This is a genomic window from Shinella sp. 20P9.1.1 (genome assembly GCF_057798995.1).
Window position 1 is genome coordinate 220,947 of the sequence record NZ_JBYOLC010000002.1, and the last position, 55,034, is coordinate 275,980.

The following is a 55,034-nucleotide window of genomic DNA, read 5'->3' on the forward strand; positions in this document are numbered from 1 at the left end:
CAGCGCCGCCATCATCGCGCTCAAGAACAAGGACGTCGACGGCGTCGTGATCAACGGCGCCAATGCCGCCGCCTATGAGCGCGAATTCGCCGGCGAGCTCGTCGCCTCGATCAAGGATCTCGAATCCGATCCGCTCGGCCTCGTTTTCCGCAAGGGCGACGAGAACATCGCCGCCTTCAACGAAGGCCTGAAGGCGATCAAGGACGACGGCACGCTCGACAAGCTCGTCGCCAAATACTGGGGCCTCAAGTAAGGTCTCTTCGCCGGAGGCGCTGTGCGGGCGCTTCCGGCAGTTTTTTCCATGTCCAGACGGTTCCGGCGGGTTCCGCTTCGGAGCTGAAAAGCAGTTGAGAGGGCATCGGCGCCGCGGGCGTGACGCCCTGGCGCCGGAGGCCGCAATGTCGTTCGTCAGAAGCGTGAGACCCAGCAACCTGGTCATCCTGGCCGCGCTGCCCTTCATCGTCTATCTGTTCGCCTCCTCGCCGGATTATCAGCGCTCGCTGCGCGCGATCCTCGGCATCGAGCCGGGCTCGGGCGTCTTCGTGCCGGGTTTCCTGCTTCTGGCCGTTGCCTTCTCCGCCGGCTTTGCCGTGCTCGTCCTCTCGCGCCTCAAGGTGACCCGGCCGCGGCTGACGCTCGCTGCGGGGCTTATCGGGCTGCTGGCGACGGCGGCGATCCTGGCCGGCGATCTCGTGCATCCCTTCATCGCGTCGGTGGTGGCGAACGGCGTCGATTCCTTCAAGTCCGATCTCGTCGTCAAGGGCGCGACGCCGCGCCAGCTGACGGAGGCCGCAGACCTCATGCTGCGCGGCGTGGAGGCCTGGCTCTGGCCGGCCTATGCCGTTCTGCTGCTCGCCGGCCTCGGCCTCACCTTTGCCGGCAGCCGCGCGCCGGCGCGATCGGAAAGTGCGGCGGGCCGGGCAGGGGCGTGGATCCTCGGTGCCGTCAATGGTGCCGGCCTCGTCTTCGTCTTCCTCTTTGCCCATCTCGCCTTCGCATCGGGCCTCGCCACGACCATCCGTGCGGCGATCGCTGCCTATATTCTCGCGGCCATTCTCGGCCTCGTTTGGGTCGGGCTCTTGAAGCTGCGCTATTCGCGCCAGAGCCTTGTGCTGTTCATCGGCATGACCGTTCTCTTCGCTGCCCTGTCGGCGTGGTTCCTGCTGCAGCCGCGCGACAGCTATGTGCTGGCGGGCACGCTGGACGGCAAGATCGGCATCGTCACCAACACGCCCGCCGGCCTGATCAGTGCCGTGCGCTTCGGCCAGTACGAGGGCGGGCCGACGACGGAAACGCCGGTGCGCACCTTCGTCACGCCCGAGCAAGCGATCGAGACCGTCGCGAAGAAGGAAGACGTCAGCGGCGCGCTGCTGCCGGCCGCCGCCGTTCCTGCCGATTGGCCGCGCCTCTGGCAGGTCGAGGCCTTGAATGACCGTGACCGGGCGGGCGGCATCACCTTCGCCGTCATCGCCATCGCACTTGGCCTCTTGACGCTCGGCGGCTTCCTGCATCGCCGCCATCCGCTGTCGATCGGCTCGGAGTTCATCGTCGATACGATCCGCGGCATCCCCATGCTCGTCATCGTGCTCTATGTCGGCCTGCCGCTGTCGGGCGCCCTGAAGGATGCGACGGCCGGCGTCTTCGATCCGCCGAACCTCGTGCGCGGCATCGTCGCCATGGCGATCGCCTATTCCGCCTATCTCGCGGAAATCTTCCGCTCGGGCATCAATGCCATTCCGGCCGGGCAGATCGAGGCGGCAGGCAGCCTCGGGCTCAACCGCTGGCAGACGGCGCGGCTCGTCATCCTGCCGCAGGCCTTCCGCATCGTCATTCCGCCGCTCGGCAACGAGCTGATCGCCATCCTGAAGGACACGTCGCTGCTGTCGATCCTGTCGATCCGCGATATCACGCAGCGCATGCGCGAGTTCCAGTCGGCGAGCTTCCTGCCGTTCGCGCCCTATAACTCAGCGGCGATCCTCTACATTCTGCTGACGCTGGCGGCCGCAAGCCTCGTCAGCCTGATCGAGAAGAAATATGACGTCAAACACCGCTGAGAACCCTGCCGGCACAGTGCTGATCACCGGCGCCGGGCGCGGCCTTGGCCGAACGCTTGCCGATCTCTACGCGGCAGCCGGTTGGCGCGTCATCCGCTGCATGCGGCAGGCGGCGGAGGGTGAGGTGTCGCTCGATGTGGCGGATGGCGGTTCCATCGCGGCCCTCGGTGAAGCGCTCGCCGGCCAGCCGATCGATATCGTCATCAACAATGCCGCGATCCGTGGCGATACCGGCGGCCTTTCGTCTCTGGAGGCGGGCGATTTCCTCGAGGTCATGCGCATCAATGCGCTGGCGCCGCTGCTGATTGCCCGCGCGCTTCGGCCGAACCTCGCGGCCGGCGCGCGCAAGGTGCTCGTCAATATCAGCAGCCGCGCCGGTTCGCTGGCCGAAGGTACGCTCGACGATGATGATGGCGACTATGCCTATCGTTGCTCCAAGGCGGCCCTCAACATGGCGACGGTCAAGCTCGCCCAGGATTTTGCCCGCGAGGGTATTGCCGTCATTTCGCTGCATCCCGGCTGGGTGCGCACAGATATGGGGGGCGAGGAGGCGGCAATCGACGTCGGCGTCAGTGCGGCGGGTCTGAAGGCGCTGATCGACGGCACGACGATGGCTGAGAGCGGCGGTTTTCGCGCCTATGACGGCCTGATGGTGGCGTGGTGAAGACACGTTGCGACAGAAACAGTTGAAGCGATAGACGATCGCGATCGTAACGATGGCGGCGTCCCAAGCGCCGTGGATGACAAGGATACTGCACGTGCATAAGCCGCTGACCAAACAGAACCGCTTCGATGCCGCCCGCAAGGATGCCGGCATGCTGGAGCTCGGCGTCTGCTACTATCCGGAACAGTGGCCGCGCGAAAAATGGGACGAGGATGCCCGCCGCATGGTGGAACTCGGCCTCACCTGGGTCCGCATCGGCGAGTTCGCCTGGTCGCATATCGAGCCGCAATCCGGCACCTTCCAATGGGAGTGGATGGACGAGGCGATCGAGGTGCTCGGCTGCGCCGGGCTCAAGGTCATTCTGGGAACGCCGACTGCCGCGCCGCCGAAATGGCTGGTCGATCGCTATCCGGATATTCTGCCCGTCGATGCGCGCGGCGTGGTGCGCAAGTTCGGCGCGCGCCGGCACTATTGTTTCTCCAGCCGCCGTTACCGGGTGGAAGCCGCCCGCATCACCGAGGCCATGGTGCGCCGCTACGGCAATAACCCCTTCGTGCACGCCTGGCAGACGGACAACGAATACGGCGATCACGACACGATCCACAGCTATTCCGACGAAGCCAAGCGCGCTTTCCGCGAATGGCTTGCCGGCCGTTACGGCACGGTCGAGGAGATGAACCGCGCCTGGGGCACGCAGTTCTGGAGCATGCATTACAACAGCTTCAATGAGGTGGATCTGCCCAACAACCTCGTCGAAGAGCCGACGCCGACCCATCTCGTCGACTACTATCGCTTCTCGTCGGACCAGGTGAAGAGCTTCAACAAGGCGCAGGTGGATATCATCCGTCTGTATTCGCCGGGCCGCCCCGTCACGCACAATTTCATGAACCAGAACACCGACTTCGATCATTACAAGGTCGGTGAAGACATCGATATCGCATCCTGGGATGTCTATCCGATGGGCGGTCTCATCAATGGCCGGCTCAGTGCCGAAGAGAAGGCGCGCTACCTGCGCGTCGGCGATCCCGACCAGACGGCCTTCAACCACGACATCTACCGCGCCGTCGGCCGCGGCCGGGTCTGGGTGATGGAGCAGCAGCCGGGCCCGGTGAACTGGGCCGCGCACAACCAGTCGCCGGCCGATGGCATGGTGCGGCTGTGGACCTGGCTTGCCTATGCGCATGGCGTCGACATGGTCTCCTATTTCCGCTGGCGCCAGGCGCCCTTCGCGCAGGAACAGTTCCATGCCGGCCTGCTCCTGCCGAACAGCGAGGTGGATCAAGGCTATCTGGAGGTCGCGCAGGTGGCCGAGGAGATAACGCGCCTGCCCGCGGGCGAGGGGCGCGAAAAGGCCGAGGTCGCCATCGTGCTCGATTACGAGTCGCGCTTTGCCACCCGCGCTTTGCCGCAGGGCCAGGGCTATGCCGCCGCGGCGATCGCGCTCGACTGGTATTCAGCCATCGCCCGCCTCGGCGTGGATGTCGATGTCATCGGCCAGCATTCTGATCTCTCCGGCTATAAGCTGGTCGTTGCGCCCGATCTCGTCATTCCCGATGCGGCGTTCATCACACGGCTGAAGGCCTCCGGCGCAAAGGCGCTGTTCGGTCCGCGCAGTGGCAGCAAGACGCGCGACATGCACATTCCGGCCGACCTGCCGCCCGGTCCGCTTGCGGATCTCCTGGATTTCCGCGTGACGCGCGTTGAATCCTTGCCGGACTATCACAGCGAGCCCGTGCTCTACGGCAACACGAGCCATCCGGTGACGGGCTGGCGGGAACTCATCCGCACGACCGAGACGGTGCTGGCGACCTTCGAGGGCGAGCATCGCCAGGGTTCGCCCGCGATCATCGGCAACGAACGCACGCGCTATGTCGGCACGCTGCCGCGTGGCGAATTCCTGTCGAAGCTGATGGGGGACACGCTCGGCTGGGCGGGTGTCAGGAGCCTGCCCGATCTCGGAGACCTGCGCCTTGCCCGGCGCGGCAAGCTGCATTTCGCCTTCAACTACGGCAGCACGACAACATCGGTACCGGCGTCGGCCACGGCGGATTTCCTGGTCGGCGGACGGGCGCTTGCGCCCGTTGATGTGGCGATCTGGACGGAGACGCCCTGATCCGGTCTCTCTATCCGGTTTCTGCGACCGTCTCGCTGCGCAATGTCGTCTGCGCCGGGCGGTGTGCGGTCTTGTTCCAGAAGAACGGATTGTTGCGCAATTCCCGCACGGCGCGCCAGGCGGCGAGCGACATCAACAGCCAATAAAAGGGTGTCAGCGCCCATCGCCAACCGGTGGCGCGCCGCTCGTCCGGCTGCATTCCTGCACGGCCGAGCGCAATGAAAATGGCGTAGCTGCCGAAGATGTTGACGACATCGATGGTAACGAGGGTGAGTTCGAAGGGGCCGGCGATATGGGCGGATTGCCCGAAAAGCTGCCAGGCGATCATGCCGACATAGGCAATGAGCAGCGGATGGGCGAGCGAGGAGAGGATCAGCCCGCCGATCAGCACCTGGAAGACGAAACAGGGCCAGAGGCCCATGTCGCGCACCAGCTGCGAGGGGCGGCGCATCAGCACCAGCCAAGTTTGCAGCCAGCCCTTGAACCAGCGTGTGCGCTGCCCGAGCCAAGCCGATGCCGTCGTCGGCGCTTCCTCATAGGTCGGCCGCTCGATCGTACCGCAGCGATAGCCGAGCCGATAGAGCCGCATGCCGAGATCGGCATCCTCGGTGACATTGTAGGGATCCCAGCCGCCGACATCCTGAAGCACGCGGGTGCGAAAATGGTTCGAGGTGCCGCCAAGCGGCATCGGCAGGCGGGCGGCGGCGAGGCGTGGCAGCAGCACGCGGAACAACCCGGCATATTCATAGGCGAAAAGCGCACTCAGCCAGCTTTCGTGCGCATTGGTGATGACGAGCGGCGCCTGCAGGCAGGCGATATCGGGCGGTGCCGCCTCGAAGGTGTGCCAGGCTTCCTCCAGTTGCAGCGGATCGACCCGGTCCTCCGCATCATAGATGACGAGATACGTGCCACGCGCCGCACCCAGCGCGTAGGAAAGCGCCTTCGGCTTGGTGCGTGGATGGCCGGGCGGTACGGCCACGATCTCGTATTGCCGGCCAAGGCGCATGGCGGCGAGCGCCGATAGCGTCGCCTCGTCGTCCGCCTCGCAGATCAGCTTGATATCGAGGCAGGCGGCGGGCCAGGCGAGCCGGTCCAGCGTCTCGATCAGCTGCGGCACTACGGCCGCCTCTCGGTAAAGCGCCACGAAGACCGAATAGACCGGTCGCGGCCCGGCCGGTGCTATGCTGAGCGCCCGGCTTCGTTGCTCTTTCCGTTTGGCGAGAAGGGCCAGGAAGCGGATGAGGAACGCGGCGAGAAAGAGCAGCGTGAGCACGATGTGCAGCAGGATCGACGCGATGACCGGTTCGGTGATGGCGAGCGCTATGAGGGCGGTGAGGATCGTGCCGGTATAAAAGCCCTGCCGGCCCCAGAATGTGATGCGGGCGCTCGCTTCCGGCAGGCTGGTGAACAGCCGGTCGACCGTCTCACGCAGGCGCCGCATGCGGCCGGCCTGCCAGAGGGCGGTCCGCAGTGCCGAGGGCGTGGTCGCCGCCAGCATCGTGCGCAGCATGGGCGACAGATCGAGCCGCTCGCCGAAGGCTTCGATCCGGTCGGCGCTGGGCACGATCGCGGTGATCGGCGGGCGCGCCGGGTGGCGGACCCGGATGATGCTGGGTTCCACCAATTGGCTGTCGGCGCCGGGCAGGTCTTCCACATGCGCGGGGTCCAACTGCCGGAGAAAGGGAAGGTGCAGAATCTCGGCGAGCGCCTCGTAATAGGTGTCCTCTGTCAGGACGCCGCTCGCCAGCAATTCGGCCGCCAGCGTGGTGCCGTGCCTGTTGGCGCGCACCAGCATGGTGGAAATCAGCGTTTTCGACAGGCCGAGCCGACGGAAAAGCCGGGCTTCCGCCATCAGGCGGGGTGGGATATGCGGTTCCTCGCGCGGGCGGACGGGGCCGGCCGGCAGGATGCCGATTGCTGTGGCGAAAGCGATGTCGTCGGGATATTCTGCCAGTCGCATGCAGCCAGCGCTGCCGCGTGAGCGGCTGCGTCCCCGTTAAACCCCAAGTTGATTGTAATGTGGTACAGAGCAATTTCATCCCTTAAAATCTATGGGTTTTTCGTGTTCTGTCTGTTGATGGGTATGGCGAGCCCGCAGCCAGCTTCTGCTCAGGAGAAACCGTCGGTCGATCTGCCGATCCTGTTCGACACGCGCGAGCGCATCGCAAAGCCCGATCTCTCCGGCATCGTGCGCCTGCGCTTCCTCACGACCGTGGACTTTCCGCCCTTCAACTTCATCGACCAGACCGGCAACCTTGCCGGCTTCCACGTCGATCTGGTGCGGGAAATCTGCCGGGAGCTGGCGTTGATGGACAAATGCCAGATCCAGGCGGTGACCTTTCCGGAGCTGGAAAAGGCGCTGGTCGACGGCAATGGCGAGGCCGTCGCGGCGGGTATCGCCGTCACGGCGGACCTGCGTGAACGTTTTGCTTTCTCACGCCCCTTCATGCGCCTGCCAGCGCGTTTTGCCGTGGCGAAGAAAGCCCCGCCATCCGGTAAGACCGCCGCAGCGCTTGACGGAAAACGGGTCGGTGTCGTGGCGGGCAGCGCGCATGAGGCGATGCTGAAAGCCTTTTTCCCCCGCGTGCGGGCAGAGGCCCTTGCCGATCGTGCAGCACTCCTGGCAGCCCTCAAGGACAGCAAGGTGGATGCGGTCTTTTCCGACGGCATGCAGCTTGCCTTCTGGACGAACGGCACGGAATCGGCCGGCTGCTGCACGCTTTTCGATGGCCCCTATCTGTCAGAGCAGTTTCTCGGCGAAGGGCTGACGATCATGCTGCGCAAGGAAGATGCGGCGCTCGCCACCGCCGTCGATCACGCGCTGCTGGCGCTGTCGCGCAACGGCCGCCTGCAGGAAATCTATCTGCGCTACTTCCCGGTCAATCTCTACGGCGGTTGATGGGGGCCGCTTACTGACTTGCCCAAATAATGCGGGCGATCCAGTCGATTTCGTCGATATCGAAGCTGCGGTTGGGGTGTTCCGGATTGAGCGAGACGAGATCGATCGTGCGCGGCGTCTGGCGGTGCAGGACCTTGGCCATGACCTCGCCCTCGCGCGTCTTGACCACGACACGGTCGCCGCGGCGCACCTGCGCGCCGGGCTCGACGATCAGCACGTCGCCATCCCGGTAGAGCGGCATCATGCTGTCGCCCTGCACTTCCAGCGCATAGACGCCGGCCTTGCGGTCCGGCGAGGCGGGAAATTCCACCACGTCCCAGCCCTGGCCGGCCGGAAAGCCGCCATCGTCGAAGAAGCCGCCGGCGCCGGCCTGCGCGAAGCCGAGCAGCGGAATGCTGCCGGCCTGCGGTGGAAAGGTGCCCTGCGGCAGCGCGAAATCGCGCGCCGTGCTGGCGAGGAATTCGTCGATGGAGGCGCCCGTCGCGTCGAGCACCTTGGCGATCGATTCCGTCGAGGGCCAGCGCTGGCGGCCATCCGCCCCCTGGCGCTTGGATTTGTTGAAGGATGTCGGGTCCAGCCCCGCGCGGCGCGCAAGGCCGGACGGCGAGAGCCGGTTGCGCTCGGCAAGGGCGTCGATCGCTGCCCAGATCCGGTCGTGGGAGAACATGCTTGAGAACCCTGCCAAGGCGGCGGACCGGCTTTTGCCGGTCCGATTGGCCGGAAGCATATCGAAGGCGCGATACGGAGTAAAGGAAAAAGGATTATTTTCCTTTCTCGTTTGCTCCGGCCTTTTCCGCGGCGCGGCGGCGGGCAACGACGCTTTCGCGCCAGATGGTGAAGATGCCGGCGCCCATGACGATGGCGGAGCCGACGACCATGTCGAGGCTCAGCGTTTCGCCGAAGACGGTGAAGCCGATGACGGCGGCCATCACCACCTGGAGATAGGTCAGCGGCTGGATGGCTGCGGCATCCAGGAGGTCGTAGGCGCGAATAAGGAAATAATGGCTCGATATGCCGGTCATGCAAAGAAGTGCCATCCAGAGCCAGTCGATGGGAGCGAGATTGGTCCAGAAGAAGGGGCCGACCAGCGAGATCGCGACGGCGCCGGCGACACCGGTATAAAAGAAGCTCGTCGAGGCGGCGTCATCCCGGCTGACGAGACGGGTCGTGATGACATAGACCGCGAAGGACAGCGCCCCGACGAGTGGTAAAAGCACGCTCATGTCGAAGCCTTCGCCGCCCGGCCTCACGATGATCAGCACGCCGCAGAGCCCGACGCCGATCGCCAGCCAGCGCCGCCAGCCGACCCGTTCGCCCAAGAGCGGCATCGAGAGCAGCGCGACGAAGATCGGCCCGGAGGCGAGGATCGCCTGCGAATGCGCCAGCCCCACGGTGCTGAAGGCGGTGATGACGACGACGATCTGCGCGGCCAGCAGCACGCCGCGCAGGATCTGCAGCGGCAGCCGTTTCGTCGCCGCGGCAGCCCTCAATCCGCCGGGGCTGCGCATGCCGAGCGCGATCGCGAAAGCCCCGAAGGCCCAGAAGCGCAGCATGGCGATGAAGACAGGCGGATAGGCGCTGCCGAGATATTTCGAGATCGCATCCTGCAGGCTGAAGATTACGATCGCCAGCAAGGTGAAGACATAGCCTAGTCGTTTGGAATCCATGGCCCGCGCATATACCCGTGAGGCGCCCCTTGCACGTCGAAATTTGGGGCGCCCCGGACATTTCCAGGAGGAATGCCGAAAAGTGGGAAAAATTTCCTGCACCCTGATTTTCAGCCACTTTCGCCCGGACGCGCGGCGCGCTATCAAGGAGAGGCGCGGCCTTGCTCCGCGTTCGAGGTTCCTTCCGTGCACAAGACCGTCTCTTCCGGCATTATGCTGACGTCCTTCGCCTATTTCCTGTTTTCCCTTCAGGATGCGTCGGTCAAATGGCTCGTCGTGGCCCTGCCGGTCTGGCAGATCCTGTTCGTGCGCAGCGTCACGATCTTCGGCCTCAGCCTTGCTATCGGCGGGCGGAAAATCATCCGGGAGGCTCGCACTTCGCCGGTCCTGAAGCCACTGTTCCTGCGCAACGTGCTGCTGCTTGCCGCCTGGCTCAGCTACTATACCGCAGCGCGCGATCTCGGGCTCGCGGAACTGACGACGCTCTACTATGCCTCGCCCGTCGTCATGACCATCCTCTCGGTGCCGGTTCTCGGCGAGAAAGTGCCGGGCTATCGCTGGTTTGCCGTCGTCATCGGTTTCGTCGGTGTGGTCGTCGCCTGCGGCATCGCGGCGCAGGGGCTGACGCTGTCGCTCCCGGTCTATCTGGCGCTGCAGGCGGCCATCTTCTGGGCCGTCGCCACGGTGCTTTTGCGCAAGACGGCGCTGCACGAGCGCACCCAGGTGCAGATGACGATCTCCAGCGGCTTCTTCCTCCTTTTTACCGCCTTCGCGGTACCTTTCGTCTGGCAGCCGGTTTCCACGCTCGATCTTCTGCTGATGGCCGGCACGGGCGTGCTGGCCGGTATCGGCCAGTTCGCCCTCTTCGAAGGCATGCGCCGCGCGCCGGTCTCGGTACTGGCGCCGTTCGAATATACCTCGCTCGTCTGGGCCTTCGGGCTCGGCTATCTCATCTGGAGCGACGTGCCGGGCTCGAACGTCTTCGCAGGCGCCGCCCTCATCTTCTCCGCCGGTATGATCATCATTGCCCGTGAGCGGTTCGGTGGGCGGTTCCGCGTCCGTGTCTGAGGGGTTAAGTGACGATACAACCAAAAGAATTCCGGTTTTTCGGCGCCAATTGGTTGCATAGGCTTACTATCTCGATATTGTCGCGATCCTGCAAAAGGCTTTAACCGGGGGGTGAAATGCCGATATCGAACGCCGCCTTCGTGCGCTCGACAGTGATCCTGCTTGTCGCAGGCATGATTGCGTTGCTCGGCATCGTCGGCACGTCGCTTTGGCTCGTCAACAAGGTGCAGACCTATTTTACCGAGCTGGTCGAGGTGCGCGAGGTGCGCAGTGCCGCAGCCGACCTGCTGTCGACGCTCAAGGACGCCGAGACGGGTCAGCGCGGCTTCGTCATCACCGGCGAGGCGACCTTCCGCGAGCCTTATGACGAAGCGCTGGCGGCGGTTGCCGAGCGGCAGAAGGTGCTTGAGGAAAAATCGGCGAAGTTCGAGGACTATGCGCAGCGCAATCCGGACATAAAGCGACTCGTTTCTGAAAAGCTCGTCGAACTGGCCGAGACGGTCGAAGCCGTGGAGCAGGACCGCAGGGCCGATGCGATTGCGCAGGTCAAGACCGATCGCGGCCGTATCATCATGGACCAGCTCCGCGAGCAGCTTGGCGCCATCATGGCGGATGCCGATCAGCGTCTTCAGGTGGGTATCATCGACACGCTCGGGTCGGCCGGCGCGCTGCAATGGACGACGGTCATCGGCGCCATCGCCATCATCGGCGTGCTCGGCGGCGCGGTTCTCGTCGTCGCGCAATATACCCGCGACATCATGCTGGCACGCCGCGAGGTCGAGACGCTGAACGCCACGCTGGAAAGGCGGGTGGATGAACGCACCGAGGAACTGATCCGCGCCAACCAGGAAGTGCAGCGTTTCGCCTATATCGTCACCCACGACCTGCGCGCGCCGCTCGTCAACATCATGGGCTTCACCAGCGAATTGCAGGCTTCGCTTTCCTCCATCCAGACCTATATTCTGGCCGACGGCAAGCCGCCGAGTTCCGACGATATTCTCGAAGCGCGCCGCGCCGCCTCGGAAGACCTGCCGGAGGCGATTGGCTTCATCCGCTCCTCCACCAAGAAGATGGACGGCCTTATCAACGCCATCCTGAAGATCTCGCGCGACGGGCGCCGTGAGCTGAAGATCGAGCGTGTCGACCTCAAGGCGCTGGTCGAGACGGGGGCCGCTGCCGTCAATCATCAGGTCAGCGAATCCGACGGGGTCGTCACCATCGGCGACACCCTGCCGACGGTCATTTCCGACCGGCTGTCGCTGGAACAGGTCTTCGGCAATCTCTTCGACAATGCCATCAAATACCAGACACCCGGTCGCCCGCTGCGCATCTCCGTCACCGCGCGCAATGCCGGACGGGCCGGCTCCGTCATCGAATTCACCGACAACGGCCGCGGTATCGCGCCCGAGGACCACGAGCGGGTCTTCGAGCTGTTCCGCCGTTCCGGCACGCAGGACAAACCCGGCGAGGGCATCGGCCTTGCCCATGTTCGTTCACTGATGCGCAATCTCGGTGGTGATATCGTCGTCAAATCCGAACTCGGGAAAGGCACGACGTTTGTTCTGCGTCTGCCGCCCGACCTCAGCAAAGTTGTCAGGAGTATGCAGGCATGAACGGATTGGGTAAGGAAGTCACCATCGTGATGATCGAGGACGATGAGGGCCATGCGCGTCTCATCGAGAAGAACATCCGCCGCGCCGGCGTGCACAACGAGGTCGTGCCTTTCACCAACGGCACGGACGCGCTCGATTTCGTGCTCGGCAAGGATCGCACCGGCCTTGCCAGCGCCGGCCGTTTCCTGCTGATCCTGCTCGATCTCAACCTGCCCGACATGTCCGGCATCGACATCCTGCAGAAGATCAAGACCAACACGCATACCAAGCGCCTACCGGTTGTGATCCTCACCACAACGGATGACGAGCGGGAAATTCAGCGCTGCTACGATCTCGGCGCCAATGTCTATATCACCAAGCCGGTCGAGTATGAGAGCTTCGCGCATGCGATCCGCCAGCTCGGTCTGTTCTTCTCCGTGATCCAGATCCCCGAGACCCAGTAAATGCCCGAGACCAGGTAAATGAAGGAAGGCCCCGTCCGCATCCTCTACATCGACGACGACCCGATCCTCGCCCGGCTTGCCGAGCGTGCGCTCGGCCGCCTTGGTTACGAGGTGCGGCATGCCGAGGATGTGGAGAGCGGCCGCGTGCTTCTGGCCGAGGAGGGCGCCGACGCCGTCGTGCTCGATCATTTCCTGAGATCGGGCACGGGCCTTGCCTATCTCAAGGAGCTTTCCGGCGCGCCGGATGCCGTGCCGGTCGTCTATGTCACCGGCTCGAACGACGCGCAGGTCGCCGTCGAGGCGCTGAAGGCGGGTGCGGCGGACTATGTCATCAAGTCGGTCGGCGACGATTTCATGCCGCTGCTCGCCAATGCGCTCGGCCAGGCACTGGAAAATGCCGAGCTGAAGCGTGCCAAACTGCGCGCCGAACAGGAAATCCGCGCCGCCAAGGAGCGTGCCGAGGTGCTGCTGGCCGAGGTGAACCACCGCGTCGGCAATTCGCTGGCGCTGGCGGCTGCGTTGATCCGCCTGCAGATGTCCAGCGCCTCGGACGAGGCTGTCAGGGAGGCGCTGTCCGAGACGCAGGCGCGCATCACCGCGATCGCCGGCATTCACCGGCGGCTCTACACGTCGGAAGATGTGCGCCATGTCGATATGGGCGCCTATCTCGGCACGCTGCTCTCCGAACTCGATACCTCCTTGCAGAGCCAAGGGCGCAATGTGCGTCTCAACCGTTCGCTGGAGCCGCTGCATGTCCCGACCGACCGTGCCGTCTCGCTCGGCGTCATCGTGACGGAACTCGTCACCAATGCCTTCAAATACGCCTATGGCGAGGCCGGCGGCGAAGTGCGTGTCGGCTTCACGCGGCTCGATCCCGACAACGCGCTGCTCTTCGTCGAGGACGACGGCATCGGCTGGCGCGGCGAAGGCCTAGTGCGTGGCACCGGCCTCGGCACCAAGATCATCGGCGCCATGGCCTCCAGCCTCGGCGCCAAGCTCGATTACGCGAGCCGTGCCGCGGGCACGCGGGCGGAATTGCGGGTGCGGATGACCGACGCGGCCCGGCCGGCGTAAGAAAAGCGCAACCCGAACGGCAAAAGACCCGGATGCAGGGGAACATCCGGGTCTCGGGGAGGTCAGAGACGGGGTCGCTTAGCGGCAGACCTTGATGCGCTTGATGACGACATTGCCGTAGTAGTCGTAGGACTTGATCTTCTTGATGAAGCAGTAGGGCTGATAATCGTAGCTGTAATAGCCGGCCTGAGAAGGCGCTGCGAAAGAGACGGCAGCAATAAGGGCAACGGTGGCGGAAACGATGATCTTGCGCATGGGGTCTCTCCTGATTGGTTAAGGATGAGCCTCTCTCATCCGGTGATCTGAAGGTCTCATATCCCTACCCATGCCGCTGTTCCCGTTGGAACAGGGCTTCTCCGGCTCAGCCGGGCCCCGGCATGTCGTGGCATTCAGCTAGATGTCAGCAACACGTCCTAGGCACGGGCAGGCTTCGAAGAAAGGTTCACGCCATGACATATCGCATCGCCACGCTTGCAGCCCTTGCCGCAATCGGCCTCAGCGCTCCCGCCTTCGCCGCGACGACCATCAAGGTTGTCGAGGGCGGGGAGGGTGGCGGTCCGATGACGCTTTCACTCGACCAGTCGACGGTGAAGGCCGGCGACATCATCTTCGCCGTGCACAATGATGCTGTCAGCGAAGCGCATGAAATGGTTCTGGTCCGGCTGAAGACGCCGGACGAGGAGGTCGCCGTCGTCGCCGCGAAACACCGAGTGGATGAGAAGGCGCTCAAAAGCCTCGGCGAGGTGTCGGACCTGAAGCCGGGGGCCGATGGAATGCTGAAAGCCAAGCTCAAGGCCGGCACCTATCTGCTGCTCTGCAACATAAAGGGCCATTACGAAGCCGGCATGCATGCCAAACTGACTGTGACGAAGTAGGGCCGGAGGAACGGACGCCTATTTGGCGGCCTTGGCGCGCTTGGTTTTGGCTGCGGGCCGGGCAGGCTCTTCGACGGGCTGCTGCTGCAGGCGCATTTCGCGCAGACGCGCGGTCTTCTTATCGCGTGCAGTAGCTTCCGACGCGATGATGGTGCGCGCCGTTTGATCCGTCGCGGCGGCCTTGTCGCGGGCCGAAAGTTTGACGGGGTTGAAGAATGCTTCCTTGGTCGCGGTCATGATCTCTCCTTCCTGGAGGACGGCCGGGGTGGCCTGGAGGATGGCCGGGGCGGGCCGGGCGAACGATCGTTCTGCCCGGCTGCCGATAGCTTAGCGCGGACGCACGGCCTTCTTGGGCGCGGGCAGCAGGCCTTCGCGCTGCATCTGCTTGCGCGCCAGCTTGCGCTGGCGGCGGATGGCTTCGGCCTTCTCGCGTGCCCGCTTTTCCGACGGCTTTTCAAAAGCGCTACGCGCCTTCATTTCGCGGAAAACGCCTTCGCGCTGCAATTTCTTCTTCAGGACGCGCAGCGCCTGATCGACATTGTTATCTCTGACGAGAACCTGCAAGTGATGTCCTTTCTCTCGCGGCCCTGGGCCGCATTGGTGGCGGAAAATAAAATCCGTGAAGCCTACTATCACTTCCCGCTGCGAATGTTCAGTGGTTTTAACCACGGACCTGCTTTTCCTGCGGTCGAAACCGTCGCAGACTTTTTCGGGGAGGGCGCGGCGGTCTCTTCCGCGTCGATATCGCTCTGTACGATGCGCCGTTCAAAAGTCTCGCCATCGAGTCGCACCCGGTACTGCACCTCGCCGTGATCGTTGGGCAGAACGCCGACAATCCGGCAGCTTCGCTCCTCGGTCGTCTTGCGAGACAGGCCGGCCTTCAGCACGATATGATCGCCGGTAGCATAGGTTTTTCGGCTCATGGCATTCTCCTTTGCGCGGGCTTGCGTCCGGAAATGCGCAAAAACAAAAACTCTGGGAAACAAAAAGGCCGGGCGTTACCCCGACCTCTCCCGTCATTCGAACTCGACGCTGCCAGTACATCCGTGGTCAGCGAGGAGGAACGACAATCTTATGCGGCGCGAAGGTTGTCGGCCGAGTTCTTGCCGGACTTGCGGTCGCGGACGATCTCGTACGTGATCTTCTGGCCTTCGTTCAGCGAGCCCATGCCCGAACGTTCGACAGCCGAGATGTGCACGAAAACGTCGGTCGAGCCGTCCTCAGGCTGAATGAAGCCGAAGCCCTTGGTGCTGTTGAACCACTTTACGGTACCTGTATTCATAACGATATCCTTTCCATCGCTAGTGTAAGCGGACGATATTTTGTCCGTTATTGATCGATCTTGAAAGGAAATCTGACGGAGCCTGATGGCTCGAAGACAAAGGTCGCAAGCAATTTTCGATAGGTTCTATATAGAGTTTATTTTGAAAAACGCAATGGTTTTCGAAATTTTTTCTGGACACGGCCGGCGGCAGCCGCTGGAAATAGGCGCTTCCGCCAATTTTATTGCGTTTCATTTGCCGATAAGAGCAATTTTATTTTTCGCCCGCGCGCTTTGGATCGGCAACGAAAAAGGGCGGTCCGAAGACCGCCCCTATCCATGTGTCTGTTGCTCCGCTCAAGCGGCCTTTTTGGCGTCGGGTGCGAAACGTCTGTAGAAGGTCTCGCCCTTGGCGGCCATGTCCTTCAAGAGCGGCGTCGGCTGGAAGTGGCTGCCGTATTTGGTGGCAAGCTTTTCGCAGAGCGCGACAAAGGTTTTGACACCCATGCCGTCGATGTAGGACAGCGTGCCGCCGGTATAGGGGGCGAAGCCGAAGCCGAGGATGGAGCCGACATCGGCCTCGCGCGGATCGGTCACGATGCCTTCCTCCATGGTGCGGGCGGCCTCCAGCGCGATCGTGACGAGCAGGCGCTGCTTGATGACAGTGATATCAACGTCTTCGGGCTTCTGTTGCGGGTAAAGGTCTTTCAGGCCCGGCCACAGCTTCTTCTTTGCCGGCTTCGGCGGGTAGTCGTAAAAACCCTTGCCTGCCTTGCGGCCAAGGCGGCCTTCGCCTTCCACCAGCTTCGTCACCAGCTCCATATGGCGCGGATCGACGGATTCGGCGCCGAGATCGGCGATGGAGGCCTTGAAGATCTTGTAGGAGAGATCGACGGCGACCTCGTCGTTGAGCGACAGCGGGCCGACCGGCATGCCGGCCATCTTGGCGGCATTCTCGATCATCGCTGCCGGCACGCCTTCGATCAGCATGTCATAGGCCTCGGCCATGTAGCGGAAGACGCAGCGGTTGACGTAGAAGCCGCGCGTGTCGTTGACGACGATCGGCGTCTTCTTGATGGCGGCGACGTAATCCAGCGCGGTGGCGAGCGCCCTGTCGCCGGTTTCCTTGCCGAGGATCACCTCGACAAGCATCATCTTGTCGACCGGCGAGAAGAAGTGGATGCCGATAAACTGGTTCGGGCGCTTGGAGTTCTTGGCCAGACCCGTGATCGGCAGCGTCGAGGTGTTGGAGGCGAAGATGGCGTCTTCGCGCAGCACGGCCTCGATCTTCTCCGTGACCTCCTTCTTGACGGTGCGATCCTCGAAGACGGCCTCGATGACGAGGTCGGCATCGGCGAGCGCGGCGTAATCGGGCGTCGGCTTGATGAGGGAGAGCAGCTTCTCGCCGTCCTCCTTCGTCATGCGGCCCTTGCCGATGGCGCCGGTGACGAGGCCTTCGGAATGCGCCTTGCCCTTGTCGGCGGCTTCCTGGTCGCGGTCGATGAGCACGACGGGAATGCCGGCGGCGGCGGTGACATAGGCGATGGAGGCGCCCATGAAGCCGGCGCCGACGACGGCGACCTTCTTGAATTCTGCCTTGGGAATGCCGGCCGGGCGGCGCGCACCCTTGCCGAGCTCCTGCATCGAGATGAACAGCGACCGGATCATCGAGAAGGCTTCGGTCGTCTGGAGGACGTGCGTGAAGTAGCGCTGCTCGATCTTCAGGCCCGTCTCGAAGGGAACCTGAAGGCCCTCATAGACGCATTTCAGGATGGCGAGTGCGCCCGGATAGTTGCCGGACGTCTCGCGGCGCAGGATCGCGGGGGCGGCCGGCCAGAGCTGGGCGGAGGCGGGCGTCCAGATGCCGCCGCCGGGGGCTTTGAAGCCCTTCTCGTCCCAGGGCTGTACGGGCTTCAGGCCGTCCTTGATCATCTGCTTGGCGGCGGGGATGAGCTGGTCGGGCTCGACCACCTGATGCACGAGGTTCATCGCCTTGGCGCGGGCGGCCGTCAGCGACGAGCCTGTCGTCATCATCTGCAGCGCGTCCTGCGCATTGGCAAGGCGCGGCACGCGCTGGGTGCCGCCGGCGCCGGGGAAGATGCCGACCTTGACCTCGGGGAGAGCGATCTTGACCGACTTGGCATTCGAGGCGACGCGGCCGTGGCAGGCGAGCGATAGTTCGAAAGCGCCGCCCATGCAGGTGCCGTTGATGGCGGAGACCCAGGGCTTGCCGGAGGTTTCCAGCTTGCGGAACAGCCAGGTCATGCGGCCGGTGGCGTCGAACAGCTTTTGCACGGCGGTCGCCGGATCGGTCGCCTGTGCGTCCTTCAGGAGGTCGAAGCTCGCCTTGATCATCGAGAGATCGGCGCCGCCGGAGAAGGAGGATTTGCCCGAGGTGATGACGGCGCCCTTGATGGCGCTGTCGGCCACGACCTGGTCGATGATCTTGTCGAGTTCATCCATCACCTCGACGGTGAAGACGTTCATCGACTTGTCGGGCATGTCCCAGGTGACCAGCGCGATGCCGTCGGCGTCGGTCTCGATGGAAAAGTTCTTGTATGCGCTCATGGGTGTTCCCCCTCAGTAGAGAATGGGTTCGATCTGCAGCGAGGCCTTGCCCCGGCCGCCGTATCCCTGTTTCGTCGTGTTGGTGGCTATGAGCCGGCCGTGCCGTTCTAGGCGGATGGTGAAGCCCGGATCGATCGCCTTGCGCAGCGCCGAACGGCGGACCCGCATCGCAAAGCGGATGCTGTGCCGGTTGCCCTTGCTAATGACCGTGGCCTGCGAGATCTGCCGGGCGGCGACGTCCAAGACGCCCTGTTCCTCCAGCCGGATCGTCAGCCGGCCAGGCGGAATGGCGCCCTTCGCCACATAGGTAACGGTGCCCGACAGCGTGAAGCTGTCGCCGGCCTCGGCGGAGGAGGCGATGAGGCCGGCTCCGATGAGGGCGAGGAAGCTGCGGCGGGTCGGGTGCGTCATGGTCAGACCCGTTCGATGATCGTGGCCGTGCCCATGCCCGCGCCGATGCAGAGCGTGACGAGGGCAACGTTGAGGTCGCGGCGTTCCAGTTCGTCGAGCACGGTGCCGAGGATCATCGCGCCGGTCGCGCCGAGCGGGTGGCCCATGGCGATGGCGCCGCCGTTGACGTTCATCTTGTCGTGCGGGATGTCGAAGGCCTGCATGTGGCGCAGAACCACGGCGGCGAAGGCTTCGTTGAGCTCGAAGAGGTCGATGTCGGCGAGCGTCATGCCGGTGCGGGCGAGCAGTTTTTCCGTGACGTCGACGGGGCCGGTCAGCATCAGCGCCGGGTCGGAGCCGATATTGGCGAAGGCCTTGATGCGGCCGCGCGGTTTCTTGCCGAGGATAGCGCCGCCTTCCTTGGAGCCGAGCAGCACGGCGGCCGCGCCGTCGACGATGCCGGAGGAATTGCCGGCGTGGTGGACGTAGGTGATGCCTTCGATTTCCGGATGGGCCTGGATGGCGACGGCTTCGAAGCCGCCCATCTCGCCGGGCATCTGGAAGGAGGGCTGCAACTGGGCGAGCGCCTGCATGTCGGTGCCGGGGCGCATGTGCTCGTCATGGGCAAGGATGGTCAGGCCGTTGATGTCCTTCACCGGCACGACGGAATTGTTGAAATAGCCGTTCTGCCAAGCATGGGCGGCACGCTTCTGGCTCTCTACGGCATAGGCATCGACGTCGTCGCGGGAGAAGCCGTATTTCGTGGCGATGAGATCGGCCGAGACGCCCTGCGGCATGAAATAGGCCGGGAAGTTGACCGAGGGGTCCATGAACCAAGCGCCGCCGGACATGCCCAGCCCGACGCGCGACATGCTCTCCACACCGCCGGCGATGACGATGTCATCGGCACCCTGGGCGATCTTGGCGGCACCGAGGTTCACGGCGTCGAGGCCGGAGGCGCAGAAGCGCGACAGCTGGATGCCGGGGGCCTTGGTCGAGTAACCGGCCTCGAAGGCGGCGGCCTTGGGGATGACGGAACCGGCATCCATGACCGGATCGACGCAGCCCATGACGATATCGTCGACCTTGGCGGTATCCAGCCCGTTGCGGTCGCGCACCGCTTCCAGAACCTTGGCGGCGAGGCGCACGGACGGCACTTCGTGCAGCGAGCCGTCCTTCTTGCCGCGCCCGCGCGGGGTGCGCACGTGATCATAGATGAAGACGTCGGTCATTTCAGTTTCTCCTCACTGCAACCATGTGGTCGCCATCGGCGCGTACGCACCAGGAATTATTTCAAGGTCCATTTGCCACGCCGATCATCGTCGGCGGAGACAAGGCGGCCCTTCTTTCTCAGCTCCGTCGCGGCCCATCGCATGTCGTACTGCCACGAATAGAAAAGGTCGTTTTCACGGAGTTCCTTTTCGTGGTGCGACCAAATGTGTTGCGCGACGAAGAGGATCGACGCTGTGCCGCTATTGGCCTTCAGAGCATCGACCACCCAATCAGTCAAATCAGCTTTCGTTGCCATTTCTCCCCCCGAAGATGTGGCTTGCTTATGGCTTCAAAACGCCTCCGCCGCCAGTTCCATGGTCGTGTCCGCGCCGGCCTCGATGCGGGTCTTGCGGAGCGCAGTTTCCGGCATCAGGCGGTCCATGAAGAATTTGGCGGTGATCAGCTTGTTCTTCAGGAAATCCTCCCGCTCGCCGGCACCACCCGCAAGACCGGTTTCCGCCGCCTTGGCGATCTTGGCCCACATATAGCCGATGACGACGAGGCCGAAGAGGTGCATGTAGTCGGTCGAGCCGGCGCCGGCATTGTCGGGCTTGGCCATGGCGTTCTGCATGAACCACATGGTTCCGGCCTGAAGGTCGTTCAAGCCCTTTTTGAGGTGCTTGGTGAAGTAGGCGAGTTTCTCGTCACCCCGGTTCTCCTCGCAGAAATCGCTAATTTCCTTGAAGAGCGCCATGACGGCGCGGCCGCCATTCATGCCGAGCTTGCGGCCGACGAGGTCGAGCGCCTGGATGCCGTTCGCCCCTTCATAGATCATGGCGATGCGGGCATCGCGCACATACTGGCTCATACCGTGTTCTTCGATATAGCCGTGGCCGCCGAAGACCTGCTGGGCCATGACGGCATGGTCGAAGCCCTTGTCGGTGAGCACGCCCTTGAGGATGGGGGTCATCAGGCCGAGGATATCGTCGGCGGCCTGGCGCTCCCTCTCGTCGGCGGAGCGGTGGGCGATATCGGATTTCAGTGCGGTCCAGAGCGTGAAGGCGCGGCCGCCCTCCGTCCAGGCCTTGATGGTCATCAGCGTGCGGCGGATGTCGGGATGCACGATCAGCGGATCGGCTTTGCCCTCGGGGTTCTTGACGCCCGACAGCGAGCGGCCCTGCAGGCGCTCGCGGGCATAGTTGGCTGCGTTCTGGTAGGCGACTTCGGCAATCGACAGGCCCTGCAGGCCCACACCGAGGCGGGCTTCGTTCATCATGACGAACATGGCGTTGAGGCCCTTGTTCTCCGCGCCGATGAGGAAGCCCTTGGCCTCGTCATAGTTCATGACGCAGGTGGCGTTGCCGTGGATGCCCATCTTGTGTTCGATCGCGCCGCAGGAAACCGCGTTCTGATCACCCGGCGTGCCGTCGTCCTTCAAAATGAACTTCGGCACGATGAAGAGCGAGATGCCCTTCACGCCCTCGGGCGCGCCCTCGATACGGGCGAGAACGAGGTGTACGATGTTTTCCGACATGTCGTGTTCGCCGGCCGAGATGAAGATCTTCTGGCCGGATATCTTGTAGGACCCGTCTGCCTGCGGCACGGCCTTGGAGCGCAGGAGACCGAGGTCGGTGCCGCAATGGGGCTCCGTCAGGTTCATCGTGCCGGTCCAGGTGCCCTCGACCATTTTCGGCAGATAGGCGGCCTTCTGTTCGTCGGAGCCGTGCACGAGGATCGCGGCGATCGCGCCCTGCGTCAGGCCCGGATACATGGTCAGTGCCATGTTGGCGGACGACATATATTCGCCGACGGCGGTGTGCAGCACATAGGGCAGGCCCTGGCCGCCGAATTCTTCCGGTACCGCAAGACCCATCCAGCCACCCTGGCGGTAGAGGTCATAGGCTTCCTTGAAACCCTTCGGCACCTTCACCGTGGCGTCGTCGTTGCGCACACAGCCTTCCTGGTCGCCGGAGAGGTTGACGGGGAAGAGCACTTCCTCCGCGACCTTCGCGGCCTCGCCGGTAATCGCTTCCACCATGTCGGCCGTCGCGTCGGCAAAGCCGGGCAGGTTGTTGTACCGCTCCAGCGACAGGACGTCGTTCAGGATGAAAAGCGTGTCATTCACGGGGGCCTTGTAGATCGGCATTGCTCGCGTTCCTCACCTATCCCGCGGACGTGAGTCCGCTCCTTGGGTATGGATACTATAAAACTTTGACGTTTGCGTAAACGTCAAAACGCGAGGGCGGCAAATTTTTCGTCGGACGAGGCGGCGGCGCGGGATGGATGATGTCAGGGGCGCGATGCGGATGCGCCTGTCGCGGCGGGTTGCTGTGCCGCAACCGGTCGCCATTCCTCCCGAACGCTACTCTATGAGCAAATCGTTAAAAAATTTCCGGGCCGGTTAACCTCTTGTTTACCACGCTTCATGAATTGTGGCGTCTGAGGGCGTGGGATCGGGAATCATCTCGTTTCCCCCTGTGGTGCCCGGCTTCGGCCGGGACGGACAGGGACGATCCCGCCGAATGGAATGAAGGGCGCAGCCGGGCGGCAGCGCTTTCAAGCGTATCTCCCGGCAGGCCGAGGCGGCCGCCAAAGCGAGGCGAAAGATGAACGGATCGCGAAACCCGCAACGTCCCGGCGAACGCTCTTCGCTCGACGCGCTCAATCGCACCATCGAGGGGCTGGAAGCCCGTATCGAAGGTCTGATGGCCGGCGGTCGCGACACGCGTCCCCGCAGCGAGGACCGCTACGCGCCGCAGCAGCGCACCATCCCGCTGCGCGAGGATCCCGTCTCCGAAATCATGCAGCGCCAGCGCGCCATCGAAGGCGGCCGTGAGCGCGTCGCCCAGCGCGTGGAACGCCGCCCCGTTTCCGCCGATCATTACGCCGCCGCCCAGCAGGCCCATGCTGCCTACGGAAATCAGCAAGCCTCTTATGGCGGCCAGCAGCCGGCCTATGCCGCCCATCCCATCGCCGCGCCCGCCCGCGCGGACAATTCCGTTGAAGACATCGCCAAGGCGCTGGTCTCGCTGCGCCAGGACCTCAAGAAGGACATCGCCGACGGCCTCGAGCGCGAGATGCAGTCGCTGCGCTCGGAAATCCGCGGCATCCGCCAGATGGCCGAGGGCCGCGGCAACAATGACGACGTGCGCGAGGAGCTGACCCGCCTTTCCGCCGGCATCGGCCAGCTCGGCCGCCAGTCGGGCCAGACGGACGGCCTGCGCGTCGAGTTCGACGAGCTGCGGTCCGTGCTTGACGGACTTGCCCGTGAGGATTCCGTGCGCCGCATGGAAGACCGCTGGAGCGGTGTCGAGCAGAAGCTCTCCATTTTCGATCAGTCGCGCGACGACGAACTGGTGGCGCTGGCCTACCGGCTCGACGAGATGAAGGCGCAGATCGGCGCGATCAGCGCGACGCCGGCGATCCACGCGCTGGAAGGCAAGATCGAGACGATCGCGCGCGCCATAGACATGCTGGCCCGTCAGGCGCAGCAGCCGGACGACCGTCATTTCGTCTCCGCCGTCACCTCGCAGTTCGAAGGCCTCGACACGCGCCTCGACGAGATCAGCCGCGCCATCGCCGCTGCCGGCCGCATGCAGCAGTCGGCTTCCGTCGATAATTCCATGATGCAGCGCCTGGAAGGCCGCATCGCCGATCTCGCCAGCCAGCTCGACATCATGGCCCATCGCCCGGCGCCGGCACCCGACCAGGGTCTTGGCCTGCGCATCGAGGCCCTGGCCGGCCGCATCGAGGAGATGTCGAACGAGCGCGCGGCGCTGCGTCTCGAAGAGCGCATCGAGCAGCTGTCGCTGATGCTGGAGCAGAGCCAGCAGGCCTCGCCCGCCCGCGAAAGCGATGAGCTCGCCTATTATCTCTCGGATATCTCGCGCAAGATCGACGCGCTCGACCAGGGCAGCGTCAACGACGTGCTCGCCGAGCGTCTGGACGCGCTGGCCCGCCGCATCGACAATCTCGACACCGCGCCTGTCGGCAGCCCGTTCCAGGACGATCGCTTCTCGCAGATCGAAGGCCGCCTGTCGGCCATCGCCGACCGTCTCGATGCCACGCGCGTTGCGCCTGCCGGTGACCACGAGGCCCTGCGTGGTCTCGAGGCACAGATCGCCCATCTCTCCACGCTGATCAGCACGCCGTCTGCGGGCACGTCGCCTGACGTCGAGAACCGTCTCGCGACGATCGAAGACTATATGGCGACCAATGACGAATATATCGTCGAGGCCGCCCGTCAGGCGGCGGAAGCCGTCATGGAAGCCTATCGCCATGCCGGCCCGTCCAGCGCCGCCTCAACCGACATGGAAGCGATCGCCGGCCTTGCCGACGACCTGCGCGTGCTGGAAGACCTGACGCGTTCGAGCGAGGAGCGCACCGCGCGCACTTTCGATGCGCTGCACGACACGCTGGTGCAGATCGCCGGCCGTCTCGAACAGCTCGATGCTCCGCGCGAAACGTTTGGCCGCCGCGAGGCCGTCCAGCCGCGCGCGGAAATGCCTCGCGCCGAAATGCCGGCCATGGATTTCGGCCGCGCCGAAGAGCCCGCCGCCAGCCTCTATGGCAACGACTATCCGTTCGACGACGACGGTTTCGGCAATGCGGCCCGCAAGGCCGAGGCCGAAGCACCGCGCGAGGAAAGCCGCTTCGCCGAAGTCGAGGTCGAGCATATCGACGTTCCCGAACGCCCGGTCGTCGAAGGCGAGGCTGAGCAGGCCGTAGCGCTCGTCGCCGCCGAAGCCCAGCCGAAGGGCGGCCTGCTGGCCGGCCTGAAGCGCCGCTTCGCGCCCGGCCGCAAGGAAACGGCCGCCGTCACCGAGCGCCACCAGATCGATCCGGCGCCGGCACTCGACCCGGTCGACGAACTGGCGCCGGAAGAGGCCAACCAGCTGCTGGAGCCCGGTTCGGGCGTGCCGGACGTCCGCCGCATCCTGGAGCGCGTGCGCGCCGGCCAGGCATCGGGCAACCGCTCGACGGTTCTGGGCGAAGGCGACAAGGCGGCCCAGAATATCGCCGCCGCCCGCCGCGCCGCCAAGGTCGCCGCCGAAGAGACCGACGCGATCTCCAGCGTCGTTCCTGGCAAGAAGGGTGCGAAACCGGCAAAGGCCGGCGACAAGCCCGCCTCCGCGCTGGCACGCCATCGCCGGCCAATCCTGCTCGCCGTCGGCGCCGTGCTTCTGGCGATCATGTCCTACCCGCTCGTCACCGCCGTCATCAATGGCGACGACGCGCCCGTCATCGTCGAGCAGACCGCCGTCAATTCCGATGCCAAGCCGGCCGAAACGATGGCTGGTTCCAGCGAGGCCGTGACGGCCAACACGGCTGCTGCACCCGTTGCCGAAGACAAGGTCGAGAGCAAGGCACTGGCCGATCCTGCCGCTGCGGATGATGCACTTGCCGGCGACGATAAGAGTGCCGCCGTTGAGTCGACCCCGACGTCGGGCTCCAACATGCTCGCAGCACCGGAGACCGGCAGCGATGCCGACACCGCCGGCTTCGAACCGGTGACGACGCCGGAAGCCGGGCCGGTTGCCGGAACGGATACCTCCGCTGCCGCTGACAAGGCTCCGGTCGATACGATCGAGACGGCGGCCATCGTCGTTCCCGAGGCGATCACGCCGCCGTCGCTGTCCAAGGCTGCGGCCGAGGGCGATGCGCTCGCGCTGTTCGAGATCGGCGCGCGCTACACGGATGGCCGCGGCGTGGCGACCGACCTCGCGCAGGCCGCGCATTGGTACGAGCTTTCGGCGGCGCGCGGTTTCGCCCCGGCCGAATACCGCCTCGCCAATCTCTACGAAAAGGGCCAGGGCGTCGAACGCGACCTGGAGCGGGCGCGCAAGCTCTATGAGACCGCGGCCGACAAGGGCAATGCCAGCGCCATGCACAACCTCGCCGTCCTGCTCGCCACGGGCAGCGGCACGGCGCAGCCGGACTTCAACGAAGCGGCGAAATGGTTCCAGAAGGCCTCCGAACTCGGCGTGCGTGACAGCCAGTTCAACCTCGCCATCCTCTATGCGCGTGGCAACGGCGTGAAGCAGGATCTGGTCGAATCCTACAAGTGGTTCGCCATCGCCGCCCGCGACGGCGACCGCGATGCCGGTGCCAAGCGCGACGAGGTGGCGAATGCCATGCGCCCCGAGCAGCTTTCCGACGCCAAGGCGAAGGTCGAGCTGTGGAAGCCGCAGGCGCTGGACGATAAGGCGAACTCGGCCGAACTGCCCGACGAATGGGTCGGCAAGCCGACCAAGACCGCCAGCGTCGACATGAAGAAGGCCATCCGCAACATCCAGGCCATCCTCAACAACAACGGCTTCAACGCCGGCACGCCGGACGGAGAGATGGGCAAGAAGACGGTCGCCGCCATCAAGTCCTTCCAGAAGTCCGTCGGCCAGGCCGAGACGGGCGAAATCGACGACGCGCTGGTGAACGAACTTCTGAAGCGCAACAAACAGCCGAGCTGATCGGCACTCTGCTGGAGGGGCCTGAGCAAGGGCTTCTCCGGTTGACTTGTCCAGACCCCGCGGGCATGACGCTCACCACAACGCCGCACGTCGATCGCGATGTGCAACAGGCGTTGTGGCATTTTGTGTGCGCTGCACGATTTCATCCTTAAATCGGCCCCGATTTGCGGAATTATGCAGTAGAAAATTCATGTCTCTCCAAGATGATAAGGCGTTCGTGAAACGTCCTCATCGATGAGGGTGACGGGCGCGCCGCATGGGCTCGCCTGAGGACCGATCCTTGCGTGATGCGAGGCGCGACCGGCCGATGGAAGGGGTTCCCTTCCCGCGGCGGGGCGCTTGTCTGCATTCACGGCCTGCCGGTAGGAGCCGCGGCAGGGGCAGGACGGGGACAGCGGCTGACAGAGACGTGGCCTCCGCGAGAGCGGAAACATTGCCGATCGGGGTATCGTTGTGACTGTGTACCTGCCTATTGCAGAGCTGTCGGTGAACATCTTCATCATTCTCGGCATGGGCGCGGCCGTCGGTTTCCTTTCCGGCATGTTCGGCGTCGGCGGCGGCTTCCTCATCACGCCGCTGCTCATCTTCTACAACATCCCCCCGGTCGTCGCGGTCGCCACTGGCGCCAACCAGGTCGTCGCCTCCTCGGTCTCCGGCTCGCTGTCGCATTTCCGGCGCGGCACGCTCGATGTGAAGCTCGGCACGGTGCTGCTGGTCGGCGGTCTGGCGGGGGCGACCGTCGGCATCTGGATCTTCGCGCTGCTGCGCAGCGTCGGCCAGCTCGATCTCGTCATTTCGCTGCTCTATGTAGCCCTGCTCGGCACCGTCGGCACGCTGATGCTGCTCGAAAGCATCCGGGCGCTGCGCCGCTCGGCCAAGAACCAGCCCGTCTCGCTGCGCCGGCCCGGCCAGCACAGCTGGGTGCACCGCCTGCCGCTCAAGATGCGCTTCAAGAAATCGAAGATCTATCTCAGCGTCATTCCGGTCGTGGGCCTCGGCTTCTGCATCGGCATCCTGACCTCCGTCATGGGCGTCGGCGGCGGCTTCATCATGGTGCCGGCCATGATCTACCTCCTGCGCATCCCGACCAACGTGGTCGTCGGAACCTCGCTCTTCCAGATTATCTTCGTCACCGCCTACACCACGATCGTGCAGGCGACGGCGAACCACGCCGTCGATATCGTGCTCGCCTTCATCCTGATGGTCGCGGGCGTCATCGGCGCGCAATATGGCGTGCGCGTCGGCCAGAAGCTGCGCGGCGAACAGCTGCGCGCGCTGCTGGCACTGCTGGTGCTTGCCGTCGGCGCCCGCCTTGCCGTCGATCTCGTGCAGACGCCCGCCGATATCTATTCCGTCGTCAGCGAGGGGGTCTATCGATGAGAGCGCTCGCCGCCCTCCTTCTCCTCATCGGCCTTGGTGTGCCGGCCGGCGCGCAGGTGCTGGAGGGCAAGCCCGTCAATTTCCCGGAAAAGCTGGAGATCGGCATTTCCACCGACGAGATCGCCATTTCCTCGGATTTCCGCGGCGCGGACCTGACGATCTTCGGCGCCATCGAGGGGTACGACTCGTCGCTGCTCGCCCAGGGCAAATACGATATCGTCGTGGCGCTGGAAGGCCCGAAGGACAACAACACGGTACGCGTCAAGGAGCGCATCTTCGGCATCTGGGTCAACCGTCGCTCGATGACCTTCGAGCTCGTACCGGAATCCTATTCGCTGTCGAGCACCCGCGATGTCGAGACGATCGCGCCGACGGCCATGCTGAACGGCGTGGGCGTCGGCATCCAGCATATCCGCCTGTCGCCGATCGGCTATGTCGGCGACGGCAGCAACATCACGGAGTTCCGCGACGCGTTCCGCCGGCTGAAGGAAAGCGGCGGCTTCTACCAGCGCGATCCCGGTGGCGTGCAGTTCATCAGCGCCAGCCTGTTCAAGGCGACCGTCAAGCTGCCGGCCAGCGTGCCGAACGGCACCCATGTGGTGCGCGCCCATCTCTTCCGCGACGGCGTGTTCATCGCGGAAAAGGCGCTGCCGCTGCGCGTCATGAAGACCGGCATCGAGCAAATGATTTCGAACGCCGCCTACAACAATTCGCTGGCCTACGGCCTCTTCTCTGTGACGCTGGCGCTCTTGACCGGCTGGCTCGCCAGCGTGGTCTTCCGCAAGGATTGATCAGCCGGCACGCCGCGCCACGGTCGCCTCATAGGCGGCCTGCAACTCGCCGAAGACGGAACGGGCAGGTGCCGGGGCGCCCATATGTATGGTGCGCAGCTCCTCCATGAAGGCTGCCCACATGGCGGGGCCGCCGTCCTCCAGCAGTTCGGCGCGGATCGACAAATCCTCCGTGACGGGCAGGAAGCGCCGGCCCCAGGCGCCCATCATGGCAAAGACCGGCACCAGCGCGATGCCCATCTCGGTCAGGCTGTAGATCGCCTTCTGCTTGTGGCTCGGATCGTCCTCCTTGGTGATCAGCCCTTCCGCGACCAAGCGTTTCAGCCGGTCGGCCAGAATGTTGGAGGCGATGCCTTCTTCCGATTTCGTCAAAAGCTCGCGAAAGTGGCGGCGGTTGCCGAACATCATGTCGCGCAGCACGATCAGGCTCCAGCGATCACCGAGAATTTCCAGCGTCAGGTTGATCGGGCAGCCGGACCGGTTCGTGTCTTTCATCGGGATCTCCAAAACTGCTTGCATGATACAAGCGGTTTCGGTGTCCAGCAATGTCAGCCGCGCAGGTTGGAAAAGCGCACCGAGTAGATGCGGTCGCGGCCGAGCATGTGGGCGACGAGGGCTTGCCGGTCGAACAGGCCGGTCATCGCCCTGTGGCGCAGATCCAGCCCGCCGGTCATCAGGCCGAAGGCGGGCATCAGCAGGCGTTTGCCGTCGGTCGCGAAGCAGGGGCGGCGCACCGCCTTCTCGCGGCGGATGACGGTGGCGGCGGGGTGCAGGTGCCCGGCAATCTCGCCGGCGGGCGAAATCAGCGACGGCTCGTGGCGGAAGGCGAGGCCGGCATAGTGCAGTTCATCGGCGGATTGGCCGGGCAGGTCGACGGTGCCGTCGGGGTCGTGGTTGCCGTTGATCCAGATCCACTCGCGGCCGCGCGCAAGATCCGCGATCTTGCTGCGGAAGATGTCCGGCAGATGGGCGGAGCCGACACGGTCGTGGAAATTGTCGCCGAGGCTGACGACGATGGCCGGGTCGTGCCTGGTAATGACGGCTTCCAGCACCTTCAGCGTGGCGAGCGTGTCATAGGGCGGCAGCATCATGCCGCGGCGCGCGAAAGCGGCGCTCTTTTCGAGATGCAGGTCGGAGACGACGAGCAGGCGGGTTTGCGGCAGGTAGAGCGCGCCGAGCGGATCGCAGACGGCTTCCACGCCCGCAACGACCGTGCGGGCGGAAACCGCGCCGAAATCCTGTATGTCCATCGATGCCAGCGCCAGTCTCTGCATGCGCGTTCGTCACGTCCTAAATATTGTCTTCGCCCGTGGCCTCGGCGATGAGGTCTTCGGCGGCTTCAGCCAGAAGCGAATCCTGCGCGTCGCCCGCCACCGTCTCCTTGCCGATTTCCAGCATGATCGGCACGGCGAGCGGCGAGATACGGTCGAGCCGCCGATGGGTAATATGGCCTTTGATTCGCATCAGCATATCGCCCAATCGCTGAATATCCAAAAGCCCCGCCGCCGCATCGTTGCGGGTGGCTTCGAGCAGGATGTGGTCCGGCTCGTGGCTGCGCAGCACATCGTAGATCAGGTCGGCGGAGACCGTGACCTGCCGCCCGGTCTTTTCCTTGCCCGGATGGCGCTGCTCGATCAAACCGGCAATCACGGCGCAATTGCGGAAGGTGCGCTTCAGCATGAAGCTTTCATCGAGCCAGGCTTCGAGATCGTCACCCAGCATGTCCTCGTCGAAGAGATCCGAAAGCGACGGGCGCTCAATGGCGAAGGACGTGCCGAGATCGTCCAGCGCCCAGATGGCGAGCGAATAGTCGGTCGCGACGAAACCGAGCGGCCGGCGGCCGGCACGTTCCAGCCGGCGGGTGAGCAGCATGCCGAGCGTCTGGTGGGCGAGGCGACCTTCGAAGGGATAGGCGACCATGTAGTGGCGGCTGCCGCGCGGAAAGGTTTCGATCAGCAGCTCGTCGCGCTTCGGCAGCGATGAGATATCGCGCTGCAAGGCGAGCCAGTCGCGCACCTGATCGGGCAGCGCACCCCAGCGCTGCGGATCGTCCAGCATCGCGCGCACCTGATCTGCGAGATAGGTGGAGAGCGGGAATTTCCCGCCGGCATAGGCCGGCACCTTCGGGTCGAGCGAGAAGGCCTGGCTCACGAGACATTCGTTCTCGCGGATGCCTTCGAAACGCAGCACCTTGCCGGAGAACAGGAAGGTGTCGCCGGGCGAAAGCATTTCGAGGAAATACTCTTCCACTTTGCCTAGCGACGCCCCGCCGCGGCCGACCGCACCTTTCGCACCGCGTTTCACCATGCGCACGTTCAGCATCGGCATTTCGACGATGGTGCCGAGATTGAGGCGGTATTGCTGGGCGACACCGGGATTGGAGACGCGCCAGAGGCCGTCCGCCGTCTTGCGGATGCGGGCATAGCGCTCATAGGTCTTCAGCGCATAACCGCCGGTCGCGACGAACTGCACGATGCGGCCGAACTTTTCACGCGGGAGATCGGCATAGGGCGAGGCGGAGGTGATTTCGGCAAACAGCGCATCCTCGTCGAAGGGGGCGGCGCAGGCCATGCCCAGCACATGCTGGGCCAGCACATCGAGCGCGCCTTCGCCGACGGGGGGCGTGTCCTGCGCGCCCAAATAGTTGGCGTCGAGCGCCGCCTGGCACTCCATCACCTCGAAGCGATTGGCCGGCACGAGGATGGCGCGGCTCGGCTCGTCCATGCGGTGATTGGCGCGGCCGATGCGCTGGGCAAGGCGCGAAGCGCCCTTGGGCGCGCCGACATGGATAACCAGATCGACATCGCCCCAGTCGATGCCGAGGTCGAGCGTCGAGGTGGCGACGACGGCGCGCAGCCGATTTTCCGCCATCGCCTGCTCCACCTTGCGGCGTTGGCCGACATCGAGCGAGCCGTGATGCAGCGCGATCGGCAGCGTGTCCTCGTTGATGTTCCAGAGTTCCTGGAACAGGATTTCAGCCTGGCTGCGGGTGTTGACGAAGAGCAGCGATGTCTTGTGCTGTTTGATCGCCTCATAGACCTCGGGCATCGCATATTTCGCCTGATGGCCCGACCAGGGCACGCGCGCCTCGCTCTTGAGGATAGTGATGACAGGCTTGGCCCCGCCGGGTGCGGTGACGAGGCCGGCATGGTGTTCCGCGTCGGGAGTTTGCGCGACCAGCCAGCGGCGAAGGTCCATCGGCTCGGCGACGGTGGCGGAGAGGCCGATGGTTTTGAGGCCGGGCGCCAGGCGGCGCAGGCGCGCGAGACCCAGTGAAAGCAGATGGCCGCGCTTGGAGGTGACGAGCGAGTGCAGCTCGTCGAAGATGACGTATTTCAGGTCCTTGAAGAAACGCGGCGCCTCGCCATTGGCGATGAGCAGCGCGACCTGTTCGGGCGTTGTCAGAAGGATGTCCGGCGGGTTCAGCCGCTGGCGCTGGCGTTTGGATTGCGGCGTGTCGCCGGTGCGCGTTTCGACTGTGATCGGCAGGTCCATCTCCGAGACCGGCTTCATCAGGTTGCGCTCGATATCGACAGCGAGCGCCTTGAGCGGCGAAATGTAGAGCGTGTGGATGCCGGTGAAGGCGGAGCCCGGCGGGATTTTTCCGCGATGGGTGAGATCGGTCAGCGCCGGCAGGAAGCCGGCGAGCGTCTTGCCGGCGCCGGTCGGAGCGATCAGCAGCAGGCTCTCACCGGTATTCGCGCGGGCGAGCAGCTCCATCTGATGCGTACGCGGCTGCCAGCCCTTGTCCGCGAACCAGCGGGTGAAGGGCGGGGGCAGCAAAGAGAGGCCTTGGGCGGCATGGCTGAGATGAGAATCGGGCACGGCGTTAAGCTAATTCACGCGGGCGGAAAGAAAAGCGTTCCCGGCAACAATCTCGGCGAACCGCTGAAACGCGCGGCTTTCAAGGCGATGCCAGCGTTTCACATCGTCTACACGAGGCCGTTACCGCGGAAGAAAGATGAAACTTTTCACGCAGGCCTCCCGTTTACAGCCCCGTGACAGAGAAACTGATAGGAGAATTCCCATGAAGAAGATTGTTCTTGCTCTGGCCGCCCTTTCGTTTTCTGCAGGCGCGGCACTGGCCGAAAACCCCTATGTCGGCCGCACCGACATCATCCAGTCCGGCCCGAATGCCGGCCAGGAAGTGATGAACCCCGCGGTCAACAACCTTGATATGGGCACGACGGCGTCCATCACGTCAAACGACACCTCGCGTCAGGTCCCGAACGAGACCAACGAGCAGCTGGCTGATCCCGGCGCCAACCGCTACGGCGATTCCGATCCGGGCAGCATGCAGTTCGACTAAGCATTCGACGCTTACGACCTGACCCAAGCAGGTCTTCGGCCCTCCCGGTCTCCGGGAGGGCCGAATGCGTTTGGGGCTTACATCGCGATATAGCGATCCGCGCGATGATTGACCGTGAGGAAGAGGTTCAGCACCACGGCGCCGACGACCGAGCAGAGCACGATGAAGGGGGCGGCGACGGCGAAGGCGGCGATCAGCACGAAGAGATCGAAGGCGAGCTGCACGAGGCCGGCGCGGATGCCGAAGCGCTCCTGCAGATAGACCGCCAGCACGCCCACGCCGCCGAGGCTGGCGCGGTGGCGATAAAGGCCGAGCAGGCCGAAGCCGAGCAGGATGCCGGCCAGCACCGCAGTCCACATCGGGTCGATGCTCTCGATGCGCACGAAATGCGGCTGGAACTCGGTGATGATGGAGGTCATGGTCACCGCAAGCACGGTCTTGATGGTGAAGGCCCAGCCGAGGCGCTTCAGCGCCAGCACGTAGAACGGGATGTTCACCACGGTATAGAAGATGCCGAAGCTGACGCCCGTGAGGTAATGCAGGATGAAGGCGACGCCGGCGGTGCCGCTGGCGACAAGCCCGGCGCTGCTCATCAGCGCCAGGCCGAGGGCTGCGATCATGCTGCTCGCAAACAGGCCCTGCGCATCTTCCAGCGGCGTGTGGCGGGTGGGTGTGGGATTCCAGAAGCCGAAACGCCGCTTGTCGCCGTCCATGGCCGATCTCCGATGGTCTTTGTTCGTTGTATAGGGCGTCGCCGCTTGCGTGAAGCCTATGACTTTTTGCGCGACGCCTATAGCTGGCGCCGGGCAAGGAACAGCAGGCCATGCACCGGCTGGCCGCCATCCTGGCGGATCACGCTCTTTTCCAGCGCGAGCAGATCGAAGCCGTTTTCGGCCATTCGCCGGAGGATGAAAGCTTCAGGGTGCGCATAGCGCAGCGACGCGCGCAGCAAAGGCGCGTCGCCATCGCCGCCATCTTCCACGGAGAAGGCGAAGAGGCTGCCGGGCTTGGCCAGCCGCGCGACGCTCGCAAACACCTGTCCGAGATCGCCGAGATACATCAGCACGTCGGCGGCGCTGACGAGGTCGGCGCGGGCGTCCGGCAGATCACCGAAGAGCCCGCTTTCCGTCGCGGGCAATGACAGGTCGGCCTGCGCGAGATGGTCGTAGATCGCCTTCTCTTCGGCCTTGGCCAGCATGCCGGCGGAGAGGTCGAAGCCTTCAAGGCGGCAGGCATGGGCGCGGAATTCGACGCCGAACAGACCCGTGCCGCAGCCGATATCGGCCACAAGGCCGAACTGCGCATTGTCGCCGGCATGTTTGCGCACGAGCTTTGCGAGCGTCTGCGGCACGGTGTAGTCCAGCCGCTCGACCAGCGCTGTGTCGAAGCGGTCTGCATAGTCGTCGAAGAGGCGTTCGACATACTGCATCGGCGGGGTGGACGGGATTTCCGCGGCGCCAAGAACGGCGAGTTTCAGGCTGGCGCCGAAAATGTCGGATGGGTCCAGCGCGATGACCTTTTCAAGCGCGGCGGCGGCTGCCTCCTTCCGGCCCGATTTCTCGGCATATTCGGCGAGCCGGAACCAGCCGGCGGCCCAGCCCGGTACCTGTTCGAGCGCCTGTTCCATGATTTCCTGCGCCTCCGCGAACTCGCCCGATTCCGCAAACATGCGGGCATAATCGGCGCGGCGGTCGGCGATGAGATCGCCGGAGGAGAAATGCGGGCTCGTCATGGGGGCTCGGAAACGGGAAACGGATGGCGCTAAATGGCAGGGCCGCGCTAAAAGGCAAGCGAATTCTCGTGAGCGGCCTTTGCTTGCGGCAGGAGACCCGAGCGCTTATCTCAGGTGCAAACGAATTTATGGAGAATCAGCGGATGTCGAATGGCGTGAACGGGTTTCTGGGCGATAGCCCGCTGCGCGTGCTCATCAAGCTCCTGATCCTGTCGGTGGCCGTCGGCTTCCTGATGTCGATCTTCGGGCTCTATCCGGATGATATCCTCTTTGCGGCGCGCGATTTCATCCTCGACCTGTGGAATACCGGCTTCAAGACGCTCGGCCGCCTCGGCGATTACCTGCTGCTCGGCGCCGTCATCGTCATTCCCGTCTTCATCCTCATCCGCCTTCTGAGCTATCGCCGCTGACCATGCTGACCCGTCGCACCTTCCTTGCCGCCTCGGCGGCGGCCATCGCGGCGCTCGCCGCCGGCTGTTCCACCACCAGCGTGCTGGCGCCTTCGGCCGGCACCGGCAGCGACCAGACGGCCGCCTCCCTCGGCCTCGTCAACAAGCTCCGCGCCGAACGTGGCCTGTCAGCGCTCGTCATCGACAAGCAGGCGCAGCTTGCCGCCATGGACCAGGCAAGCCGCATGGCCTCCGCCGGCAAGATGGAACACAATATCGGCTTCGGCGCGAACTTTTTGAAGCGCATGAAAGGCATGGAGGTCGCGCTGCCGGCGGCGGAAAACATTGCCGTCGGACAGGATAATGCCGCGGAAGCCTTCGACGCCTGGTATCGCTCGCCGAAACATCTCGTCAACATGCTGGGCGCCAGCTATCGCGGCCTCGGCGTCGCGGTCGTTTCCAATCCGGCATCGGGCGGGCGGCCGTACTGGGCGATGGTGCTGTCAGGCTGAGGAGCACGCATGGGCGGCAGGATCGTGCGCATGGCGGATCTGGAGATCGATCCCGCGCAGCTCGACGCCTACAAGGCGCTGCTCGCCGAGGAGATCGAAGCTTCGTTGCGGCTCGAGCCGGGGGTGCTGATGCTGCATGCGGTCTCGCTGGACGAGGCGCCGGAGAGGGTGCGGCTTCTGGAGGTCTATTCCGACGAGGCGGCCTATCAGTCGCACCTCGCCACGCCGCATTTTCTCAAATACAAGACGCAGACCGCCGCGATGGTCCGCTCGCTGCGTCTCCTGCCGGTGACGCCGATCCGGATGGACGCGAAAGAGGGCCGGCCTGAGGGGGAGTTTGCATGAGTGCCACGGCGGTAAGCGAAAACGATGGGTCCGGTCCCTTCGAGGTGACGCACCGGCTGGTGCTGGCGATCGCCATTCCCATGACGCTCGGCTTTCTCACGACGCCGCTGCTCGGCCTGACGGACACGGCGGTGGCCGGGCGGCTCGGCTCGGCGGATGCGCTGGCCGGCATGGCCGTCGCCGCCGTCATCTTCGATCTCCTGCTCGGCAGCTTCAATTTCCTGCGCGCCTCGACAACCGGACTGGTGGCGCAGGCCTTCGGCCGTGGCGATAGGCGCGAAGAGCAGGCAGTTTACTGGCGTTCGCTCACCATCGCGCTCTGTTCGGGCTTGGTGCTGATGCTGCTCTCGCCGCTCCTGCTGTCAGGCGGACTTTTCCTGATGGCGCCGACGCCGGAAGTGGCCGAGGTCGCCTCGACCTATTTCATGATCCGCGTGCTCTCCGCCCCCATGGCGCTCGCCAATTATGCGCTCCTCGGCTTCGTGCTCGGGCGCGGGCAGGGCATGACGGGGCTCCTGCTGCAGGCGATCATCAACGGCATCAACATCGTGTTGTCGATCACGCTTGGCCTTGGGTTCGGCTGGGGCATTGCCGGCATCGCCTGGGGCACGTTCACTGGCGAAACGGTGGGCACGCTGGCGGGCCTTGCCATCGTCGTCTCGCGCTTCGAACGCGCCGACCGTCCCTCGCGAGCGGAAATCTTTGCGCCGGCGCGGCTGAAGGCGCTGTTTTCGCTCAACCGCGACATCATGATCCGCACCTTCGTGCTGATCGGCGCCTTCGCGATCATGACCCGCATCGGCTCGTCCATGGGGCCGCTGGTGCTGGCCGCCAATGCCGTTCTGATGAACATCTTCCTCGTCGCCGGCTACTATCTGGACGGCATCGCCAATGCGGCCGAGCAGCTCGTCGGCCGCGCCTTCGGAGCGAATTTCCGGCCAGCCTTCGACAGGGCTGTCAAACTCACCTTCCTCTGGTCGCTCGGCCTCGGCGTCGTCACTACCGGGCTTTTCCTGATCTTCGGAGCCAATATTGTCGGCCTGCTGACGACGACGGAAAGCGTGCGGGCCGAAGCGGTGAAATATCTGCCCTGGGCGGCGCTGACGGCAATCACTGGGGCGCTCGCCTTCCAGATGGATGGCGTGTTCATCGGCGCGACCTGGTCGAGCGCCATGCGCAACATGATGCTGGCGGCCTTTATCGGCTATCTCGCCGCGCTCGCTGTCTTCGTGCCGCTGTTGGGCAATCACGGCCTGTGGCTGGCGCTCAATCTCTTCCTGGCTTTCCGGGGGAGTTTCCTGGCGATGCGCCTGCCGGCGCTCGCCGGCCGGCAGTTCTCCTTGGCGGACCGGAGATGATCTCCGGCAGAGGGCCGGCCTTTAGGCCGGCTGAATGCGTCCGATACTGAGACCCAGGAAATCAAGCGGGCTTTCCGGCCGTGTCGGCTTTTCGCCGTCCTCTGCCTGGATATCGGCCCTGGCGCGCAGCCAGTGCGAATATTCGCGGCCTTCCGGCCGGCCTTCCTCTTCCCAGATCTCGTGCGCCCTTTTGCGGATCCGTTCGCTTTGGTCATCCATGGTATCGTCCCTTCCTGGCCTTTTGGCCCTTATGCGGCGGGATCGGTGCAGGCTACCGTCGATGCGATTCGGCTTTTGCCGAACACTCCACCCGCAAGAGTTAAACCCTGCGGGAGGACTTTGGTTCCGGTGTGACGTTTAAAGGCTGCGATTGGCCCAATGATCGGTGCGGGTGCCGCAAAGCATTGAAATCGAAGCGATCTGCTCGCGATCACAAATTCGCGAGAGGCCGGTGACGATCTCGCCCGGTAGGGTCGGGCCGGCATAGACCATGCAGGAATAGAGCTGCACGAGGTTGGCGCCCGCCCGGATCTTTTCCGCCGCCGTCTCCGCCGAGGAGACGCCGCCGACGCCGATGATCGGCAGGGTTTCTCCGACGCGCCTGCGCATCTTGGCCAGCACCACCGTGGACTTTTCGAAGAGCGGTTTTCCCGAGAGGCCGCCGGCCTCGCCCGCATGGCTGACGTTGCGCAGGCCGGCGCGCGACAGGGTCGTGTTGGAGACGATGAGGCCGTCAAGCGGATGGGCGAGCGCCACCTCGGCGATGTCGTCGAGGCCTTCTTCGGTGAGATCGGGCGCGATCTTCAGGAAGACCGGAACCTGGCGGCCGCTGCGCGTCGCCTCTTCGGCGCGGGCAGAAAGCACGGCGGAGAGCAGCGCATGCAGGCTTTCCTTCGCTTGCAGGTCGCGCAGGCCCGGCGTGTTGGGCGAGGAGATGTTGGCGGTGAAGTAGCGCGCAACATCGTAGAAGGTGCGGATGCCTGCCACGTAGTCGGCGATGCGGTCCTCGCTGTCCTTGTTGGCACCGATATTCACGCCGATCAGCGCATCGCGCCGGCAGGCCTTCAGCCGTTCCAGCGCGGCGGCATGGCCTTCATTGTTGAAGCCGAGGCGGTTGATGACGGCATCGTCCTCGACGAGGCGGAAGATGCGTGGTTTCGGATTGCCGTCCTGCGCGCGCGGCGTCACGGTGCCGATCTCGGTGAAGCCGAAGCCGAGGCGCAACATTGCTTCCGGCACTTCGGCATTCTTGTCGTAGCCGGCGGCGAGGCCGATCGGGTTGGGGAAGGTGACGCCGGCGACGGTCTGGGCCAGCCGCGGATCGGCCCTGGCGGGGCAGGCGGGCACGAGGCCGGTCTTCAGCGCGGCGATCGACAGGCCATGCGCGGTTTCTGGATCGAACAGGAAGAGGCCCTTGCGGCCGAGGGTCGAAAGCAGCGACATCACAGCATCTCCGGAAACTGGTGGGCGCCATCGACGCCGAGCGGCAGGGGCTTTTCCCAGAGCACGGCGGACAGAGTCAGCGCAGCATAAAGGTGGGGGAAGAGATCGCCGCCGCGCGAGGTCTCGAAGACCAGTTTTTCACCGAGCGCGTCGCCATCCACGGCCACGAGCAGCAGGTCCGTTTGGCCGGCGAAATGGCGGGCGGCGGTTTCCTTCGCCTGGGGCGCGGTGGAGAAATGGATGTAGCCGTCGGTCAGGTCGATGGCGGCGCCCTCGAAAATCCCGGCCGCCTTGGCATTTTGCCACAGACTTGCCGGAACGATCTTGTAGATTGTTTTGGCCATTGCGTCCGTTTCTCCCTTGCCTGCCGTCTTTAGGGTAGCGCTTGCCGGAAAGAACGGCAGATGTCCACCGGTGAAAGCCCCGGAAACCGGCTCTTGGAGGATTTTGCATGCGAATCTCTGCCCTGCCCCTGACCTTCGCCGCCCTCATCCTCGCCGGCTCCGCCCATGCGGATGGCGAGGGCCGCTACCGCATGGAAAAGACCGAGACCGGTTTCATCCGTCTCGACACCGCCTCGGGCGATATCTCGCTCTGCCGCGAAAAGGATGGCCAGATCGTCTGCCGTATGGCCGCCGACGAGCGCGCGGCCTTCGAGAAGGAGCTCGATCTGCTGACCAGGCGCGTCGAGGCGCTGGAAAAGGGCGGCACAACCGGCCTGACGGATGCAAAACCGTCGCTGCCGACGGATGAAGAGATTGACCGGACCATGACCGTCATGGAAAAGATGATGCAAAGGTTCATGGGCATCGTGAAAAATCTCGAGGACGGAGAGGAGAAAGCCGTTCCCGAGAAAGGCACGGACCCGCAGAAGACCTGACGGAGAGCCTGCGCCCGCGCCGCCTCCGTCATCAGGTCCTATACTTTTGGGCCATTTACTCTTGGGAGGGAGCGCATGGCATCGGCACTCACGATCATCATCGCGGACGACCATCCGCTGTTTCGCGGCGCCTTGAAGCAGGCGCTGACGGGCATGGAGGGCAATCCCGATATCGTCGAGGCCGGCGATTTCGAAGCGGCGCGCAAGGCCGCCGAAACCAATGCCAATGCGGACCTGCTGCTGCTCGATCTCGCCATGCCCGGCGTCAGCGGCCTCTCGGGCCTCATTTCGTTGCGTGCCGAATTCCAGAGCCTGCCCGTCGTGATCGTCTCGGCGAGCGACGATCCCGTCACCATCCGCCGCGCGCTCGATCTCGGCGCCTCCGGCTTCATCTCCAAATCGGCCTCCATCGAGGATATCCGCGAGGGCATCGGCTCGGTGCTGGCCGGCAATATCTATACGCCCGGCGGTTATGTGCGCGGGCCGGAGCAGGACGGCGAGGTCGCCGATCTCATCGCACGGCTGCGCACGCTGACGCCGCAGCAATCGCGCGTGCTCGCCATGCTGGCCGAAGGGCTGCTCAACAAGCAGATCGCCTACGAGCTCGGCGTCTCCGAGGCGACCATCAAAGCGCATGTCTCGGCAATCCTCCTGAAGCTCAATGTCGACAGCCGCACCCAGGCGGTCATCCAGCTCGGCAAGATCGGCGCGGCGCAGGCGGCTGCCTGATCTTACTCCGCCGCCTCCCGCTGCAACGCTGAAAACTGCGTCAGCCAAGCGCGCATGGAGGCCGGGCGCACCGGTTTGTTCTGCACGAGAATGTTGTCCCGATCGGCTTCGGCGCGCACCTCCGGCGTGCGGTCGGCGGTGACGAGGAGGGCGGGGACCTCGCGGGTGAGCGCGGTGCGGAGTTTACCGATGGCCGCAATGCCGGTGCCGTCGTCGAGATGGTAGTCGGCGATCACGGCATCCACGGCCGGCGGGCCGGTGGCGACCAGCGCCTCGACCGCCGCGACGGATTCGGCCAGCGTCACCGTGCAGCCCCAACCGGAAAGCAGCAGGCGCATGCCGTCGAGGATTTTCGGTTCGTTGTCGATGCAAAGCACGCGCAGGCCCTTCAGCGGCTCGTCGCTGACGGGTACCACGGCCGGCTTGTCGGCGACGTGGCGGCTGGCGGCGGCGTCTATCGGCACGCGCACCTTGAAACTGGTGCCGCGGCCGGGCGTCGATTGCAGTTCGACGGGGTGCGACAGCACGCGCGAGATGCGATCGACGATGGAGAGGCCGAGGCCAAGGCCCGGCGCGGTGCGCGCGCCCTCGTCGAGCCGGGCGAATTCCTTGAACACCGTGCGGAATTTCGACGCGGGAATGCCGATGCCGGAATCGAGCACCTGGATCACGGCCTGTCCGCCCTTGCGGCGCACGCCGACCAGCACCTTGCCGGAATGGGTGTATTTGATGGCGTTCGACACGAGGTTCTGCACGACGCGGCGCAGAAGGTTCGGGTCGGTGCGGATAGCGAGCGAGCTGGAGAGCACGGTCAGCTTAAGGTTCTTCGCGCGCGCCATTGGCGCGAAGTCGGTCTCGATGCGCTTCAGCAGGTCCTTCAGAGCCACCGTCTGCACGCGCGGCTTCATCGCGCCGGTATCGAGGCGGGAAATGTCGAGCACGGCGCCGAGGATCGCCTCCACCGATTCCAGCGAGGAATCGATGTTGTGGATCATCTCGCGGTTTTCCGTTTCGCCGAGTCGTTCGACCAGTGAGGAGGAATAGAGACGGGCGGCATTGAGCGGCTGGAGAATATCGTGCCCGGCGGCGGCGAAGAAGCGGGTCTTGCCGATATTGGCCTCCTCGGCGGCGGCGCGCGCTTCGGCAAGCTCGGTGTTGACGCGGGTGAGTTCGGCGGTGCGCTCGGCGACGCGGTGTTCCAGTGTCTCGTTGACCTGTTTCAGCGCGCGGTCGGCGGCGACACGGTCGGTGATGTCGGTATAGGTGGAGACGAAGCCTTTTTCCGGCATGGCATTGGTGCGCACTTCCACGATGCGCTCGCCGCCCGCCAGCACCAGCGCGAAGGGCTCGTCATAGGTCATGGTGCGCGTGATGGTGGCCGCGCGTTCCTCTTCCGCGATATCGCCGCGCTCGGCGAGGATCTCCACGATGTCGGAAAGCGGAAAGCCGACCTGACCGACATATTCCGGCAGGTCGAGCAACTGGCGAAAGCGGCGGTTCCAGACGGTGAGGTTGCCGGCACTGTCGAAGACGGCGATGCCCTGGTCCATCTGGCCGAGTGCCGTCTGCAGCATGTCCTGATTGTATTGCAGCGCCTCGCTGGCCTGATCGAGCAGCCAATCGGTGTCCGTCGGCGTGTCGTCGATGCGCTGGAGCACGAGGGAAAGCACGAGCCGGGCGGAGGAGGAGCCGATGGCGCTGCCGAGCAGCTGCTCGGAGAAATGCACGATGGCCGCATCGGCCGGCGCATTGTCCTCCAGCCAGCGGCCGACCTGCCGCTCATAGGTGTGGAAGGAGCGTTGCATGCGCTCCTCGCCGAGATATTTGCCGATGGTACTCTTGAGGTCGCGCACGGTGACTTTCGTGCGGCGGCCGCGGAAGGCGCGTTCGAGGCGGGGCTTGGAACGGATGAAGGTGCCTGCCTGCAAGCGCTCCAGCGAGGTCGGGTTGCGTGTCAGCGAGCCGATGACATAGGCGCCGATATTGACCATCATCGCGACGAGGGTGGCGTTGACAAGCGGATCGGCATTGGCGCCGGTGAAGACGGTGGAGCCGGGGAAGAGGAAGCCGAGAATGGTTTCGGCGACATAGGCATTGTCGGCCACCCCGATGCTCGGCAGGAACAGCAGATAGGCCCAGACGACGAGGCCTGAGATCATGCCGGCCATGGCGCCGCGCGCATTGGCATTGCGCCAGAACAGGCCGCCGAGCATGGTCGGGGCCACCTGCGCGACGGCGGCAAAGGCGAGCAGGCCCATCGAGGCGAGGCCGGCATTGGCGGTGGCGGCGCGGTAATAGGCATAACCCAGCAGCAGCACGAAGAAGATCGCCAGCCTGCGGATGATGAGCAGCATGCGTGACAGGTCGTCCTGCTGCTCGACGCCGCCGATGAGATTTCGCCGGAGCACGACGGGAATGACGATGTCGTTCGACACCATGATGGAGAGCGCCACCGAGGCGACGATGACCATGGCGGTGGCGGCGGAAAAGCCGCCGACGAAGGCGATCAGCGTCAGCACCGGCTGGTCGAGCGCGAAGGGCAGGGTCAGCACATAGAGGTCGCCGTCGCCTGATCCGTTGAAGGTCATGACGCCGCCGATGGCGACCGGCAGCACGAAGAGATTGATGGCGACGAGATAGAGCGGGAAGAGGATGCCGGCCGTGCGCAGTTCGCCGGCCGTGCGGTTTTCGACCACGGTCACATGGAACTGGCGCGGCAGCATGATGATGGCGAAGGCGGAGAGCACGATGAGCAGGACCCAGCGCGCCACCGGCGTCTCGTAGGTCAGCGCCTGCATGACGCGCTCGTTCTGCGAGGCTTCTCGCCAGAGATCGCCCGGCCCGTCGAACATCACATAGAGCACGTAGAGGCCGACGGAGGCGATGGCGATGAGCTTGACCAGCGATTCCATCGAGATCGCGAGGATCAGGCCATCCTGGTGCTCGGTCGCGTCCGTATGGCGCGTGCCGAAGACGATGGCGAAGCAGGCGAGGAAGAGCGTGACGACCAGCGGCAGGTCGATGAGCCCGCCGGAGGCAGCGATGCCGAAGCCGGTCGTATCGACCATGGCCGAAACCGAACTCGACACGGCTTTCAGCTGGAGCGCGATATAGGGGATGTAGCCGATCAGCGAGATGAGCGCGACGACGGCGGCGACACCGGGGTTCTTGCCGTAGCGGGCGGCGACGAAATCGGCGATCGAGGTAAGCCGTTCGGATTTGGCCAGCGTCACGATGCGGCGGATCAGCGGCATGCCGAGCGTGAACATCAGGATCGGGCCGATATAGATGCCGGCGAATTCCAGGCCATGAGTCGTCGCGAGGCCCACGCCGCCGAAATAGGTCCAAGACGTGCAGTAGATCGCAAGGCTCAGCGCATAGACGAGCGGGCGGCCCTTGACGGCGCGCTCGGAGCGTTTTGCCTTGCGATCGCCGTAGCTTGCGACCGCAAAGAGCAGCAAGAGATAGGCGAGCGCGAGCGCGAATATCAGCGAGCCCGGCATGCTTCCTCCCGCAGTCCATCGGCCTTTGCAGCCAGAATAGGGCAAAGCGGGCGCGAAGGAAATTGCGCCGAAGGTCTGAGGCGGGAAAGACGTCGCGGATAAACCCCTCAATATTGATGGAGTGCAGTTTCCTCCTGCAAAAAACTGCACTAGTTTGCTTTTGCGTCGCAGCAAAAGGAGAGGCTTATGCTCAATGAGTTCAAGGCGTTTATCGCCCGCGGCAATGTCATGGACCTTGCGGTGGGTGTCATCATCGGTGCAGCCTTCAACAAGATCGTCGAATCCGTCGTCAACGACCTCGTCATGCCGATCGTCGGTGCGCTGACAGGGGGCGGTTTCGATTTTTCCAACTATTTCATCGCGCTGTCGAGCAATGTGACGGCGACGTCGCTGGCTGCCGCCCGCGAGCAGGGCGCCGTCTTCGCTTACGGCAATTTCATCACCGTCTTCATCAACTTCGTCATCCTCGCCTGGATCATCTTCCTGATGATCAAGGGCGTGAACCGCATGCGTGCGTCGCTGGAAAGGGAAAAGGCGGAAGGTGCGGCCGAGCCCGCGCCGCCGCCGGAAGACGTTCTGCTCCTTACGGAAATCCGCGACCTCTTGAAAAGCCGCCCGGCCGTCTGAGGTTTCGTAAGCTGAGATTTGCAGAAAGGCCCGGTTCGCCGGGCCTTTATCTTGCCGGCCAGCCGTTGGCGCGGGCGTCTTCCAGCGTTGCGAGAAGCGCATCTTTCGGCGGGAGGCCGAGCTTTTCGGATTGGCGTTGCAGCCAGCGTGCATGCACCAGGCGGATCTCGACGGGAATGCGCGGCAGGCCGAGGGCGAGCGCCACCGCCATGCGGTGCTTGCCATTGGTGTGGCGCACGAGCCGGCCATCGGCGTCAATCGCGATACCGATATCGCGTTCGGCGAAGTCCTGCCAGAATGTGCGCGTCCAGCGGTGCCGGTGGCCGGTCTGGCCGCGCAAGCCAAGATCGGAATGCGGCACGATGCCGTTCTTCTGGATATCAGAGATCAGGGCGAGATAGTATTCAAAATAGCCGTCGAGCTTGTCCGTGGTGTCGAGCGCTATGCGGTTGCGGCGGACCGTTTCTCCCTTGGCGATCCGCTCGGCATATCGCTTGTAACGCGGTCCATTCCGGAAGTTTTCCCGGTTCTTGCAAAGCTCGACGATCTCCGCGTGGGAATATGACTTATCCACGGGAGCAAGAATGGATCGCCAGTCGCTTCCATCGAGGAAATGCGTGCCGATCCAGCGGATGCGGCCATGATCCACGACGTGATCGAGCAGGCGCATCGTGACGGCCTTTGGATCGATCGATAGCAGGAGGGCATCGGAGAAGTGGAAATGCGCCTGCGCGGCTGGCAACGCACGGCCGCCCTCCGCTTCGAGGCGCTTTACAGCGCGATTGAAACGTCCGGAAAAGCCGATATGGGCCGCCGTGAAATCATGCAGCGGCACCCAGTCGAGCGCGCGCCGCAGGAGCGTGGACTTTGGCGGCCGGGTGCCGGCGGGCATCTTCACGTAAGCCGGCCCTGGAAATGTCTGCTGCTCCGTCAACCCTCTACCCGGTCCGTTTTCCGGCCGTCGGCGCAGGAGGTGGCAACGGCCGGGCATCCATGGCAAATAAACGACGATTTGCAAAGACCCGGCCGCTACAGGTTGCAGCGACGAAAACCCGCAGGAATTGTATGCGACCGGTCAGGCAGTCGCACCCTTCGTCTTGGTCTGGTGGATTTCCAGAAGGCTCGGACCGTTACGACCCGCGGCCCGCTCCAGCGCCGCCGGCAGGTCCTTGACGTCGGCGAGGTGCTCGGAGGGCACGCCATAGGCTTTGCCGATGGCGATGAAATCCGGCGCCGAGGGTTTGACGCCTTCCGGCGTGATGCCGGCATCCACCATGAAATTCTCGATCTCCTGATAGCCGTCATTGTTCCAGACGAGGAAGATCACGCGGGCGTCGGCATCGGCGGCCGAGCCGATTTCCGAGAGCGAGAATTGCAGGCCGCCGTCGCCGACGAGGCAGATGATCGGCGCATCCGGCTCGGCCAGCGCTGCGCCAATGGCGGCGGGCGGGGCGAAGCCGAGCGCGCCATAGCCGGTCGCGGCATTGAACCAGCTGCGCGGGCGAGGGGCCGCGCAATAATAGTTGCCGGCATAGACGGCCTGGGTCGAGTCGCCAACGATGATCGCCCTGGGCAAGGTGCGGTAGATCGCGTCGATGACGCCGACTTCCGCCTGCATCTTCGGGGTCAGCTCGTTCCAGGCGCCCTTGCGCGCGGTCTCGGCGCGGGCGGCACCATTGCTGATGATCTTGTGGCCTTCGAGGAAGCCGAGCATGCCGGCAGCGGCCGTCTTGGCGCTGGAGAAGATCGACAGGCCGGATTGCGGGGTGCGGGCCAGCTGGGCGGCGTCGATATCGATGCGGATCAGCGAGCGCAGCCGCGGGAAGCCGCCGTCGACATTGATGTCGTAGTCGGTCGGGCCGAATTCCGTGCCGAAGGCGACGACGAGATCGGCATCCGACAGCATACGGCGAACGGATTTCATGCTGGGGCTCGCCGGCACGCAGAGCAGATGGCCGGCAAGCATGCCGCGGGCATTGACCGTGGTGACGACGGGGGCGCCGATGCGCTCGGCGAGTGCCCGGATTTCCTCCTCCGCCGTGATCGCGCCGCCACCGGCGAGAATGACGGGGCGCGAAGCGTTGGTGCAGAGGATGGCGGCGCGTTGCAGCGTTTCGGCGTCCGCGCGCGGGCGTGTCGCGACGGCGGCGGGGAAGGTCCCCGTCTCGATCTGCTTTGCCATCACGTCCGTCGGGATTTCGATATGGACAGGGCCGGGGCGGCCGGACAGCAGCACGGCGAAGGCGCGCTCGACGACGAGCGGCAGGTCGGCGGGGTTCAGCAGCGTGTGCGAATAGAGCGCCAGCGTCTTCATCATGCCCTGCTGGTCGGGAAGTTCATGCAGCAGGCCGCGGCCGTGGCCGAGCGAATCGCGCTTGTTGACGCCCGAAATGACCAGCATCGGCACGGAATCCTGCCGGGCCTGCGCCATCGCCGTGATGGTGTTGGTGAGGCCGGGACCCGTGATGACGAGGGCGACGCCCGGCTTGCCGGAAACGCGGGCATAGCCATCCGCCATGAAGCCGGCGCCCTGTTCGTGGCGCGGCGTGATGTGGCGGATTTTCGAGGCGGCAAGACCACGATAAAGTTCGACGGTATGGACGCCGGGAATGCCGAACACGACCTCGACGCCATTGGCCTCCAGGAGATCGACGAGGACTTCACCTACGGTTTTCGTGGTCATGCGCGGCGCTCCTTCGGCTGGGTGGATCGGGCGGCAAGCGCCGTGATGCGCCGGCAGGCCTCGTCGATATGGGCATCCGGCACGGTGAGGCTGAGGCGGATGAAGCCCGCCGCCTGCTCTCCGAACGACGAGCCTGGCATCACCGCGACCCCTTCCTCGCGCAAGAGCGCCCAGGCGAAATCCTCGCCGCTCATCCCGGTGCCGGAAACGTCGACGACAATGAACATGCCGGCTTCCGGCGGCAGCGGCGTCAGGCCGGGCGCTCGCGACAGCGCATCGGCAAAGCGGGCGGCACGCGCCTTGTAGGTCTGGCGCATGGTGGCGGCGGTCGCGATCGGATTGTCGAGCGCATAGGCCGTCATGTCGGCGATGAAGGGCTGGCCGCCGAACAGCATGGTTTCGGAGACGGCGAGCAGGCGCGTGCAGAACTCTTTCGGGCCGACCGTCCAGCCGCTGCGGAAGCCGGGTGCGGCATGCGATTTCGAGATCGACGACACGACGATGGTGCGCTCGGCAAGATCGGTATTGTCGAAGGGCGAGGCGAAGGTCGCGCCGAAGACGAGCTGTTCATAGACCTCGTCGCAGACGATCCAGAGATCGTGTTTGCGGCAGACGGCGCCGATCTCGGCGATTTCCTGCGCCGTCAGCACCGCGCCCGTCGGATTGTGCGGCGTGTTGAGCAGCAGCACGCGGCAGTCGGGCGTGATGGCGGCTTCAAGATCGGCGGCTTTCATGTGAAAACCGTTTTCCGGCCGCAGTGGCACGGGCACCTGGACGGCGCTCGTCGAGCGGATGACGCCTTCATAGGTGGCATAGAGCGGATCGCCGACGAGCACGGCATCGCCCATCTCGACGAGGCCGAGCATGACGGCGAAGAGGGCCGTCTGGGTGCCGGGGAAACACAGCACGTTTTCGGCGGTTACGTCGCTGCGGCGCTTCTGGTATTTGCGCACGACGGCATCGACGACGGAGGGTTCGCCCCGGCCGTTGGAATAGCGGTAGCGGCCGGCATGCATAGCGCGCACGGCTTCGGCCAGCAGGGCCGGATCCGGCGGCACGTCGGGCTCGCCGATGGTGAGCTCGATGATCGCCTTGCCCTCGCGCTTCATATGCCGCGCCTCGGCGTGGATCGCCCACTTTTCCGAACCGAGGTTCTGAAGCCGGTCTGTGATGGACGCATAGCGCATGGCCGTTCTCCGCATTTGAAAATTTAAGGGGATTTAACGACCGGACGACGGGGCGTCGACCGGTCTCAGGCGTAATCCAAGCAAGGTTTCGATCGAGGTCAGGGCGATCTCGACCAGTTCGCTGTCGCCGAACAGCTCGCCGGCCAGGCAGCCTTCGAGCCAGAGGCCGTCGAGCAGGCCGTTGATCGCGATCGCAAGCGTACGGCAGCGTTCCGGTGAGGAATCCGCGCCGCGGGCGGCGAGGAAATCGGCCAGCAGGCTTTCCAGCGTGTCGCGAAAGCTCAGATAACCCTCGCGGTGGATAGCGGCCAATTCCGGATCGACGCTGACCCGGCTGATAAACGAGGCCCAGAGCGACAGGCTGCGGCTGTTGGCGACCGGTTCCGTCAGGTTGATGACGATGAAATCACGCAGCCGCGTTTGCGCGTCACCCGACACCCGCTCGGCCTTTTCGGTGAGACGGGCAATGACCAGCCGATAGGCTTCCTGAAGGATATGCTCCTTGGACTGGAAATAGTGCCGGATCAGGCCCGCCGTGACGCCCGCCTTGATGGCGATCTGCCGGACCGTCGCGCCTTCGAGCCCGTATTCCGCGATGCAGTCGAGCGTCGCCTCGATCAGATCGTGGCGGCGTTCGGCCTCGGGGGCGCGATGAAAGGTCCGGCGGGCCATATGGTCTCCTGTTACGCCGCGCGGCGCAGCACCGGCCGCGTCAGGCAGGTCGGGCCGCCTTCGCAGGCGATGCACAGCGCATCGGCCTCGAAGGTCTGCACGGTGCAGCCGGCCGCTTCCATGGCCGCCTTGGTGGCCGGGAAACCCTCCACCATGATGACCTCGTGCGGGCGGGTCGGCAGCACGTTGAGCGACAGGCCGTTGCTGGCGTGGAACTCGTCGGCCGGCGCCTCGATGAGCGTCACGCCGCGCTTCTTCAGGAGCTGGTAGAAGGCGGCCGGCAGAAGGGGCGCGAAGACCAAAGCGAGATTGTCGGCGAGCGGGCTCATCACGCTCATCAGATGCAGGCAGGCCTCTTCGCCGTGCCAGAGCGGCAGGTCATAGGCGAGAACCGTGACGCCATGCGGCGCGAGGATTTTCGAGATCTGGTCGATGCCTTCCTGGTTGGTGCGCACGCCGCGGCCGATGACCAGCGTCTTGGCGTCGAGCCAGATGCAGTCGCCGCCTTCCACGGTGCCTTCGCCCGTAATGCGGCCGAGGATCGGGATCTGGCGCTCGGCATAGGCCTTTTCGTGCAGGGCGGTTTCGGCCACACGCAGCGGCTTGCCCATGCGCAGCAGGATCGCGCCATGGTCGGACATCAGCGACGGATCATGGGTGAACATGGCGTCGGCCAAGCCGTCGCCGTCGTCTTCCAGCCAGATGATCTCGGTGCCGGATTTTTCGACGAGGTCCGCGAAGGCCTTGTACTGGTGCACGGCGCGCGCACCATCGAAGGTCGGGCCGTAATGCCATTTGGCGGGATCGGCGGCCGAGAGGCTGGCGCCGGGGCGGCGCATCAGAACGCGCATCAGGGGGGCCGACATTTCCTGCGAACCAAAGGCGGTCATTCAATACTCCCAAGGAATTTTTGATCGAAAGCGGATGCTGCCAGAAAAGTCAGCGACGACGCTATTATACGCTTGAACAATTTCTTAACAAGTGCCACGATGCAATCCACAAGACGAAACGACGGGCCGAAGATGCCCGCGGGAACGCTGAAAAACAGGGGAATTTGGCATGTGTCATGCATCGATTTTCCGTGCGCTGGAGGTCTCTCCACGATGACGGAACGCGCCGAGGCTATCGCGGTCACGCAACTGCACAAGCGCTTCGGACCGCTCGAGGTTCTCAAGGGCGTATCGCTCACCGCGCATGAGGGCGACGTCATCGCCATCATCGGCGGATCGGGCTCGGGCAAGTCGACCTTCCTTCGCTGCATCAACATGCTGGAGCTGCCGAGCGCCGGCACGGTGACCATTCATGGCGAGACGATCGCCATGAAGAAGGATGGTCATGGCGGCATGATGCCGGCCGACCGCAAGCAGGTGCAGCGCCTGCGCTCCCGCCTCGGCATGGTTTTTCAGAGCTTCAATCTGTGGCAGCACATGACGATCCTCGAAAACGTCATCGAGGCGCCGGTGCATGTGCTGGGCATCAAGAAGGACGAGGCGATCGAGCGTGCCGAAACGCTCTTGCGCCGCGTCGGCCTCCACGAGAAGCGCGATGCCTATCCGGCCTTCCTTTCCGGCGGCCAGCAGCAGCGTGCGGCGATTGCCCGCGCACTCGCCATCCAGCCCCATGTCATGCTTTTCGACGAACCCACCTCCGCGCTCGATCCGGAACTGGTGGGCGAGGTGCTCACCGTCATCGGCGACCTCGCCAAGGAAAAGCGCACCATGATCCTCGTCACGCACGAGATGAAGTTCGCGCGCAACGTGGCAAGCCATGTCGTGTTTCTGGCGAACGGCGTCATCGAGGAACAGGGCCCGCCCGACGAGATTTTCGGCGCACCGAAATCGGAGCGGCTGAAGAAGTTCATCAGCTCCATCCACTGAGAAGCAAAAAAACCAACAGAGGGAAAATCATGAAGAGTGCCTTGAAGACAATCGCCCTTGCTGCCGTCATCGGCCTTTCGGCCATTTCGGGTGCCGCGGCCGAGCAGGTCCGCGTCGGTTTTGCCGCCGAACCCTATCCGCCCTTCACCTCGCCGGACGCCTCGGGCAACTGGGAAGGCTGGGAAGTGGACTTCATGAAGGCGATCTGCGCGGAAGCGAAGCTCGACTGCGTCATCACGCCCGTCGCCTGGGACGGCATCATCCCGGCGCTGACCACCAACAAGATCGACATGATCATCGGCTCCATGTCGATCACGGCGGAGCGCCTGCAGACGATCGACTTCTCCGACAAATACTACAACTCGCCTCCGGGCATCATCGGCGCCAAGGACGTGAAGTTCGACGCCACGCCGGAAGGCCTCGCCGGCAAGACGCTCGGCGTGCAGGTCGCGACCATCCACCAGGTCTATGCCAACAAGTATTTCGGCGCCGCCGGTGCGACGGTCAAGGAATACCAGACGCAGGATGAGGCAAACAACGACCTCGCCGCCGGCCGTATCGACGCCGTCCAGGCCGACTCGATTGCGCTCGGCGACTTCCTGAAGACCGAACAGGGCTCGGCCTGCTGCGACATGAAGGGCACCGTGAAGGACGATCCGGAAATCCTCGGCCTCGGCGTCGGCGTCGGTCTGCGCAAGGGCGAGACGGAGCTGAAGGACAAGATCAACGCTGCCATCAAGGCGATCCGCGCCAACGGCACCTACGACACGTTCTCGAAGAAGTATTTCGACTTCGACGTCTACGGCGGCTGATCAGGCCTCGCATGATGATGCCGGCGGCCCGCGCCGCCGGCAATTCTCCTCGAACAGACACGAGACCCCATGGCCGATGCCGGATCGCTGATCAACTGGAGCCTGCTTGCGTTCGCGCCGCCCGGCTGGGGCGGGGTCCTTCTGGCGGGGTTGTGGAATTCCATCCAGATCGCCGTCGGCGGCTACGGGCTCGGCCTCATCCTCGGCACGGGCGGCGCGATGGGCAAGCTTTACGGCGGCCCTGTCACCAAGGACCTGCTTGAGGTCTACACGACGCTCGTGCGCGCCGTGCCGGAGCTCGTGCTCATCCTCATACTCTATTATGCCGGCACGGATGTGTTGAGCCAGATTTCCGCGGCCTTCGGTTGGGGTGCGGTCGATATCAGCGGTCTTGCCGCCGGCATCTTCGTCATCGGCGTCGTGCAGGGCGCCTATTCCACCGAGGTCATCCGCGGCGCGATCAAGGCGGTGCCGGGAGGCCAGATCGAGGCGGCGCGCGCCTATGGCATGTCACCCACCCAGATCATGCGCCGCATAACGCTGCCGGCCATGCTGCCCCACGCCATTCCGGGCCTCTCCAATCTCTGGCTCATCGCCACCAAGGATACAGCGCTGCTGGCCGTCGTCGGCTTCTCCGAGCTGACGCTGGTGACGCGCCAGGCGGCGGGCAGCACCAAGGCCTATCTGCTGTTCTTCTGCGCGGCGGGCGTGCTCTACCTCATGATCACGCTGATCTCCAACGTGCTGATCGGCTTCATCGAGCGCCACTACCGGCGCGGCATGACGAGGACGGCGTGATGACCGAGCAGACCGTTTCCGCCGTGGCGCTGACCGAACTGCCGAGCCGGCAGAGCTTCTTCAAGCCGCACCGCATCGTGCTGATGGCGATCGCCGCGATCTTCGTGTTCTGCGTCATCTGGTTCATGCGCTGGGAATGGGTGCCGAAATATTCCGGCGCGCTGGCCCATGGCGTCGGTGTGACGCTTTTGATGCTGTTTGCCACCTCGATCCTCGGCTTCTTTCTCGCCGTGCCGATCGGCCTCGTGCAGGTGACGGGACCATGGCCGCTGAAGATGCTGGCCAAGGGCTTCTGCACCATCATCCGCGGTACGCCGCTGCTGCTTCAGCTCTGGCTGCTCTATTATGGCTTGGGGTCGCTGTTTCCGCAGTTTCCCGGCATCCGCAGCTCGTTCCTCTGGCCCTATCTGCGCGAGGCGTGGCCCTATGGCGTGGCGGCGCTGACGCTGTCCTTCGCCGCCTATGAGGGCGAGGTGATGCGCGGCGCCTTTGCCGGCGTGCCGCCGGGGGAACTGGAGGCCGCGCGGGCCTATGGCATGAGTCCCTTCACCATGTTCCGCCGCATCTGGCTCCCGCGCGCCGTCTATCGCGCGCTGCCGACGCTGAACGGTGAAACCGTGCTGCAGCTGAAATCGACGCCGCTCGTCGCGACGATCACCGTAATCGACGTCTATGCCGTCATCTCCAAGGTGCGGCAGGCGACCTACCTCACCTATGAGCCGCTTTTGCTGCTCGCCCTCATCTATCTTTGCCTCACGGCCATTCTGGTCGTGGCCTTCCGCTATTTCGAAAGCAAAATTCCTTCGCGTGGTGCCTGATATGTCCATTCATACGTCGCTTCAAAATTCCATGCCCGAACTGGTGGCGATCCGCCGCGACCTGCACGAACATCCCGAACTCGGCCTCGAGGAGTTTCGCACTTCCGACGTCATCGCCCGCCATCTGGAAAGCTATGGATATAAAGTGACGCGCGGCCTTGCGAAGACCGGCCTCGTCGCGACGCTCACCAACGGCACCGGCCGCAAGTCCATCGGCATCCGCGCCGATATCGATGCCCTGCCGATCTTCGAAGAGACCGGTCTGCCCTATGCCAGCAAGACGCCCGGCAAGATGCATGCCTGCGGCCATGACGGGCACACGACCATGCTTCTGGGCGCGGCCAAGGCGATTGCCGAGCGGCGCAATTTCGACGGCACCGTGCATCTGATCTTCCAGCCGGCCGAGGAAAACTTCGGCGGCGCCAGGATCATGGTGGAAGAGGGGCTGTTCGATCAGTTCCCCTGCGATGCCGTCTTCGGCCTGCACAACGAGCCGAACCTGCCCTTCGGCCAGTTCGCGCTGCGCGACGGCCCGATCATGGCGGCGGTCGACGAGGCGCGTATCACCGTCAACGGTGTCGGCGGCCACGGCGCCGAACCGCAGGAGACGCTGGACCCGATCGTCTGCGGCGCTTCCATCGTCATGGCGCTGCAGACCATCGTCTCGCGCAACATCCACCCGCTTGACCCGACGGTTGTTACGGTCGGCTCGTTCCATTCGGGTTCGGCCAGCAACATCATCCCGAGCCGCGCGGAAATCGTGCTCGGCATCCGCTCCTTCGATCCCGGCGTGCGCGACGAACTGGAGCGCCGCATCCGGCTGATCGCCGAACGGCAGGCTGAGAGCTACGGCATGAGCGCGACGGTCAACTACCAGCGCTTCTATGACGCGACCATCAACCACAAGGCCGAGACCGACCTGGTGCGCGACCTGGCGATCCGTTTTGCCGGGGCAGACAAGGTCGTCGACCTCGAACGCCCCTTCATGGGCAGCGAGGATTTTGCCTATATGCTGAAGGAACGCCCCGGCACCTATTTCTTCCTGGGTGGTCGCAGCGGCGAAAACGACAAATCGCTGCATCACCCCGGCTATAACTTTAATGATGACCTGCTTCCGGTCGGTGCCGCCTTCTGGACGGAGCTTGCCGAGCACTATCTTCGGGCCGCCTGAGCGGTTTTTTGCAAGGGACCGGGTTTGCGCATCGCGAATCCGGTGTGGCTTGCAAGGGTTGGCGGACCGTTTCGCCACCTTTTCGTCATTTTTCGTGAACCGTCCGCCCACAAAACCTGCCTTAGGTGCCCCTGAAAAAGCACGCGGATGTGATCGGCCGCGAGCCGCAAAACCTTGAAATCGCCGCCTGGCCTTCCTGTGCCACATTTCTTAATGAGCGATTCTTGGCCGTATCGCGATGCGGCGATCGGCGAATAAAATATTTTAAAAACAAATAGATAGTTCAGATTCTTCGGCGCGGTGATACCCGCTGCCGGAGCGATTCCGCGCGCCCCGCGCGGCCGTTCAAAACGGCGCTTTGATCGTCAACGTTTCATTGACAATTAGTTTACTGCCCTCAAACTTGCGTACCATTTAATGAGGGTCCATATCAAAGGGGTATTCAGGGGCAACCTCTTGGAGAGCATCGCAAGAACAAAAGGAAATACCACCATGAAGAAGCTCGTTGTTGCCACCGCCTTGCTCGCCCTCACGGCCGGCACCGCCTTCGCGGAAAGCCCCTATGCAGGACGCACCGATGTCTTCACCTCCGGCCCGCAAGCCGGCCAGTCGATTACCGACCAGACGGTCACTTCTTCGGTTGGGCATAT

Annotated in this window: 54 protein-coding genes (2 of these 54 cut by a window edge); 27 read left to right on the plus strand and 27 right to left on the minus strand. The window is 64.3% G+C overall.

Translation table 11 applies throughout. The features are described from left to right. From AC27VQ_RS04670 to AC27VQ_RS04685, 4 genes are all read left to right on the plus strand, one after another. Nucleotides 1-253, plus strand: partial view of a transporter substrate-binding domain-containing protein gene (locus AC27VQ_RS04670; RefSeq protein WP_421590786.1) — the final stretch only. It extends 494 nt beyond the left edge of the window; 253 of the gene's 747 nt are visible here — the last part of the coding sequence; its start codon lies off the left edge, out of view; it ends in the stop codon at nucleotides 251-253. A 145-nt stretch (nucleotides 254-398) separates the two neighbouring features. Next, nucleotides 399-2,054: an amino acid ABC transporter permease gene (locus AC27VQ_RS04675; protein WP_488715404.1), complete on the plus strand. Its 1,656-nt coding sequence runs from the start codon at nucleotides 399-401 to the stop codon at nucleotides 2,052-2,054. A 16-nt stretch (nucleotides 2,055-2,070) separates the two neighbouring features. Further along, nucleotides 2,071-2,718 (plus strand): SDR family oxidoreductase, encoded by a 648-nt coding sequence (locus tag AC27VQ_RS04680; protein WP_488715567.1) that lies wholly within the window; start codon nucleotides 2,071-2,073, stop codon nucleotides 2,716-2,718. Between the two features lie 94 nt (nucleotides 2,719-2,812). After that, on the plus strand, nucleotides 2,813-4,831 hold the full coding sequence (locus AC27VQ_RS04685) for a beta-galactosidase (protein ID WP_488715405.1): 2,019 nt from the start codon (nucleotides 2,813-2,815) through the stop codon (nucleotides 4,829-4,831). A 10-nt stretch (nucleotides 4,832-4,841) separates the two neighbouring features. Here the strand turns inward: AC27VQ_RS04685 and AC27VQ_RS04690 are convergent, their stop codons facing one another. Further along, complete coding sequence (locus AC27VQ_RS04690) at nucleotides 4,842-6,791, minus strand: glycosyltransferase family 2 protein (protein ID WP_488715406.1); 1,950 nt, start codon at nucleotides 6,789-6,791, stop codon at nucleotides 4,842-4,844. A gap of 57 nt (nucleotides 6,792-6,848) precedes the next feature. Here AC27VQ_RS04690 and AC27VQ_RS04695 point away from each other — a divergent pair, with 57 nt between their 5' ends. Beyond that, complete coding sequence (locus AC27VQ_RS04695) at nucleotides 6,849-7,730, plus strand: transporter substrate-binding domain-containing protein (protein WP_488715407.1); 882 nt, start codon at nucleotides 6,849-6,851, stop codon at nucleotides 7,728-7,730. A gap of 10 nt (nucleotides 7,731-7,740) precedes the next feature. On the opposite strand, the gene AC27VQ_RS04700 is transcribed toward AC27VQ_RS04695, so the two are convergent. Next, a complete protein-coding gene (locus AC27VQ_RS04700) occupies nucleotides 7,741-8,397 on the minus strand; it encodes a S24 family peptidase (protein WP_313530995.1) in 657 nt (218 codons plus the stop codon). Nucleotides 8,398-8,491: 94 nt separating this feature from the next. After that, nucleotides 8,492-9,397, minus strand: coding sequence for a DMT family transporter (locus AC27VQ_RS04705; RefSeq protein ID WP_488715408.1), 906 nt, complete (start codon nucleotides 9,395-9,397; stop codon nucleotides 8,492-8,494). 186 nt (nucleotides 9,398-9,583) lie between these two features. On the opposite strand from AC27VQ_RS04705, the gene AC27VQ_RS04710 reads away from it, so the two are divergent. From AC27VQ_RS04710 to AC27VQ_RS04725, 4 genes are all read left to right on the plus strand, one after another. Then, entirely contained in the window at nucleotides 9,584-10,465 is an 882-nt protein-coding gene (locus AC27VQ_RS04710) for a DMT family transporter (RefSeq protein ID WP_488715409.1), read from the plus strand. A 116-nt stretch (nucleotides 10,466-10,581) separates the two neighbouring features. Further along, nucleotides 10,582-12,078 carry a sensor histidine kinase gene (locus tag AC27VQ_RS04715; protein ID WP_421590797.1) on the plus strand — a complete coding sequence of 499 codons (1,497 nt, stop codon included), beginning with the start codon at nucleotides 10,582-10,584 and terminating at the stop codon, nucleotides 12,076-12,078. Further along, complete coding sequence (locus AC27VQ_RS04720; protein WP_117367878.1) at nucleotides 12,075-12,521, plus strand: response regulator; 447 nt, start codon at nucleotides 12,075-12,077, stop codon at nucleotides 12,519-12,521. Before AC27VQ_RS04715 ends, AC27VQ_RS04720 begins: the two co-directional genes overlap by 4 nt. A gap of 18 nt (nucleotides 12,522-12,539) precedes the next feature. Further along, nucleotides 12,540-13,595, plus strand: coding sequence for a sensor histidine kinase (locus AC27VQ_RS04725; protein ID WP_488715410.1), 1,056 nt, complete (start codon nucleotides 12,540-12,542; stop codon nucleotides 13,593-13,595). 78 nt (nucleotides 13,596-13,673) lie between these two features. Here the strand turns inward: AC27VQ_RS04725 and AC27VQ_RS04730 are convergent, their stop codons facing one another. Then, the gene (locus AC27VQ_RS04730; RefSeq protein ID WP_488715411.1) at nucleotides 13,674-13,850 is read right to left on the minus strand and encodes a hypothetical protein; all 177 of its coding nucleotides are present in this window, start codon (nucleotides 13,848-13,850) and stop codon (nucleotides 13,674-13,676) included. A 194-nt stretch (nucleotides 13,851-14,044) separates the two neighbouring features. On the opposite strand from AC27VQ_RS04730, the gene AC27VQ_RS04735 reads away from it, so the two are divergent. Then, nucleotides 14,045-14,470 carry a sulfocyanin-like copper-binding protein gene (locus AC27VQ_RS04735; RefSeq protein WP_488715412.1) on the plus strand — a complete coding sequence of 142 codons (426 nt, stop codon included), beginning with the start codon at nucleotides 14,045-14,047 and terminating at the stop codon, nucleotides 14,468-14,470. A gap of 18 nt (nucleotides 14,471-14,488) precedes the next feature. Here the strand turns inward: AC27VQ_RS04735 and AC27VQ_RS04740 are convergent, their stop codons facing one another. From AC27VQ_RS04740 to AC27VQ_RS04780, 9 genes are all read right to left on the minus strand, one after another. Continuing rightward, nucleotides 14,489-14,707, minus strand: a complete 219-nt coding sequence (locus AC27VQ_RS04740) for a hypothetical protein (RefSeq protein WP_313531010.1) — start codon at nucleotides 14,705-14,707, stop codon at nucleotides 14,489-14,491. Between the two features lie 90 nt (nucleotides 14,708-14,797). Next, nucleotides 14,798-15,034, minus strand: coding sequence for a 30S ribosomal protein S21 (gene rpsU / locus AC27VQ_RS04745; protein ID WP_313531012.1), 237 nt, complete (start codon nucleotides 15,032-15,034; stop codon nucleotides 14,798-14,800). 68 nt (nucleotides 15,035-15,102) lie between these two features. Further along, nucleotides 15,103-15,393 (minus strand): cold-shock protein, encoded by a 291-nt coding sequence (locus tag AC27VQ_RS04750; protein WP_313531014.1) that lies wholly within the window; start codon nucleotides 15,391-15,393, stop codon nucleotides 15,103-15,105. Between the two features lie 149 nt (nucleotides 15,394-15,542). After that, nucleotides 15,543-15,752, minus strand: a complete 210-nt coding sequence (locus tag AC27VQ_RS04755; protein WP_313531016.1) for a cold-shock protein — start codon at nucleotides 15,750-15,752, stop codon at nucleotides 15,543-15,545. Nucleotides 15,753-16,088: 336 nt separating this feature from the next. Continuing rightward, nucleotides 16,089-18,299: an FAD-dependent oxidoreductase gene (locus AC27VQ_RS04760; protein ID WP_488715413.1), complete on the minus strand. Its 2,211-nt coding sequence runs from the start codon at nucleotides 18,297-18,299 to the stop codon at nucleotides 16,089-16,091. 12 nt (nucleotides 18,300-18,311) lie between these two features. Further along, on the minus strand, nucleotides 18,312-18,710 hold the full coding sequence (locus tag AC27VQ_RS04765; RefSeq protein WP_488715414.1) for a YbaY family lipoprotein: 399 nt from the start codon (nucleotides 18,708-18,710) through the stop codon (nucleotides 18,312-18,314). A 2-nt stretch (nucleotides 18,711-18,712) separates the two neighbouring features. Continuing rightward, the gene (locus tag AC27VQ_RS04770) at nucleotides 18,713-19,921 is read right to left on the minus strand and encodes an acetyl-CoA C-acetyltransferase (protein WP_313531022.1); all 1,209 of its coding nucleotides are present in this window, start codon (nucleotides 19,919-19,921) and stop codon (nucleotides 18,713-18,715) included. Nucleotides 19,922-19,977: 56 nt separating this feature from the next. Continuing rightward, nucleotides 19,978-20,217, minus strand: coding sequence for a hypothetical protein (locus tag AC27VQ_RS04775; protein WP_421590806.1), 240 nt, complete (start codon nucleotides 20,215-20,217; stop codon nucleotides 19,978-19,980). A 33-nt stretch (nucleotides 20,218-20,250) separates the two neighbouring features. Further along, on the minus strand, nucleotides 20,251-22,047 hold the full coding sequence (locus tag AC27VQ_RS04780; RefSeq protein WP_488715415.1) for an acyl-CoA dehydrogenase C-terminal domain-containing protein: 1,797 nt from the start codon (nucleotides 22,045-22,047) through the stop codon (nucleotides 20,251-20,253). A gap of 460 nt (nucleotides 22,048-22,507) precedes the next feature. On the opposite strand from AC27VQ_RS04780, the gene AC27VQ_RS04785 reads away from it, so the two are divergent. The 3 genes from AC27VQ_RS04785 (at nucleotide 22,508) to AC27VQ_RS04795 (ending at nucleotide 28,539) form a co-directional block, all read left to right on the plus strand. After that, nucleotides 22,508-26,368, plus strand: coding sequence for a peptidoglycan-binding protein (locus tag AC27VQ_RS04785; RefSeq protein ID WP_488715416.1), 3,861 nt, complete (start codon nucleotides 22,508-22,510; stop codon nucleotides 26,366-26,368). A 453-nt stretch (nucleotides 26,369-26,821) separates the two neighbouring features. Further along, nucleotides 26,822-27,748, plus strand: coding sequence for a sulfite exporter TauE/SafE family protein (locus tag AC27VQ_RS04790; RefSeq protein WP_313526675.1), 927 nt, complete (start codon nucleotides 26,822-26,824; stop codon nucleotides 27,746-27,748). After that, a complete protein-coding gene (locus AC27VQ_RS04795) occupies nucleotides 27,745-28,539 on the plus strand; it encodes a TIGR02186 family protein (RefSeq protein WP_488715417.1) in 795 nt (264 codons plus the stop codon). The genes AC27VQ_RS04790 and AC27VQ_RS04795 overlap by 4 nt, the downstream gene beginning before the upstream one ends. Here the strand turns inward: AC27VQ_RS04795 and AC27VQ_RS04800 are convergent, their stop codons facing one another. From AC27VQ_RS04800 to AC27VQ_RS04810, 3 genes are read right to left on the minus strand one after another with little or no spacing between them, the layout of a single operon-like run. Next, nucleotides 28,540-29,034 carry a winged helix-turn-helix transcriptional regulator gene (locus AC27VQ_RS04800; protein ID WP_488715418.1) on the minus strand — a complete coding sequence of 165 codons (495 nt, stop codon included), beginning with the start codon at nucleotides 29,032-29,034 and terminating at the stop codon, nucleotides 28,540-28,542. Nucleotides 29,035-29,087: 53 nt separating this feature from the next. Further along, on the minus strand, nucleotides 29,088-29,813 hold the full coding sequence (gene pdeM, locus AC27VQ_RS04805) for a ligase-associated DNA damage response endonuclease PdeM (protein WP_488715419.1): 726 nt from the start codon (nucleotides 29,811-29,813) through the stop codon (nucleotides 29,088-29,090). 16 nt (nucleotides 29,814-29,829) lie between these two features. Then, on the minus strand, nucleotides 29,830-32,364 hold the full coding sequence (locus AC27VQ_RS04810; RefSeq protein ID WP_488715420.1) for a ligase-associated DNA damage response DEXH box helicase: 2,535 nt from the start codon (nucleotides 32,362-32,364) through the stop codon (nucleotides 29,830-29,832). Nucleotides 32,365-32,566: 202 nt separating this feature from the next. On the opposite strand from AC27VQ_RS04810, the gene AC27VQ_RS04815 reads away from it, so the two are divergent. Continuing rightward, nucleotides 32,567-32,848, plus strand: coding sequence for a hypothetical protein (locus tag AC27VQ_RS04815; RefSeq protein ID WP_313526689.1), 282 nt, complete (start codon nucleotides 32,567-32,569; stop codon nucleotides 32,846-32,848). Between the two features lie 77 nt (nucleotides 32,849-32,925). On the opposite strand, the gene AC27VQ_RS04820 is transcribed toward AC27VQ_RS04815, so the two are convergent. Both AC27VQ_RS04820 and AC27VQ_RS04825 read right to left on the minus strand, forming a co-directional pair. Continuing rightward, nucleotides 32,926-33,561: a DUF6198 family protein gene (locus AC27VQ_RS04820; protein ID WP_488715421.1), complete on the minus strand. Its 636-nt coding sequence runs from the start codon at nucleotides 33,559-33,561 to the stop codon at nucleotides 32,926-32,928. Between the two features lie 77 nt (nucleotides 33,562-33,638). Next, nucleotides 33,639-34,580 carry a class I SAM-dependent methyltransferase gene (locus AC27VQ_RS04825; protein ID WP_488715422.1) on the minus strand — a complete coding sequence of 314 codons (942 nt, stop codon included), beginning with the start codon at nucleotides 34,578-34,580 and terminating at the stop codon, nucleotides 33,639-33,641. A gap of 143 nt (nucleotides 34,581-34,723) precedes the next feature. Here AC27VQ_RS04825 and AC27VQ_RS04830 point away from each other — a divergent pair, with 143 nt between their 5' ends. Genes AC27VQ_RS04830 through AC27VQ_RS04845 form a run of 4 tightly spaced genes read left to right on the plus strand, consistent with a single transcriptional unit; the run spans nucleotide 34,724 to nucleotide 37,184 of the window. After that, nucleotides 34,724-34,990: a DUF6460 domain-containing protein gene (locus AC27VQ_RS04830; protein ID WP_313526697.1), complete on the plus strand. Its 267-nt coding sequence runs from the start codon at nucleotides 34,724-34,726 to the stop codon at nucleotides 34,988-34,990. Nucleotides 34,991-34,992: 2 nt separating this feature from the next. Continuing rightward, nucleotides 34,993-35,481, plus strand: a complete 489-nt coding sequence (locus AC27VQ_RS04835; RefSeq protein WP_421590821.1) for a CAP domain-containing protein — start codon at nucleotides 34,993-34,995, stop codon at nucleotides 35,479-35,481. Between the two features lie 9 nt (nucleotides 35,482-35,490). Continuing rightward, nucleotides 35,491-35,826: a putative quinol monooxygenase gene (locus AC27VQ_RS04840; RefSeq protein ID WP_488715423.1), complete on the plus strand. Its 336-nt coding sequence runs from the start codon at nucleotides 35,491-35,493 to the stop codon at nucleotides 35,824-35,826. Further along, on the plus strand, nucleotides 35,823-37,184 hold the full coding sequence (locus AC27VQ_RS04845) for an MATE family efflux transporter (protein ID WP_488715424.1): 1,362 nt from the start codon (nucleotides 35,823-35,825) through the stop codon (nucleotides 37,182-37,184). The genes AC27VQ_RS04840 and AC27VQ_RS04845 overlap by 4 nt, the downstream gene beginning before the upstream one ends. A 21-nt stretch (nucleotides 37,185-37,205) precedes the next feature. On the opposite strand, the gene AC27VQ_RS04850 is transcribed toward AC27VQ_RS04845, so the two are convergent. The 3 genes from AC27VQ_RS04850 to AC27VQ_RS04860 form a co-directional block, all read right to left on the minus strand. Continuing rightward, entirely contained in the window at nucleotides 37,206-37,403 is a 198-nt protein-coding gene (locus tag AC27VQ_RS04850) for a DUF2934 domain-containing protein (protein ID WP_488715425.1), read from the minus strand. Between the two features lie 138 nt (nucleotides 37,404-37,541). Next, nucleotides 37,542-38,627 carry a quinone-dependent dihydroorotate dehydrogenase gene (locus tag AC27VQ_RS04855; RefSeq protein WP_488715426.1) on the minus strand — a complete coding sequence of 362 codons (1,086 nt, stop codon included), beginning with the start codon at nucleotides 38,625-38,627 and terminating at the stop codon, nucleotides 37,542-37,544. Continuing rightward, nucleotides 38,627-38,971, minus strand: coding sequence for a DUF952 domain-containing protein (locus tag AC27VQ_RS04860; protein ID WP_488715427.1), 345 nt, complete (start codon nucleotides 38,969-38,971; stop codon nucleotides 38,627-38,629). The genes AC27VQ_RS04855 and AC27VQ_RS04860 overlap by 1 nt, the downstream gene beginning before the upstream one ends. A 107-nt stretch (nucleotides 38,972-39,078) precedes the next feature. Here AC27VQ_RS04860 and AC27VQ_RS04865 point away from each other — a divergent pair, with 107 nt between their 5' ends. Beyond that, nucleotides 39,079-39,507 (plus strand): hypothetical protein, encoded by a 429-nt coding sequence (locus AC27VQ_RS04865; RefSeq protein ID WP_488715428.1) that lies wholly within the window; start codon nucleotides 39,079-39,081, stop codon nucleotides 39,505-39,507. A gap of 75 nt (nucleotides 39,508-39,582) precedes the next feature. Then, a complete protein-coding gene (locus tag AC27VQ_RS04870) occupies nucleotides 39,583-40,236 on the plus strand; it encodes a response regulator (RefSeq protein ID WP_488715429.1) in 654 nt (217 codons plus the stop codon). A gap of 2 nt (nucleotides 40,237-40,238) precedes the next feature. On the opposite strand, the gene AC27VQ_RS04875 is transcribed toward AC27VQ_RS04870, so the two are convergent. After that, the gene (locus tag AC27VQ_RS04875; protein ID WP_488715430.1) at nucleotides 40,239-43,739 is read right to left on the minus strand and encodes a PAS domain-containing hybrid sensor histidine kinase/response regulator; all 3,501 of its coding nucleotides are present in this window, start codon (nucleotides 43,737-43,739) and stop codon (nucleotides 40,239-40,241) included. Between the two features lie 186 nt (nucleotides 43,740-43,925). Between AC27VQ_RS04875 and mscL the strand changes: the two genes are divergently transcribed. After that, entirely contained in the window at nucleotides 43,926-44,366 is a 441-nt protein-coding gene (gene mscL, locus AC27VQ_RS04880; RefSeq protein ID WP_488715431.1) for a large conductance mechanosensitive channel protein MscL, read from the plus strand. A 46-nt stretch (nucleotides 44,367-44,412) separates the two neighbouring features. Here the strand turns inward: mscL and AC27VQ_RS04885 are convergent, their stop codons facing one another. The 5 genes from AC27VQ_RS04885 to AC27VQ_RS04905 form a co-directional block, all read right to left on the minus strand. Continuing rightward, nucleotides 44,413-45,264: a hypothetical protein gene (locus AC27VQ_RS04885; RefSeq protein WP_488715432.1), complete on the minus strand. Its 852-nt coding sequence runs from the start codon at nucleotides 45,262-45,264 to the stop codon at nucleotides 44,413-44,415. A 177-nt stretch (nucleotides 45,265-45,441) separates the two neighbouring features. Further along, nucleotides 45,442-47,049, minus strand: a complete 1,608-nt coding sequence (locus tag AC27VQ_RS04890) for a 5-guanidino-2-oxopentanoate decarboxylase (protein ID WP_488715433.1) — start codon at nucleotides 47,047-47,049, stop codon at nucleotides 45,442-45,444. Next, a complete protein-coding gene (locus AC27VQ_RS04895; protein WP_488715434.1) occupies nucleotides 47,046-48,236 on the minus strand; it encodes a pyridoxal phosphate-dependent aminotransferase in 1,191 nt (396 codons plus the stop codon). Before AC27VQ_RS04895 ends, AC27VQ_RS04890 begins: the two co-directional genes overlap by 4 nt. Before the next feature lie 33 nt (nucleotides 48,237-48,269). Beyond that, on the minus strand, nucleotides 48,270-48,908 hold the full coding sequence (locus AC27VQ_RS04900; RefSeq protein WP_421594184.1) for a TetR family transcriptional regulator C-terminal domain-containing protein: 639 nt from the start codon (nucleotides 48,906-48,908) through the stop codon (nucleotides 48,270-48,272). Nucleotides 48,909-48,919: 11 nt separating this feature from the next. Then, a complete protein-coding gene (locus AC27VQ_RS04905; protein WP_488715435.1) occupies nucleotides 48,920-49,798 on the minus strand; it encodes a dimethylarginine dimethylaminohydrolase family protein in 879 nt (292 codons plus the stop codon). 213 nt (nucleotides 49,799-50,011) lie between these two features. Between AC27VQ_RS04905 and AC27VQ_RS04910 the strand changes: the two genes are divergently transcribed. The 6 genes from AC27VQ_RS04910 to AC27VQ_RS04935 all read left to right on the plus strand — a co-directional run. Continuing rightward, a complete protein-coding gene (locus AC27VQ_RS04910) occupies nucleotides 50,012-50,785 on the plus strand; it encodes an ABC transporter ATP-binding protein (protein ID WP_313526739.1) in 774 nt (257 codons plus the stop codon). Between the two features lie 29 nt (nucleotides 50,786-50,814). Then, complete coding sequence (locus AC27VQ_RS04915) at nucleotides 50,815-51,597, plus strand: transporter substrate-binding domain-containing protein (RefSeq protein ID WP_313526741.1); 783 nt, start codon at nucleotides 50,815-50,817, stop codon at nucleotides 51,595-51,597. Between the two features lie 69 nt (nucleotides 51,598-51,666). Then, entirely contained in the window at nucleotides 51,667-52,395 is a 729-nt protein-coding gene (locus tag AC27VQ_RS04920) for an ABC transporter permease (protein ID WP_488715436.1), read from the plus strand. Then, a complete protein-coding gene (locus tag AC27VQ_RS04925) occupies nucleotides 52,395-53,213 on the plus strand; it encodes an ABC transporter permease (RefSeq protein WP_488715437.1) in 819 nt (272 codons plus the stop codon). The genes AC27VQ_RS04920 and AC27VQ_RS04925 overlap by 1 nt, the downstream gene beginning before the upstream one ends. 1 nt (nucleotide 53,214) lies before the next feature. Beyond that, on the plus strand, nucleotides 53,215-54,384 hold the full coding sequence (locus tag AC27VQ_RS04930) for a M20 aminoacylase family protein (RefSeq protein ID WP_488715438.1): 1,170 nt from the start codon (nucleotides 53,215-53,217) through the stop codon (nucleotides 54,382-54,384). A gap of 492 nt (nucleotides 54,385-54,876) precedes the next feature. Next, on the plus strand, nucleotides 54,877-55,034 hold the 5' portion of the coding sequence (locus AC27VQ_RS04935) for a hypothetical protein (RefSeq protein ID WP_488715439.1). It continues 91 nt past the right edge of the window; the window shows 158 of its 249 coding nt (coding positions 1-158); its start codon is at nucleotides 54,877-54,879; the stop codon falls past the right edge of the window.

Coding starts and splice junctions, on each gene's coding strand:
- AC27VQ_RS04905 (WP_488715435.1), bottom strand. CDS start 49,798: ATGACCGCCTTTGGTTCGCAGGAAATGTCGGCCCCCCTGATGCGCGTT.
- AC27VQ_RS04845 (WP_488715424.1), top strand. CDS start 35,823: ATGAGTGCCACGGCGGTAAGCGAAAACGATGGGTCCGGTCCCTTCGAG.
- AC27VQ_RS04930 (WP_488715438.1), top strand. CDS start 53,215: ATGTCCATTCATACGTCGCTTCAAAATTCCATGCCCGAACTGGTGGCG.
- AC27VQ_RS04915 (WP_313526741.1), top strand. CDS start 50,815: ATGAAGAGTGCCTTGAAGACAATCGCCCTTGCTGCCGTCATCGGCCTT.
- AC27VQ_RS04825 (WP_488715422.1), bottom strand. CDS start 34,580: ATGACGAGCCCGCATTTCTCCTCCGGCGATCTCATCGCCGACCGCCGC.
- AC27VQ_RS04735 (WP_488715412.1), top strand. CDS start 14,045: ATGACATATCGCATCGCCACGCTTGCAGCCCTTGCCGCAATCGGCCTC.
- AC27VQ_RS04750 (WP_313531014.1), bottom strand. CDS start 15,393: ATGAGCCGAAAAACCTATGCTACCGGCGATCATATCGTGCTGAAGGCC.
- AC27VQ_RS04715 (WP_421590797.1), top strand. CDS start 10,582: ATGCCGATATCGAACGCCGCCTTCGTGCGCTCGACAGTGATCCTGCTT.
- AC27VQ_RS04830 (WP_313526697.1), top strand. CDS start 34,724: ATGTCGAATGGCGTGAACGGGTTTCTGGGCGATAGCCCGCTGCGCGTG.
- AC27VQ_RS04895 (WP_488715434.1), bottom strand. CDS start 48,236: ATGCGCTATGCGTCCATCACAGACCGGCTTCAGAACCTCGGTTCGGAA.
- AC27VQ_RS04725 (WP_488715410.1), top strand. CDS start 12,540: ATGAAGGAAGGCCCCGTCCGCATCCTCTACATCGACGACGACCCGATC.
- AC27VQ_RS04800 (WP_488715418.1), bottom strand. CDS start 29,034: ATGAAAGACACGAACCGGTCCGGCTGCCCGATCAACCTGACGCTGGAA.
- AC27VQ_RS04875 (WP_488715430.1), bottom strand. CDS start 43,739: ATGCCGGGCTCGCTGATATTCGCGCTCGCGCTCGCCTATCTCTTGCTG.
- AC27VQ_RS04890 (WP_488715433.1), bottom strand. CDS start 47,049: ATGACCACGAAAACCGTAGGTGAAGTCCTCGTCGATCTCCTGGAGGCC.
- AC27VQ_RS04780 (WP_488715415.1), bottom strand. CDS start 22,047: ATGCCGATCTACAAGGCCCCCGTGAATGACACGCTTTTCATCCTGAAC.
- AC27VQ_RS04795 (WP_488715417.1), top strand. CDS start 27,745: ATGAGAGCGCTCGCCGCCCTCCTTCTCCTCATCGGCCTTGGTGTGCCG.
- AC27VQ_RS04755 (WP_313531016.1), bottom strand. CDS start 15,752: ATGAATACAGGTACCGTAAAGTGGTTCAACAGCACCAAGGGCTTCGGC.
- AC27VQ_RS04850 (WP_488715425.1), bottom strand. CDS start 37,403: ATGGATGACCAAAGCGAACGGATCCGCAAAAGGGCGCACGAGATCTGG.
- AC27VQ_RS04770 (WP_313531022.1), bottom strand. CDS start 19,921: ATGACCGACGTCTTCATCTATGATCACGTGCGCACCCCGCGCGGGCGC.
- AC27VQ_RS04700 (WP_313530995.1), bottom strand. CDS start 8,397: ATGTTCTCCCACGACCGGATCTGGGCAGCGATCGACGCCCTTGCCGAG.
- AC27VQ_RS04855 (WP_488715426.1), bottom strand. CDS start 38,627: ATGTCGCTGCTTTCGACCCTCGGCCGCAAGGGCCTCTTCCTGTTCGAT.
- AC27VQ_RS04925 (WP_488715437.1), top strand. CDS start 52,395: ATGACCGAGCAGACCGTTTCCGCCGTGGCGCTGACCGAACTGCCGAGC.
- AC27VQ_RS04705 (WP_488715408.1), bottom strand. CDS start 9,397: ATGGATTCCAAACGACTAGGCTATGTCTTCACCTTGCTGGCGATCGTA.
- AC27VQ_RS04730 (WP_488715411.1), bottom strand. CDS start 13,850: ATGCGCAAGATCATCGTTTCCGCCACCGTTGCCCTTATTGCTGCCGTC.
- AC27VQ_RS04865 (WP_488715428.1), top strand. CDS start 39,079: ATGCGAATCTCTGCCCTGCCCCTGACCTTCGCCGCCCTCATCCTCGCC.
- AC27VQ_RS04740 (WP_313531010.1), bottom strand. CDS start 14,707: ATGACCGCGACCAAGGAAGCATTCTTCAACCCCGTCAAACTTTCGGCC.
- AC27VQ_RS04720 (WP_117367878.1), top strand. CDS start 12,075: ATGAACGGATTGGGTAAGGAAGTCACCATCGTGATGATCGAGGACGAT.
- AC27VQ_RS04775 (WP_421590806.1), bottom strand. CDS start 20,217: ATGGCAACGAAAGCTGATTTGACTGATTGGGTGGTCGATGCTCTGAAG.
- AC27VQ_RS04690 (WP_488715406.1), bottom strand. CDS start 6,791: ATGCGACTGGCAGAATATCCCGACGACATCGCTTTCGCCACAGCAATC.
- AC27VQ_RS04900 (WP_421594184.1), bottom strand. CDS start 48,908: ATGGCCCGCCGGACCTTTCATCGCGCCCCCGAGGCCGAACGCCGCCAC.
- AC27VQ_RS04785 (WP_488715416.1), top strand. CDS start 22,508: ATGAACGGATCGCGAAACCCGCAACGTCCCGGCGAACGCTCTTCGCTC.
- AC27VQ_RS04870 (WP_488715429.1), top strand. CDS start 39,583: ATGGCATCGGCACTCACGATCATCATCGCGGACGACCATCCGCTGTTT.
- AC27VQ_RS04920 (WP_488715436.1), top strand. CDS start 51,667: ATGGCCGATGCCGGATCGCTGATCAACTGGAGCCTGCTTGCGTTCGCG.
- mscL (WP_488715431.1), top strand. CDS start 43,926: ATGCTCAATGAGTTCAAGGCGTTTATCGCCCGCGGCAATGTCATGGAC.
- AC27VQ_RS04815 (WP_313526689.1), top strand. CDS start 32,567: ATGAAGAAGATTGTTCTTGCTCTGGCCGCCCTTTCGTTTTCTGCAGGC.
- AC27VQ_RS04910 (WP_313526739.1), top strand. CDS start 50,012: ATGACGGAACGCGCCGAGGCTATCGCGGTCACGCAACTGCACAAGCGC.
- AC27VQ_RS04820 (WP_488715421.1), bottom strand. CDS start 33,561: ATGGACGGCGACAAGCGGCGTTTCGGCTTCTGGAATCCCACACCCACC.
- AC27VQ_RS04695 (WP_488715407.1), top strand. CDS start 6,849: ATGTGGTACAGAGCAATTTCATCCCTTAAAATCTATGGGTTTTTCGTG.
- AC27VQ_RS04765 (WP_488715414.1), bottom strand. CDS start 18,710: ATGACGCACCCGACCCGCCGCAGCTTCCTCGCCCTCATCGGAGCCGGC.
- pdeM (WP_488715419.1), bottom strand. CDS start 29,813: ATGCAGAGACTGGCGCTGGCATCGATGGACATACAGGATTTCGGCGCG.
- AC27VQ_RS04760 (WP_488715413.1), bottom strand. CDS start 18,299: ATGAGCGCATACAAGAACTTTTCCATCGAGACCGACGCCGACGGCATC.
- AC27VQ_RS04860 (WP_488715427.1), bottom strand. CDS start 38,971: ATGGCCAAAACAATCTACAAGATCGTTCCGGCAAGTCTGTGGCAAAAT.
- AC27VQ_RS04835 (WP_421590821.1), top strand. CDS start 34,993: ATGCTGACCCGTCGCACCTTCCTTGCCGCCTCGGCGGCGGCCATCGCG.
- AC27VQ_RS04840 (WP_488715423.1), top strand. CDS start 35,491: ATGGGCGGCAGGATCGTGCGCATGGCGGATCTGGAGATCGATCCCGCG.
- AC27VQ_RS04675 (WP_488715404.1), top strand. CDS start 399: ATGTCGTTCGTCAGAAGCGTGAGACCCAGCAACCTGGTCATCCTGGCC.